Annotated in this window: 57 protein-coding genes, 3 tRNA genes and 1 other annotated feature (1 of these 61 running past the window's edge); of the genes, 16 read left to right on the top strand and 44 right to left on the bottom strand. The window is 46.2% G+C overall.

From position 1 onward, the window contains the following. Positions 1–738: the 5' portion of a Cof-type HAD-IIB family hydrolase gene (locus PPA03S_RS14745; protein WP_062324074.1), read on the bottom strand. It extends 12 nt beyond the left edge of the window; only the first 738 of its 750 coding nucleotides appear in the window; its start codon is at positions 736–738; its stop codon lies off the left edge, out of view. Between the two features lie 25 nt (positions 739–763). Beyond that, positions 764–949: a hypothetical protein gene (locus PPA03S_RS33680; RefSeq protein ID WP_217998942.1), complete on the bottom strand. Its 186-nt coding sequence runs from the start codon at positions 947–949 to the stop codon at positions 764–766. Between the two features lie 772 nt (positions 950–1,721). Here PPA03S_RS33680 and PPA03S_RS14740 point away from each other — a divergent pair. After that, complete coding sequence (locus PPA03S_RS14740) at positions 1,722–2,855, top strand: SMP-30/gluconolactonase/LRE family protein (RefSeq protein ID WP_062324073.1); 1,134 nt, start codon at positions 1,722–1,724, stop codon at positions 2,853–2,855. Between the two features lie 114 nt (positions 2,856–2,969). Here PPA03S_RS14740 and PPA03S_RS14735 read toward each other — a convergent pair whose 3' ends face one another. The 8 genes from PPA03S_RS14735 to PPA03S_RS14700 form a co-directional block, all read right to left on the bottom strand. Beyond that, positions 2,970–3,842, bottom strand: a complete 873-nt coding sequence (locus PPA03S_RS14735; protein WP_062324072.1) for a metal ABC transporter permease — start codon at positions 3,840–3,842, stop codon at positions 2,970–2,972. Further along, positions 3,842–4,801, bottom strand: coding sequence for a metal ABC transporter permease (locus PPA03S_RS14730; RefSeq protein ID WP_062324071.1), 960 nt, complete (start codon positions 4,799–4,801; stop codon positions 3,842–3,844). The genes PPA03S_RS14735 and PPA03S_RS14730 overlap by 1 nt, the downstream gene beginning before the upstream one ends. 3 nt (positions 4,802–4,804) lie before the next feature. Continuing rightward, positions 4,805–5,626: a metal ABC transporter ATP-binding protein gene (locus PPA03S_RS14725; protein ID WP_245683623.1), complete on the bottom strand. Its 822-nt coding sequence runs from the start codon at positions 5,624–5,626 to the stop codon at positions 4,805–4,807. A 31-nt stretch (positions 5,627–5,657) separates the two neighbouring features. Then, positions 5,658–6,605: a metal ABC transporter solute-binding protein, Zn/Mn family gene (locus tag PPA03S_RS14720; RefSeq protein WP_062324070.1), complete on the bottom strand. Its 948-nt coding sequence runs from the start codon at positions 6,603–6,605 to the stop codon at positions 5,658–5,660. A 237-nt stretch (positions 6,606–6,842) separates the two neighbouring features. Continuing rightward, the gene (locus tag PPA03S_RS14715) at positions 6,843–8,822 is read right to left on the bottom strand and encodes a peptidoglycan D,D-transpeptidase FtsI family protein (protein WP_082704168.1); all 1,980 of its coding nucleotides are present in this window, start codon (positions 8,820–8,822) and stop codon (positions 6,843–6,845) included. A gap of 362 nt (positions 8,823–9,184) precedes the next feature. Next, positions 9,185–11,212: a peptidoglycan D,D-transpeptidase FtsI family protein gene (locus tag PPA03S_RS14710; RefSeq protein ID WP_062324069.1), complete on the bottom strand. Its 2,028-nt coding sequence runs from the start codon at positions 11,210–11,212 to the stop codon at positions 9,185–9,187. A gap of 105 nt (positions 11,213–11,317) precedes the next feature. After that, a complete protein-coding gene (locus PPA03S_RS14705) occupies positions 11,318–12,415 on the bottom strand; it encodes a transglutaminase domain-containing protein (RefSeq protein ID WP_062324206.1) in 1,098 nt (365 codons plus the stop codon). A 69-nt stretch (positions 12,416–12,484) separates the two neighbouring features. Next, entirely contained in the window at positions 12,485–12,940 is a 456-nt protein-coding gene (locus PPA03S_RS14700; protein ID WP_062324205.1) for a hypothetical protein, read from the bottom strand. 218 nt (positions 12,941–13,158) lie between these two features. Here PPA03S_RS14700 and PPA03S_RS14695 point away from each other — a divergent pair, with 218 nt between their 5' ends. Then, entirely contained in the window at positions 13,159–14,334 is a 1,176-nt protein-coding gene (locus PPA03S_RS14695) for an MFS transporter (protein WP_062324068.1), read from the top strand. 505 nt (positions 14,335–14,839) lie between these two features. After that, the gene (locus tag PPA03S_RS14690; protein WP_024631255.1) at positions 14,840–15,187 is read left to right on the top strand and encodes a toprim domain-containing protein; all 348 of its coding nucleotides are present in this window, start codon (positions 14,840–14,842) and stop codon (positions 15,185–15,187) included. A gap of 82 nt (positions 15,188–15,269) precedes the next feature. On the opposite strand, the gene PPA03S_RS14685 is transcribed toward PPA03S_RS14690, so the two are convergent. Further along, the gene (locus tag PPA03S_RS14685) at positions 15,270–15,881 is read right to left on the bottom strand and encodes an SCO family protein (RefSeq protein WP_062324204.1); all 612 of its coding nucleotides are present in this window, start codon (positions 15,879–15,881) and stop codon (positions 15,270–15,272) included. 614 nt (positions 15,882–16,495) lie between these two features. Between PPA03S_RS14685 and PPA03S_RS14680 the strand changes: the two genes are divergently transcribed. After that, complete coding sequence (locus PPA03S_RS14680) at positions 16,496–17,476, top strand: metal-dependent hydrolase (protein ID WP_062324067.1); 981 nt, start codon at positions 16,496–16,498, stop codon at positions 17,474–17,476. Positions 17,477–17,582: 106 nt separating this feature from the next. Here PPA03S_RS14680 and PPA03S_RS14675 read toward each other — a convergent pair whose 3' ends face one another. Next, on the bottom strand, positions 17,583–17,801 hold the full coding sequence (locus tag PPA03S_RS14675) for an alpha/beta-type small acid-soluble spore protein (RefSeq protein ID WP_024634589.1): 219 nt from the start codon (positions 17,799–17,801) through the stop codon (positions 17,583–17,585). 119 nt (positions 17,802–17,920) lie between these two features. On the opposite strand from PPA03S_RS14675, the gene PPA03S_RS14670 reads away from it, so the two are divergent. Beyond that, complete coding sequence (locus tag PPA03S_RS14670; RefSeq protein ID WP_062324066.1) at positions 17,921–18,124, top strand: hypothetical protein; 204 nt, start codon at positions 17,921–17,923, stop codon at positions 18,122–18,124. Between the two features lie 102 nt (positions 18,125–18,226). Here the strand turns inward: PPA03S_RS14670 and trpS are convergent, their stop codons facing one another. Further along, positions 18,227–19,219 carry a tryptophan--tRNA ligase gene (gene trpS / locus PPA03S_RS14665; protein ID WP_062324065.1) on the bottom strand — a complete coding sequence of 331 codons (993 nt, stop codon included), beginning with the start codon at positions 19,217–19,219 and terminating at the stop codon, positions 18,227–18,229. Between the two features lie 64 nt (positions 19,220–19,283). Further along, positions 19,284–19,547: a binding site (T-box leader), on the bottom strand. 249 nt (positions 19,548–19,796) lie between these two features. Here trpS and PPA03S_RS14660 point away from each other — a divergent pair. Together PPA03S_RS14660 and PPA03S_RS14655 are read left to right on the top strand one after the other, a co-directional pair. Then, the gene (locus PPA03S_RS14660; RefSeq protein ID WP_062324064.1) at positions 19,797–20,771 is read left to right on the top strand and encodes an aldose 1-epimerase; all 975 of its coding nucleotides are present in this window, start codon (positions 19,797–19,799) and stop codon (positions 20,769–20,771) included. 200 nt (positions 20,772–20,971) lie between these two features. Beyond that, positions 20,972–21,205 carry an alpha/beta-type small acid-soluble spore protein gene (locus PPA03S_RS14655; protein ID WP_062324063.1) on the top strand — a complete coding sequence of 78 codons (234 nt, stop codon included), beginning with the start codon at positions 20,972–20,974 and terminating at the stop codon, positions 21,203–21,205. 80 nt (positions 21,206–21,285) lie between these two features. Here the strand turns inward: PPA03S_RS14655 and PPA03S_RS14650 are convergent, their stop codons facing one another. Both PPA03S_RS14650 and PPA03S_RS14645 read right to left on the bottom strand, forming a co-directional pair. Next, entirely contained in the window at positions 21,286–21,699 is a 414-nt protein-coding gene (locus PPA03S_RS14650) for a hypothetical protein (protein ID WP_024634409.1), read from the bottom strand. A gap of 278 nt (positions 21,700–21,977) precedes the next feature. Continuing rightward, the gene (locus tag PPA03S_RS14645) at positions 21,978–23,777 is read right to left on the bottom strand and encodes a M3 family oligoendopeptidase (protein WP_062324062.1); all 1,800 of its coding nucleotides are present in this window, start codon (positions 23,775–23,777) and stop codon (positions 21,978–21,980) included. Between the two features lie 118 nt (positions 23,778–23,895). Here PPA03S_RS14645 and PPA03S_RS32310 point away from each other — a divergent pair, with 118 nt between their 5' ends. Beyond that, entirely contained in the window at positions 23,896–24,066 is a 171-nt protein-coding gene (locus PPA03S_RS32310; protein ID WP_082704167.1) for a YycC family protein, read from the top strand. Further along, complete coding sequence (locus PPA03S_RS14640; protein WP_062324061.1) at positions 24,063–24,296, top strand: hypothetical protein; 234 nt, start codon at positions 24,063–24,065, stop codon at positions 24,294–24,296. Before PPA03S_RS32310 ends, PPA03S_RS14640 begins: the two co-directional genes overlap by 4 nt. A 14-nt stretch (positions 24,297–24,310) precedes the next feature. On the opposite strand, the gene PPA03S_RS14635 is transcribed toward PPA03S_RS14640, so the two are convergent. Beyond that, positions 24,311–25,045: a DUF2225 domain-containing protein gene (locus PPA03S_RS14635; protein WP_082704174.1), complete on the bottom strand. Its 735-nt coding sequence runs from the start codon at positions 25,043–25,045 to the stop codon at positions 24,311–24,313. A gap of 37 nt (positions 25,046–25,082) precedes the next feature. After that, the gene (locus PPA03S_RS14630) at positions 25,083–25,460 is read right to left on the bottom strand and encodes a globin domain-containing protein (RefSeq protein WP_062324059.1); all 378 of its coding nucleotides are present in this window, start codon (positions 25,458–25,460) and stop codon (positions 25,083–25,085) included. Positions 25,461–26,022: 562 nt separating this feature from the next. Here PPA03S_RS14630 and spoVV point away from each other — a divergent pair. Further along, positions 26,023–27,273, top strand: a complete 1,251-nt coding sequence (spoVV, locus tag PPA03S_RS14625) for a dipicolinic acid transporter SpoVV (RefSeq protein ID WP_062324058.1) — start codon at positions 26,023–26,025, stop codon at positions 27,271–27,273. Positions 27,274–27,379: 106 nt separating this feature from the next. Then, positions 27,380–28,183, top strand: a complete 804-nt coding sequence (locus tag PPA03S_RS14620) for an NAD kinase (protein ID WP_062324057.1) — start codon at positions 27,380–27,382, stop codon at positions 28,181–28,183. Positions 28,184–28,212: 29 nt separating this feature from the next. Here PPA03S_RS14620 and PPA03S_RS14615 read toward each other — a convergent pair whose 3' ends face one another. Continuing rightward, positions 28,213–28,596, bottom strand: coding sequence for a YutD family protein (locus PPA03S_RS14615; RefSeq protein WP_245683622.1), 384 nt, complete (start codon positions 28,594–28,596; stop codon positions 28,213–28,215). Between the two features lie 14 nt (positions 28,597–28,610). Then, a complete protein-coding gene (gene lipA / locus PPA03S_RS14610) occupies positions 28,611–29,510 on the bottom strand; it encodes a lipoyl synthase (protein ID WP_062324056.1) in 900 nt (299 codons plus the stop codon). Positions 29,511–29,703: 193 nt separating this feature from the next. Here lipA and PPA03S_RS14605 point away from each other — a divergent pair, with 193 nt between their 5' ends. Continuing rightward, on the top strand, positions 29,704–30,774 hold the full coding sequence (locus tag PPA03S_RS14605) for a M23 family metallopeptidase (protein WP_062324055.1): 1,071 nt from the start codon (positions 29,704–29,706) through the stop codon (positions 30,772–30,774). 163 nt (positions 30,775–30,937) lie between these two features. On the opposite strand, the gene yunB is transcribed toward PPA03S_RS14605, so the two are convergent. The 4 genes from yunB to zwf (PPA03S_RS14585) form a co-directional block, all read right to left on the bottom strand. After that, positions 30,938–31,813 carry a sporulation protein YunB gene (gene yunB, locus PPA03S_RS14600; protein ID WP_062324054.1) on the bottom strand — a complete coding sequence of 292 codons (876 nt, stop codon included), beginning with the start codon at positions 31,811–31,813 and terminating at the stop codon, positions 30,938–30,940. 203 nt (positions 31,814–32,016) lie between these two features. Next, positions 32,017–32,661: a fructose-6-phosphate aldolase gene (gene fsa, locus PPA03S_RS14595; protein ID WP_024632668.1), complete on the bottom strand. Its 645-nt coding sequence runs from the start codon at positions 32,659–32,661 to the stop codon at positions 32,017–32,019. Between the two features lie 86 nt (positions 32,662–32,747). Next, positions 32,748–33,641, bottom strand: coding sequence for a phosphogluconate dehydrogenase (NAD(+)-dependent, decarboxylating) (gnd, locus tag PPA03S_RS14590; protein ID WP_062324053.1), 894 nt, complete (start codon positions 33,639–33,641; stop codon positions 32,748–32,750). Between the two features lie 330 nt (positions 33,642–33,971). Then, positions 33,972–35,426, bottom strand: coding sequence for a glucose-6-phosphate dehydrogenase (zwf, locus tag PPA03S_RS14585; protein WP_062324052.1), 1,455 nt, complete (start codon positions 35,424–35,426; stop codon positions 33,972–33,974). 415 nt (positions 35,427–35,841) lie between these two features. On the opposite strand from zwf (PPA03S_RS14585), the gene PPA03S_RS14580 reads away from it, so the two are divergent. After that, on the top strand, positions 35,842–36,162 hold the full coding sequence (locus PPA03S_RS14580; protein ID WP_062324051.1) for a winged helix-turn-helix transcriptional regulator: 321 nt from the start codon (positions 35,842–35,844) through the stop codon (positions 36,160–36,162). A 580-nt stretch (positions 36,163–36,742) separates the two neighbouring features. Here PPA03S_RS14580 and PPA03S_RS14575 read toward each other — a convergent pair. Beyond that, on the bottom strand, positions 36,743–37,900 hold the full coding sequence (locus PPA03S_RS14575; RefSeq protein WP_062324050.1) for a Gfo/Idh/MocA family protein: 1,158 nt from the start codon (positions 37,898–37,900) through the stop codon (positions 36,743–36,745). 111 nt (positions 37,901–38,011) lie between these two features. Here PPA03S_RS14575 and PPA03S_RS14570 point away from each other — a divergent pair, with 111 nt between their 5' ends. Continuing rightward, entirely contained in the window at positions 38,012–38,881 is an 870-nt protein-coding gene (locus PPA03S_RS14570; protein ID WP_062324049.1) for an AraC family transcriptional regulator, read from the top strand. A gap of 50 nt (positions 38,882–38,931) precedes the next feature. Here PPA03S_RS14570 and PPA03S_RS14565 read toward each other — a convergent pair whose 3' ends face one another. The 4 genes from PPA03S_RS14565 to PPA03S_RS14550 form a co-directional block, all read right to left on the bottom strand. Further along, positions 38,932–39,693 (bottom strand): DUF3600 domain-containing protein, encoded by a 762-nt coding sequence (locus PPA03S_RS14565; protein WP_062324048.1) that lies wholly within the window; start codon positions 39,691–39,693, stop codon positions 38,932–38,934. Then, entirely contained in the window at positions 39,680–40,267 is a 588-nt protein-coding gene (locus tag PPA03S_RS14560) for a sigma-70 family RNA polymerase sigma factor (protein WP_062324202.1), read from the bottom strand. The genes PPA03S_RS14565 and PPA03S_RS14560 overlap by 14 nt, the downstream gene beginning before the upstream one ends. 173 nt (positions 40,268–40,440) lie before the next feature. Further along, positions 40,441–41,229 (bottom strand): TrmH family RNA methyltransferase, encoded by a 789-nt coding sequence (locus PPA03S_RS14555; protein WP_062324201.1) that lies wholly within the window; start codon positions 41,227–41,229, stop codon positions 40,441–40,443. 88 nt (positions 41,230–41,317) lie between these two features. Then, positions 41,318–41,980 carry a potassium channel family protein gene (locus tag PPA03S_RS14550; protein ID WP_062324047.1) on the bottom strand — a complete coding sequence of 221 codons (663 nt, stop codon included), beginning with the start codon at positions 41,978–41,980 and terminating at the stop codon, positions 41,318–41,320. Between the two features lie 183 nt (positions 41,981–42,163). Here PPA03S_RS14550 and sspI point away from each other — a divergent pair, with 183 nt between their 5' ends. Next, a complete protein-coding gene (gene sspI, locus PPA03S_RS14545) occupies positions 42,164–42,397 on the top strand; it encodes a small acid-soluble spore protein SspI (RefSeq protein WP_062324046.1) in 234 nt (77 codons plus the stop codon). A 238-nt stretch (positions 42,398–42,635) separates the two neighbouring features. Here the strand turns inward: sspI and PPA03S_RS14540 are convergent, their stop codons facing one another. The 12 genes from PPA03S_RS14540 to PPA03S_RS14485 form a co-directional block, all read right to left on the bottom strand. Continuing rightward, positions 42,636–44,219, bottom strand: a complete 1,584-nt coding sequence (locus PPA03S_RS14540) for a peptide chain release factor 3 (RefSeq protein ID WP_062324045.1) — start codon at positions 44,217–44,219, stop codon at positions 42,636–42,638. Between the two features lie 398 nt (positions 44,220–44,617). Next, entirely contained in the window at positions 44,618–45,016 is a 399-nt protein-coding gene (locus PPA03S_RS14535) for a DoxX family protein (protein WP_062324044.1), read from the bottom strand. A gap of 388 nt (positions 45,017–45,404) precedes the next feature. Next, positions 45,405–46,955 carry a glucose-6-phosphate dehydrogenase gene (zwf, locus tag PPA03S_RS14530; RefSeq protein ID WP_062324043.1) on the bottom strand — a complete coding sequence of 517 codons (1,551 nt, stop codon included), beginning with the start codon at positions 46,953–46,955 and terminating at the stop codon, positions 45,405–45,407. Between the two features lie 247 nt (positions 46,956–47,202). Then, on the bottom strand, positions 47,203–47,940 hold the full coding sequence (locus tag PPA03S_RS14525) for a YwmB family TATA-box binding protein (RefSeq protein ID WP_062324042.1): 738 nt from the start codon (positions 47,938–47,940) through the stop codon (positions 47,203–47,205). Between the two features lie 244 nt (positions 47,941–48,184). After that, entirely contained in the window at positions 48,185–48,865 is a 681-nt protein-coding gene (locus PPA03S_RS14520) for a response regulator (RefSeq protein ID WP_062324041.1), read from the bottom strand. Beyond that, the gene (locus PPA03S_RS14515; RefSeq protein ID WP_062324040.1) at positions 48,795–49,916 is read right to left on the bottom strand and encodes a sensor histidine kinase; all 1,122 of its coding nucleotides are present in this window, start codon (positions 49,914–49,916) and stop codon (positions 48,795–48,797) included. Before PPA03S_RS14515 ends, PPA03S_RS14520 begins: the two co-directional genes overlap by 71 nt. A 33-nt stretch (positions 49,917–49,949) precedes the next feature. Continuing rightward, positions 49,950–50,597 carry a cell wall-active antibiotics response protein LiaF gene (gene liaF, locus PPA03S_RS14510; RefSeq protein ID WP_062324039.1) on the bottom strand — a complete coding sequence of 216 codons (648 nt, stop codon included), beginning with the start codon at positions 50,595–50,597 and terminating at the stop codon, positions 49,950–49,952. 148 nt (positions 50,598–50,745) lie between these two features. Further along, entirely contained in the window at positions 50,746–51,453 is a 708-nt protein-coding gene (locus PPA03S_RS14505; protein WP_062324038.1) for a PspA/IM30 family protein, read from the bottom strand. Between the two features lies 1 nt (position 51,454). Beyond that, positions 51,455–51,955, bottom strand: a complete 501-nt coding sequence (locus tag PPA03S_RS14500; protein WP_062324037.1) for a PspC domain-containing protein — start codon at positions 51,953–51,955, stop codon at positions 51,455–51,457. 17 nt (positions 51,956–51,972) lie between these two features. Then, the gene (locus PPA03S_RS14495) at positions 51,973–52,209 is read right to left on the bottom strand and encodes a PspC domain-containing protein (protein ID WP_062324036.1); all 237 of its coding nucleotides are present in this window, start codon (positions 52,207–52,209) and stop codon (positions 51,973–51,975) included. A 4-nt stretch (positions 52,210–52,213) separates the two neighbouring features. Beyond that, positions 52,214–52,885 carry a PspA/IM30 family protein gene (locus tag PPA03S_RS14490; protein ID WP_062324035.1) on the bottom strand — a complete coding sequence of 224 codons (672 nt, stop codon included), beginning with the start codon at positions 52,883–52,885 and terminating at the stop codon, positions 52,214–52,216. Between the two features lie 34 nt (positions 52,886–52,919). Further along, complete coding sequence (locus PPA03S_RS14485) at positions 52,920–53,228, bottom strand: LiaF transmembrane domain-containing protein (protein WP_062324034.1); 309 nt, start codon at positions 53,226–53,228, stop codon at positions 52,920–52,922. A 517-nt stretch (positions 53,229–53,745) separates the two neighbouring features. Between PPA03S_RS14485 and PPA03S_RS14480 the strand changes: the two genes are divergently transcribed. Beyond that, positions 53,746–56,100 carry a helix-turn-helix domain-containing protein gene (locus PPA03S_RS14480; RefSeq protein ID WP_217998941.1) on the top strand — a complete coding sequence of 785 codons (2,355 nt, stop codon included), beginning with the start codon at positions 53,746–53,748 and terminating at the stop codon, positions 56,098–56,100. A gap of 159 nt (positions 56,101–56,259) precedes the next feature. Here PPA03S_RS14480 and PPA03S_RS14475 read toward each other — a convergent pair whose 3' ends face one another. The 4 genes from PPA03S_RS14475 to PPA03S_RS14460 form a co-directional block, all read right to left on the bottom strand. Beyond that, entirely contained in the window at positions 56,260–57,177 is a 918-nt protein-coding gene (locus tag PPA03S_RS14475) for a class I SAM-dependent methyltransferase (protein WP_062324032.1), read from the bottom strand. 252 nt (positions 57,178–57,429) lie between these two features. Further along, positions 57,430–57,508 (bottom strand) — tRNA-Leu (locus PPA03S_RS14470). A gap of 8 nt (positions 57,509–57,516) precedes the next feature. Further along, a tRNA-Cys gene (locus PPA03S_RS14465) sits at positions 57,517–57,590 on the bottom strand. Between the two features lie 6 nt (positions 57,591–57,596). Beyond that, a tRNA-Gly gene (locus PPA03S_RS14460) sits at positions 57,597–57,671 on the bottom strand.

Genomic DNA, 57,671 nt, shown 5'->3' with positions numbered 1-57,671 from the left:
CAAAATATGATCACGGATGACTTCGACAATGCCATCGTCGTTGTTGCTCCCTACGATCAGGTCAGCCGCTTCCTTCACCTGTTCCTGTGCATTGCCCATGGCAACACCAAGACCCACGGCTTCAATAACAGCCAGATCGTTCAAGCTGTCTCCAACAGCAACCACTTCAGACATCTCTATGCCGAGCAGCTTGCAGACTTCAGCTACACCGCTCGCTTTGGATACACCACCAGGGTTAATCTCAATATTAACCGGTGAGGAGTTCGTCATTTGCAGACCACCCATTTGTTGCAGCTCCATCATAATCTGGTGACGAACTTCATCTACTTCGGTATTGAATCCGAATTTTAGCCATTCCAGATCTTCAATATTATCCGTCCAACGATCACGGTTGAACAGCTCTTCCACGGAGTATGCCCAGTACCAGCTATTATATTTTTCGCCAATCTCCTGCATTTGGCGGATCAATGCCGGGTCCATCAGATGACGCATATGCAGATCATGCGGAGCTTTCCAGACTTCACTGCCATTGACCGTAATCATCGGTGTCTCCAGTCCAAGCTGTACCGCATAAGGCATCGCATGGTAAACCGCTCTTCCCGTCGAAAGGCACACATGCACGCCCCGCCGAATGGCGATCTGAATCCATTTGGCGGTTTCCTGTGTAATTTCATGATTATCATTAAGCAATGTTCCATCCATATCGAGTGCAAGCAATTTGTATTTTAGTTCACTCATGCCGTATTCCTCCTCAGTTGTCTCTCTACTTCTCCTTATCCAACATACTCTCACAAAAAGATCGCCCGCCATCCGCATAGGCGGATGCTCCGGACGTCACAGCTAACGACATTTTACCACAGATCGTCGGCCTGCAACAAAGGAACCCGCGATGCGGGTGAACCTTCACGCCATTTACAAGTGGGGTCTGTCCCAAGGCATGTACGCTCACGCACGACACAGTCGCAGCCCGAACCCAACTCTACCGGGTAAATAGGCTCACTAGCCAGCAGTCATTTTTCTGCCGGCTCTTATTCTCCGTTTCTGTAATACTATTACGCATTCCCTTAGGCAGGATCCTTTTTCCTTCGTAGTTATCCTTGTAATGTATAAATCTCTAAACAAAAAAAATGGTTCACCCCCTGCAGGATGAACCGCGCTTTTAGCATTCATTCCCTGTCCGCTCCTCTGTCTGGTTTGGATACTGCAAACAAGGATTGGGACATCAAATCCATTGTTTGTTTGTATACGGTATGGGCTGCCTTTATATCACCAAGGAACCCGCCCATATACAGGTGGATTACACCGTGCAGCGATGCCCATATAGTGCTGACAAGAGTCCCTGTCTCTTCCTGGTCCGAAATCTGTCCTTGCTGCTGGGCCAGACCTTCTTTATTGACAAATAAACGGTAAATTAAGGATCACCTTCATTCGATTATCACGTTACTGACCAGCAACAGAGTTGCCAATTTATAACAGTCATCCTAACCATTTGCAAAAAGGTTGCCATTGAAGCCATCACGCTTAAAAAAAGATTTGACACAAGTGTATCCGTTTGGTTACTATGATTCTCATAGGAAACAGTGTTACCAAAATTATTTGTGCTAATTTATGAATTGGTATTTTTTTTTCGAAGTTTGGTAACACCGTTTCTTAATAGAAACGATGCCTCAAGAATGGTCGGGGGTATGCTCGCCAAGGCAACCATATTAGGAGGATTAATAATGTCAACAGAACAAAAAAAACACAAACGTTCCACTGGTCAACAAATTCGTAGATGGAGCCTGGCCCTGCTCGGGGTCATTGTGCTGGGAATCGCTGTATTTCTGCTGATGCCCGCCCCGGTAGAACCTGCACTTTGGTCTGCACCTGTGGCTCCTTCTTTTGAGAAGGATGGTCCCTGGAAAGAGAACAACAAACTTAACTCCGCAGAACTGGTTACAGACCGCGCGAAGTTCCCGGAATTTATCACTTTTGATAAAGAAGGGCGGCTGTATACGGGTGACTCCGACGGCAAAATTTACAGAGTAACCTTTGACGCGGAGGGCAAGGCGCAGCCTGCGGAGGTGTTCGCCGATACCCACGGAACACCTAACGGACTGAAATTTGATGCTGCCGGAAATTTGATTGTGGCAGATATTCAGAAAGGGCTGCTGTCCATTGACCCGAACGGAAATATCGAAGTACTAACCAATGAAGTAGATGGAGGGCCGATCTACCTGGCGAACGAGCTGGACATTGCTCAAGACGGATCGATTTATTTCTCCGATACCTCTAACTATGGCAAGGTCATGTTCAAAGAAATTGCCGAGAATAAACCGCATGGACGCTTGTTGAAATATGATCCGCTGACCAAGCAGACGACCGTTCTGCTTAAGGATTTATATTTTGCCAATGGGGTCGTATTGTCTGCCGAAGAAGATTTCGTGCTTGTAGCCGAATCGTATCATTATCAGTTGACCCGGTACTGGCTCAAGGGGCCCAAACAAGGCACCTCTGATATTTTTGCAGAGAATCTGGCTGGGTTTCCGGACAATATCACCCGTGACGCACAGGGACACTTTTGGGTAGGAGTATTCACAACCCGTCTGTCTTTTGCCGATTACATGCATAGTCATCCTTGGGTAGCCGCGACGATGTCCAAAGTTCCACAGTCCTTGTTAAATGGAGCCAGCGCGCCGGTGAAACATGGACTTGTCGCAGAATATGGACCAGAAGGAGAGCTTGTGAATAGCTGGCATGATCCTGAAGGAACATTGTATGGCATCACCACGGCCGTAAGCCAGGGGAAATATTTATATCTCGGAACCGCACCGGGAGGAAGCCAAGGGGTTCATCGGGTGCTTTTGGAACCGTAAGGATTGTTATATTTATCTAATCCACCTCATTGTCACCTTTAGGCATCCCAATAGCAGCTCACTCCGGCAGGAGGAGCTGCTATTGGGATTGGGTGGATCTTAAGTCTTTATGAATTAACGTGCCGCGAATTTGCGACGAGCATAACGGAAGACAATACCATGCTTTGGAGACAGCAGCAGGGCCAGGACAAACAGAATACCTGCTACCGCCACCATGCAACCTGCAATGGAAGCATCCAGCGCATAAGCCATGATGTAGCCTCCAATCGAGGAAGCCACTCCTACGAACACGCTGTACAGAATCATTTTACCCAATCGATCCGTGAGTAAGTAAGCCGTCGCTGCAGGTACAATCAACATGCCTACCACCAAAATGGACCCTACGCTCTCAAATGAAGCCACCGATGTCATGGAAACGAGTCCCATAAGCAGATAGTGGAACAGCACTACCGGAATGCCGCAGGCCGCGGCCAGCGCCGGATCGAAAGCACACAGCTTGAATTGCTTGTAGAACAATCCAATCACAACGAGGATGACCAGCAAGGTGATCCCCAGCATCCAGACCGCCCTTGGCCCTACATCTGTGCCCCCAAGGGTTAACGTATCCCACTGGACATAAGCGATCTCACCGAACAAGACACAATCGAGATCCAGGTCAATATGCCCGGCATTCAGACTGATCAGAATGACCCCCACTGCGAACAGTGCTGTAAATACAATCCCGATGGAAGCATCGGATGATAGTCCTCCAGCCTGCAAGCTTTGAATGAAGAACACCGTCAGTAAACCAAATACCGTTGCACCGAGCAGCATCCACAGCGAATCACGTGAACCGCTCCACAGAAAAGCAATTGCAATACCCGGAAGAACCGCATGACTGATCGCATCGCCAACCAGAGCCATCCGCCTTAATATTAGAAAACAGCCAAGAATGGCGCAAGCGGAGGATACCAGGATGGCCGTTAATATAATCCAAAACGTTGCCATTACAACTCACCCCGTTCCTGCTGTGCCCGCTGTGCAGAGAGTGTCTGGAGCGTGGCATGTTCTTCCCTTAAGTAAGCGGATTTCGCCTGCATACTTCGCAAACGGCGTGCCAGCAGTCCACGACGTGGAGCAAGTAATGCGGAACCCGCAAATAGTACTGTCGCTGCCAGTACCGTTACTGGCCCTGTCGGCAGATTAGGCACCAATGTGCTGAAGATGGTACCTGTCGCACCACTCAGTGCTCCAAATATACCGGCCAGCAGTACCATAAGCGAGAGCGAGTCCGTCCAATAGCGGGCTGCTGCTGCAGGAGTCACCAGCAAAGCGGCGACAAGCACCACGCCAACCGCCTGAATCCCCGCAACAACCGCAATAACGGTCAGCAGCAGAATCAGTTGTTCCAGCATACCCACCGGCAGTCCCATGCCCCGGGCAAATCCCGGATCAAAGCTCACCAGCTTGAATTCCTTGAACCATGCAAGACAAGCAATCAGTAGTACCAGACAGACGCCGCCCATGACATACACATCCGTCATCACCATGGATGCGGCCTGACCAAACAAGTATTTATCAAGTCCGCTTTGACTGCCGCTTGCCCCATGCTGAATCCGTGTTAGCATCACTACGCCAATACCGAAAAATACAGTCAGCACAATTCCCATCGCCGCATCCTGCTTGATCCGGGAATACCGAGTAATCCACGATATGCCGAAGGTCGCAATGATTCCAGCCACAAGCGCACCGAACAGAAATAATCCGACTGATTTGGTCTCCGTTAACATAAACGCGATACAAATCCCTGGCAGAGCTGCATGAGCCAGCGTATCCCCCATGAGACTTTGGCGGCGCAAAAATGTGAATGAACCAATAATTCCACTACTGAATCCGAGCAGCAGACAACCAAGCAATATCCAGCGCGTATTCGGATCGGACAAAATCGCTACTATCCAGTTCCACATGCACTACACCTGGCCCTTCTCCGTCCGGCTTCCGATCATCGCGATCCGGCCTCCGTACGTCTCTTGCAAAGTATCCGGTACAAAAACTTCATTCGTCGGTCCACCTGCAACCAGCCGTCCATTAAGAAGCAGCACATGGTCAAAATATTCCTCAACGGTTGCCAGATCATGGTGAACAACCAACACGGTCTTGCCTTGCTTCTTCAACTGTTCCAATAGTGAAATAATGGCCTTTTCTGTTGTGGCATCCACGCCTGCAAATGGCTCATCCATGAAATATAGATCCGCATCCTGTACCAGTGCCCGTGCCAGAAAGACTCGCTGCTGCTGCCCACCGGACAGCTGGCTAATCTGGCGGTGCATATAGTCACCCATTCCCACTTGCTCCAGGCAGTGGGCTGCCAGATCCCGTTCTTTTTTGCCTGGACGGCGAAACCAGCCCAGATGTCCATAACGCCCCATCATGACAACATCGAGCGCGTGAGTCGGAAAGTCCCAATCAACCGATTCACGCTGAGGTACGTAACCGATCCGGCGACGCTGTTCTCGGTACGACTGTCCGAAAATTTGCACCTCGCCGTGCATTTTGGGCACGAGTCCCAGAACGGCTTTGATCAAAGTTGATTTACCTGCTCCATTGGGACCAAGAATGCCAATTAACTGACCTTCCGGGATGTCAAAAGATACCCCACTGAGCACCGGCTTTTTATGGTAAGCCACCGCCAGATCCCGAACACGAAGAGGAGATGATGTAGGCTGCGTTCCCTTCAGATGCTTAACATTGGTATTGGATTGAGATTTTTCGGATAGAATTGCATCACTCATGCTCTTTCCACTCCTCTCTTCATATGGTTTATCATTTTAATGCTTCTACAATCGTCTGAGTGTTGTGCCGGATCATGCCGATATACGTTCCTTCTTCTGTTCCCTCAGCACCCATCGCATCCGAGAACAGTTCACCGCCAATGCTTACGGTATGTCCTTTTTCGGCTGCACCGGCAATAATCGCTTCCATCGCTTTTGCCGGTACACTAGATTCTACAAATACCGCTTTGATATTGTTGTCCACAAGGTAATCCCGCAGCTCACTGACATCCCTCGCACCATACTCTGCTGCTGTACTGATTCCTTGAAGCCCCATCACTTTCATGTCATAGGCTTGGCCAAAGTATCCAAAGGCATCATGCGCCGTGACCAATACCCGGCTGGCTTCCGGAATCTCCTGGATTTTTTCCCGCACCTCGGAATCCAATGCTTCCAGTTTCGTTAGATACTGCGCTGCCTGGGCCTTGTACGCTTCTGCATGTTCGGGGTCTGCTTCCACGAGGGTATCGCGCACAGCCTCTGCGGCATGCATCCAATGGCTAACATCAAACCAGACGTGTGGGTCGTATTCCGTTCCGCCTGTATCTTTGCCTGAACGCAATTCATCCACCGGAATTTTCTCCGAGACAGCTGTTACTATTTTGCTCTTGGACATTTTCTCCAAGATGTCTGTCATTTTGCCTTCGAGATGCAGCCCATTATAGAAAATGACCTTTGCTTGCTCCAGCTTCCGAATATCTCCCTGCGAAGCCTTGTACAAATGAGGATCTACCCCTGGGCCCATCAGCCCGGTGACATCAACATATGTCCCGCCGACTTCACGCGCTACATCCGCAATCATGCCTGTTGTGGCTGTAACCTGTACTTTCCCTTCACTACCTCCTGTTTCCGCTGCACTTGAGCACGCAGTCAGCACAATGACCAGAACAACCACAGCGAGTGTCATTAATCCCCTCTGAAAACTCCTCATCTTGACCATCAACAATCCAAGCCTCCCCTTTCCCTCACCTAAAATAATTGTCCACATCTAATTTTGTTGTACAGGGTATTAAAATTTATACTCGTCTAATAATGTTTCCCTTGTGCAAATTTTAGTCGATACAAAATAAAAAGGCAAGGGATAATTTCCCCTGCCTGTCCAAAAGCGTATGTTGGCGTTAAATTAGCCTGTTTTCTTTTTCGCTTATTTGTCCTTTTTATTTTGCGCTGCTTCACGTTACTCTGTATCTTTTACCTGATCTTTCTTCCCTTTTGGAGTCCCATCGAGGCCATACACTTCATCGTAGGCATCGAAAATTTTACGTGCAATTGGAGACGCACTTACCGATCCAAAGCCACCTTCAGGTACAACAACGGCTATAGCCAGCTTCGGATTATCCCGTGGTGCAAATGCGATAAATACTCCGTTTTCCTTTTTGTTCGGACCTGTTCCCTGCTCCGAAGTTCCTGTTTTTCTCGCATAATCATAGGGGAAACCGTCAAACGAACTTACTTTGGTGACCATACCCTTATGCACTTCATTCCAGTATGCATCGGCAAAATCAACCTCGTTTAACACTTTTGGTTTGATTTTCTTAACGATATTTCCGTCAGCGTCACGGATTTCCTTTACCAAATGAGGTTCCATCCGTTTGCCCTTATTGGCAAGCATCGTGGTATATTGTGCGAGTTGAAGCGTTGTATACTTCGCTTGCTGTCCAAATGAGGCAAAAGCCAGCCGTGTCAGACCCGATTCATTATTATCACTATTATACTCCAGTGTGCCCAGATACTCTTTCGGCAGATCCACTCCTGTAGACACGCCCAGTCCAAATTGTTTCATATATTTATCCCATTCATTAACGCCCCTGGTCGCCCCATATTTGTTATAGAGGCCTTTTCCAACCATATCAATCATAAAGGCATTGGAAGATTTCTCAATCGCTCTTCTCGCAGTAATCGAGCCATTAAATGCGGAATGTGAGTTTCTCACCTTCCTACCATCCTTTCCCAAAGTAGCGTAACCTTGGTCAAAATAGGTCTGTCCCGTAGTAAACAGGTTTTCCTTTAAGCCAATTAGAACACTAAGTGGCTTGATAACTGAACCTAGCAGAACAACAGATTCGGCCCGACTAGGCCGAGAATCATCGGGAGGAAACGATGCAATGGTTCCATTTCGAAACACGTACTTGATTTTCTCATAGTCCCAGTCATTCGGATCGTAGTCCGGCATACTCGCCATGGCCACAACATTACCTGTATCCACTTCCATGGCTACCGCATATCCTGTAACAGCTTTCGGCAACTTTCTCAATTCATCAGTAATAGCTTGTTGTGCAACCATCTGAATTTCCTTGTTGATAGTTGTAATTAGACTATCCCCCTTTTCAGGTGGGGTCAGATTCATCGTTCCGTCTGGCAAATTACGCGCATCAATATCAATGGACTGGTAGCCACTTCGTCCACGAAGTTCTTCTTGATATTGAAGTTCCAATCCGTCAAAGCCAACCTTCTCTTCCTCATGGTATACAAGGCCCGGGTCACGCTGAGTACTTGCCGATTCCCGAATGGCTTTATATTTTTCAAGTGTATCTGGAGCACGCTTAAATTCTCTTGTGTAACCAATCACCTGAACGGCTACCCCATCAGGATCATATTTTCGCACATTTTCCTCAAGGACCATAACGCCCGGAAACTCTGCCTTTTTCTCCATGAAATAGGCAACTTCTTTGGTTGTTAAATCGGATTTAACCAGCCTAGGTACATATCCAAATGTCTTCTGGTAATCCAGATCCAGTCGCTTTATAATCTCTTCTGCATCGGGTTGTTCTTTGTCCCCCGGATTAAACTGTTTAAACACAGCCGCCAGTTCCTCAGCAAGTTCCTGCGCCTCCTGCTTGCGGTCATCATTCCTATAATCCTCATACAACAATACATAGAGGGACTGTACAGGCTCCGAATAAGCCAGCGCGACCTTCCCTGTCGCATCATAGATTGGCCCACGAACAGGGGCCAGCGGGATATCTTTCGTATTACGGCTGGTTTCCATATAGGTCAGCTCAGGTCCCTCGACAAATTGTACAAAAGCTAACCTGAAAATAAGGATACTGAATATCACAAACGCAGCGAAAAAGAACATATTCATTCTTGCACTAGACGGCGTGTTGACTGGTGTATCCTCTTCAGACACTTTCTTTTTCCTCAATCGGTTAAACATGAAATAAGCCTCTCCGTTCTTATGTAATAATTTATCTATCACGCATTTTGCATCATTCGGTTCAAGTAACATACCTTTCCTTATACAAGTCTATCAAAGGTCACCTGCCATGTCCTCCAGATTTTGATTACATTTTCGTAAACAAAACAGACATATGTCGATTCTTTCGAAACGATGTCAATGCAGACATATCGTTAATCTCTTTAATCCTGAAATAAATTTTATTCTCTTATATAAACGCGACATGAACAATGTTTGTTACATACTGATTTGCAGCAGTCTTATGGGAAATAAGCCACTCAGTCCTAGCAAACGAAAAAGAGGACCCTCGAAAGGGTCCCCTCATTGAATCAGGACTTACATTACTGTGTATCAGATTCCTTATTTTTATCTTTCTTCGGTACACCGTCCAAGCCAAACTCCTCGTCATACGCATCGAAGATCGCACGTGCAACAGGGGCAGCACTGCTCGAACCAAAGCCCCCTTCAGGAATAACGACGGCTACAGCCAGCTTCGGATTGTTACGTGGTGCATACGCGATAAATACCCCGTTATCCACCGGTTTTCCCCCGACTACCTGTGTCGATGTTCCCGTTTTTCTGGCAAAATCATAAGGGAAACCGCTAAATGAAGATACCTCGGTTGCCATACCTCGCTGTATCTCATTCCAGTAAGTATCGTTAAAATCAACTGTGCTGAGCACCTTTGGTTTCATTTTCTCAACTACATTGCCCTCTGAATCACGGAATTCACTGACTAATTGTGGCTCCATCCGTTTTCCTTTGTTCGCCAGCATCGTGGTGTACTGAGCAAGCTGCATCGTTGTATATTTCCCTTGTTGACCAAAGGAGGCATACACCAGCTTGGTCAAGGAACTCTCGACGCTTTCCTCACCATATTCTTTGCGCCCAAGATATTCATTAGGCAGGTCAACACCTGTGGAGATACCTAACCCAAATTTCTCCATGTATTCATCCCAGACATCGACACCCTTTGCCCCATACTTCTTGTATAGTTTCTTCCCGATCTCGTCAATCATGAATACGTTGGAAGAATGACGAATAGCATCACGCGGAGTCAACGGTCCATATACGTGACCGGAGGAGTTCTGTACTCTGCGATTGTCGCCCCCAAATGTCGTTGATCCTCTGTCCGGATAAACGGAATTGGTCGTGAAGAAGCCTTCCTTCAAACCAATCAAAACACTTAATGGTTTGATTGTGGAACCAAGCAGTACAACAGATTCCGCCCGTTTACCTGAATCGTCTGGCGGGAATCCACGAATGGTACCATTTAGATAAATATACTTTATTTTGTCGTAATCTTCCGTGCTTATACTGCCAGTTCTCCACACGTTCGTGTCGTAATCCGGCATACTGGCAGCAGCCACAATCTTCCCTGTGTCCACTTCCATCGCAACCGCAAATCCTGTTTTGGCATTCGGATGCGGCTTACCTGAAACCAGATGTGTATGCAGCCAGCTTAGTTGATCCAGAATTGCCTGTTCCGTTTTCACCTGAACATTTTTGTTAATGGTTGAAATCAGGTCATATCCTTTTTCGGGTGGAGTTGAGCCTGCTACACCTTCAGGCAAATTCCGCAAGTCAACGTCAACGGAGTTATAACCGCTTTTGCCACGCAGGACATCCTGATACTGCAATTCCAGTCCGTCAAAACCAACAAACTCATTCTCGGTATACACAAGACCTGGGTCCGTTTGCTTTTTATTGGCCTTATCAATCTCTTCATACTTGTTCAACGCTTTGGAGCTTTTGAACTTTTTGAGATAACCAATCGTCTGAACGGCTACCGTATCCGGATCATAGTAGCGCACACTTTCCTCTACAATCTGAATCCCCTTGAACTCATCCTTGTGCTGCAGGAAATAAGCCACTTCCTCATCGGACAGATCACTCTTGATCAGACGCGGCATGAAGCCGTTCGACTTGCGGGAATTCAAGTCCATCTCTTCAATGATTTTCTCCACCGTAAGCGGTTCGGAATCCTTTTTCTTATACTGTTCAAACACATCATGCAGCCGGGTTGCGATGTCCTCCACTTCCGATATGTTCGGATTTGGCTTGCCATCCACATCCCCATAATTTTTGTATAAGGTCAGATACAAGGATTGAATCGGCTTGGAGTAAGCCAACTTCACCTCACCTGTAGAATCATAGATGGTTCCCCTTACTGGAGCGAGAGGTACGTCTTTTGTAATGTTGCTGGCTTCTTCCTGACTCAGCTCAGGCCCTTCCACGAATTGCAAGAATGCCAAACGTACAATAATCACGCTAAAAATAACAAAGGAAGCGAAGAAAAATACGTTCATCCGGGAACTGAAGCGCCGTTTGTCCGTAAGTTCGTCCTTCTCTTTTGAATGATTGTTCATTCATCCTACCTCTTTCATGACTTGATGCATACCGTACAGACTATTAAGTCCCGGCATGATAACCTGGCAACGTCGTCATCTCCCGGACCCAAGTCCGGCGTAATATTAAGCTGATTGATCTTTCAGATGAGTATCGGCAAAGTTAGGAGGGTTGAACCAATCGCCACTGATCGCCCAAGTGGGATCAAGCGGTATCCAGCTTTGCGAATCGCTCAAATATATCTCATTCCAGGCATGCGGACCATATCCACCCTGCCCGTTATAACCAAGGCCTGTGACCACTTTAACTTCAAGCCCCTGTGAACGGGCCATGACTGCGTAGAGACGAGCGTAATCGATACATACACCTTGGCGTGTATCAAATGTATTTTGGGGCGTCTGTTCGTGCCATATGCCCTTTTGCTCATAGTCATCCACTTTACCATAGTCATATTGAATGCGAGAACCTACCCAGTCATATAATGCCCTGGCTTTGGCTTCCTCTGTCGTTTGACTCTTTACAATTTCTTTTGCCGCAGATTCAATATCCGCCGGAATGTTATGGTCAATGACTTCATATTTGCGTTGCAGGATTCCGCTCAGTTCCTTCTGAACCGCTTGAGTGAAAACCGGCAGCTTGTCCTTGATGAATGTACCGGATAATGGCTCTATAACCGATTTGGCCCCTTGCATATAAATGGGCGAAGCCTCTACATACCGACTGAACATACTTCCCGGATAGAGACTGACAATCATGAACAGCACGGCGATCACAATCATCCCGCGGACGGAGCCAATGACTGTACCAATCACAGCACCCGTAAAGCGGCTGAAAAATCCTTTGGGTTTGCTTTCTTGCTCTCCTGAACGGGATCTTCTGCTGAAAATAAGGGAAGAGAGCAATCCGAGAATTAATCGGATGAATCCATAACTAAGGACAAACAACACGGCAAACCGCATCAGCGGAAAATCAGCAATGGCCGTAATCAATGTATAATACATCTGCTCCCACCGGTTCAGTTCACGGTTTGGCATGTCTGCAGCATGCACAGACAGCCATTGCTGAACATATGGCGCAAGCCATAATGTTAAACCGATGGATAACAGAATACCAATGACCGCCATAATGCCATCCATGAGGAATCCAAAGAGTCTTCCTGCTGAACGCGAAGCGCCTCTGGACCATCCCTGCAGCAATGAAGCGGCCACAATCAACAGCAGCATAATCGTTATGCCATTGAATTCTTTCAGACTGTCGAGCCAACTTTGCAGCACGTATTCATTCCTCCTTTACTACGAAGCCGGTGCTGTTCCGTTCTCCTGTGCCTGTTTGACAAAAGTTCGTATCGTTTCATTGTCGACCTTCCATTCGCCCAGTGAGATCCCCCGTAATGTTACATCGACTTTATCCGAATTCGTTCTACCCTTAATCTCCACATTGGGGCTTGTGATGGTAAATGCACCATCCTGTCCCTTGGTGTACGTTGCTTTGGAAGCTTCCTTGAGCATTATGCTGGTCGCTTCCTTCTTCAATGTGTCCATCGTACTCGATTGTACATCTGTAACTGTCTGTTTGATCTGATCCAAGGAGATGCCGCTGTATATCAGTAGAGCCGCAATAATGATGATGGCAATCGCCCATTTCAATACGGTTTTGACCACGTTCAGGACAAAGAACAAAATGATCAACGCAACCACAATCACCAGCCAGTTCTGCATCACAAACTCTTTGATTACTTCTATGTTCATGACTACACCTTCCGTATTAGAGTTGATTATTAACACTTCCCGAATATTATACATGATTTCCGAAGCTGCTGTCAGCTAAGCCCTCCTATGTAAAAATAAACGGTCTAAGTTCGTCCCGCCGGGCGTACAAGTAGTACCATGAGGTTCTGCTTAAGAAACGGGGAACATATTCATTGTTCAGTTATTGAACTAGCATCGCTTAACAAGGAGGGGCTTCTGTGAAAACGGCCATCTGGCTATATCTTTTTTTGTTCCTTGCTGTTTTTGATTTGCATGCCCAGTATCCAATTCTGACCCCATTTGCCATCTCGCTCGGGGCGGCCCCAACCTTCATCGGCTGGATGATGGGCATCTACTCTTTGACCCATCTTCCAGGCAATCTGATTGCCGGAACGCAAATCGACAAACACGGCAGTCGTCGTTATATCGTGTTCAGTCTGTTGGGTGCAGGGATCATTTTGCTGATTCAGGCGCAGATCCATACGCCATGGCAGCTGCTCGCTCTACGTTCCATCAGCGGATTTGTGCTCGCTTTTCTGTCCCCGGCCTGCCTCGCCCTTCTGGCCCAACTGTCAAGTGATCCGGTCAAGCAAGGCAAATATATGTCAGGCCATGGTGTCGTGCACACACTGGCATCCGTGGTATCCCCCGCTGCAGGGGCACTAATCGTTGGAGCGCTGGGATTCTCCGCCACCTTCGCGAGTCTTGGTTATCTGCTCATACTATCGGGTGCAATTGCCTGGTTATCCATGCCGAAAGGTTTGGCTGAGGTGCAGCATGAAAAAGTGACGGAGCCTCCCACGCCCAGCAGCTCGGCCGGGGAGAAAAGAAAATTCCTGCCCGTGTCCTGGCGATACTTTGCTCTGCCACTTGTCATTGCCTGTGCCCAAGGAATTCTTTTTTTTGAATTGCCTCTGCGCGGAGGCGGACATTCGTCCATGATGTCTACCGGACTTTTGTTTTCCATCATCAGTATTGGCGCTTTATTTACGCTGAGCATGCTATTTCTCAACCGCTATTCCCCCAAACTTCGCTTGGTTGTGGGTGTACTGCTGATGTCTTTATGTTTCTTTACCCTTGCGGCAATGCCGCAGATTCCTTTATCCTCGGTACTCTTCGTTCTGGGGATGTCCAAAGGAATCGTTTTCCCTGCCATGGCAACGCTCTTTATTCGGTTAAGCGGTGGAGAAAAGCTAGGACGTATCTTTTCATTGCAATCCATTGCTACCTCCATTGGTTCTTTCATAGGTCCAATCACTGCCGGGCAGCTGCGTGTGGGCTTATCCCCATATTTCATTGCCTTTGTATTATTGATGATCGGTATGATGCTGCTCCCTTACTTCACAACCAGACGCGAGGCTCCTTTATCTGATCCCAAAAGCATACTTGGTTAACCGTATCCGGATGATGACCTATATCCTTACTCTTTGACAACAGACAGGCTCGTATTTTTCTTGGCTTTGCATCATTCCCCCATTTACAGCTAAACTATATAAAATGGACTGATGTTTTACACACGAACGAAGCGGCCTTGGATCAATCTTTTTCTTAAATATCCTCATTAGGAATGGACGATCAGCGGAAGTAGTGGAGGGGACGGAATCGATTCAGAAGAAGCGGTAGCGTTCGCCTTTGTCCCCATATTTCAACCTTTAAAAAATTAATCAGAAATTTGGAGACAACAGCGATCGAAAGAACGATCCGTAACCGTAACGGTCACTACTGATCAGAAATTCACTTCATGATGTACGTGAAAAAGAAGTTAGAAATCTGAGATGTTTCTGTCAGCGTAGTTGTCGTGTAAAAATTAGTAGGTCCATTTTATATAATCCGGTCGATTTTCGCTGCAACATTTCCCGGGGAATGTCGACATAAGCTCTCGACCAAGAGGTGAATATGATGCCTATTCATGTCATTGTGGAAGGTAAAAATGATCGCAGTAAGCTGAAACGTCTCGTAGGCCCCGAAATCAACATTTTGTGCACGTTTGGAACACTGAATTCTCTCAAGCTTGAGTCACTGCGCAAACAGGTTGGTTACGACGAGGTCTACTTATTTATGGATAATGACAGTTCGGGCAAAAAAATCAGAGGTGTGCTTCGGGATGCCTTCCCGGATGCCGTACAGATGTATACACGGCGCGGCTATGCGGGCGTAGAGGGAACTCCCGACGAGTACATTATCGCCCAATTGGAGAAAGCCGGACTGGAATCGTATATCCAATATCCTGAATTCCCGTCGTTTTAGGTACATAAAAGAGGCTGCACCAGGGTATTCATTCTACCCAGGAAGCAGCCTCTTTTATGGTTTGTCATTTATGAATGCTTCTTCATTCCTTGACCAGATTGCGGATGTCCTCCGCAATGACAGCAGGTTCAACATCCTCTGTATTAAACGCATTGTAAACCTTGCGTAACTGGTTATTCCGATCCACCAGTCCTATCATGTTCATGTGGGCAAAATTGTCCTTGTTCTCACCATCAATAAGGATCTGGAACGATTCCTTGGCAAGCTGCTTCGTTTTATCCATATCCCCCCGCAGGAAATACCAGCCTTCATAATCCGCGTGGAAACGATCTGCAAATTCCTTGATTTTCTCTTTGGTATCCACTTTCGGATCAAACGAGATAGACACAAATGCGGCATCCTTGCCAAAGGTATCGTCCTCTTTCAACAGATCCTGCACCTGGGATAGCGTAAATGTCGTTATCGGGCACACATCAGGACAGCTGGTGAAATAAAAGTAAAACAAACGCACCTTTCCTTTCGTATCATCCAGGGACACAGTACTTCCATCTACATTTTCCATGGAAAAGGATTGAATCTCCCGAATCTCGGGTAACTTTTCCTTGCTGGCAAATACGGTGCCCCACATCAAATACACAGCCATAATCAGTGCGAGACCCAACAGCATCCATGTCCATTTATACTTTTTCAGCATCATTCTCGTCCCTTCCGTCTCAAAGCATATGAATACGCATACATAAAACCTTGCTTGTTATCGCTGTTATGTTGAACTTTCCTAGATAGAATAGAAATTTTAATGAAAGTTCCTCATTGCCATTCCCTTCTGATGCATATGTATACGAAGAACCACTCCATCATTGAGCTCCTTCGTTATTGTAACGGTTCCACAGATCAGTGCCTATACCTTATTTATTTAAAGACAACTCGTTAATGGAGTTAAGAAAGGTGTACATAATCACATAGACAATCGTGTCAAAAATAACGCATAATCCGGCAAGTAGCCTCAAAATAAAGCAAACAGTACCGATACATCCAGGCACCGAGGTCATAGCATAGGATAAAACGACATTCTGGTGTTCACGTTCGCTGAAGGTTTTCTTCTGTCCTTAATATAAAGTTTATCACAGGAAAAGGGAAAAGAGTTTGACAAAGCTCGTACATTTGCTGGCAAATGAGCTGGATCTTGTCATAACTTTGCAATTCAGGGTGTTTTGCTTCCAGGCAGGCGGATAATATACACTATATATGGGTATCACCTAGATAGAGAAGCTGCACGCATTAACGATACACCACACAAAGGAGACGTTTATGGATACTTCTACACATTTTGTCATGGGCATTGGTTTAGCTGGCCTTGCTTATGTCGATCCTGTCGTCGCGAGTAGTCCCATGCTCGCAGCAGCGGTCATGATTGGCACCATCGCAGGTTCCCAGGCTCCTGACATCGATACGGCGTTACGTCTCAAAAGCAACTCGCTCTACATCCGGAATCACCGGGGCATGTCCCATTCACTGCCTTTTCTCCTGTTATGGGTTCTGCTCATCACCGGGGTTATTGCACTGATCTTCCCGGATGTCGCCATTGGACACGTCGCGGCCTGGACTGCTGTCGCCGTAGGCTTTCACGTTTTTACCGATTTGTTCAATACCTATGGAACCCAAGCAGCACGACCATTTACAGAACGCTGGATTGCCTGGAACATCATTCATATTTTTGATCCATTTCTATTTACTACACATGTGCTGGCCATTTTGTTATGGGCATTCGATCTGATCGCCCCTGCTCCACTTTTTGTTTCACTTTATATTGTGACTGGTCTGTATTATGTATGGCGGACCATTGCTCGGGCTCAGGCTGTCAGCAAGGTGAAACGGCTCGATAAAAGTAACCCTGCTGGTCATTATATGGTAATTCCGACGATATCCTGGAACCGCTGGCATGTGGTAAAAAGATATGCCGATGGCAGTTATGAGATTGGCAAAATGGATCATGCTGTCCTGACATGGAATCTCCATGCTTCATCGTCCACTCACGCCGCTGTTGCCGCATCACGCGAATCACCTGAAGTCACAGCGTTTCTTTATTTCACTTCCTATGCTGTCGCTGAGGTGGAGGAATTGCCTGCTGGATACAAGGTACGCTGGGCAGATGTACGTTATCGACACCGAAAGCAGTACCCTTTTGTCGCTGTGGTCGTTATGGATCGTAATTTTGAAACCATTGACACATATGTCGGCTGGTTAAGCGATGAGAAAATGGATAAGAAACTTTTATCTGCACGCTCTTGACGAAAGATACTTGGAAGGGCACAATCAGACATAGGAACTGATGCGCGAGAAAGCCCGGAGCGTTTCCGCTCCGGGCTTCTGTTTGATGCGCTGTTGTTATAATGAATTATTTGCCAGACCCAGCCAGAGACTGCTCAGCGATTTGTACCAGACGTTTGGTGATGTACCCACCCAGAGATCCTGTCTCACGGGAAGTGTAGTTACCATAGTAACCGTCTTGTGGAATCGTTACACCCAGTTCCTGTGCAGCTTCCATTTTCAATTGTTGCAATGCTGAATTTGCCTGAGGTACCACCAAGTTGTTAGAACGAGATCCTTGAGCCATATTTATAATCTCCCTTCAATCTGTGTCTGTAATGTATTGCAAGCTTGCAAGATTATTATGGCTCGTACGGTTCAGGTTATACGGAATTTCACTAAATTTGTATATGGAGGTTTTTCCCAATGAGTAAGGGTTTATCCTTATGGTTTGCATTCTCATCGATTATGTTGTTAGCGGTTACGGCGATCATGATCTCCTACTCCGGCTGGCTGGCTGCGCTGCTGTTTGTCGTGTCCGTTGCCAACATCGGCTGGGGTTTCGTTATTCGCGCCAAGAAAGAGCGCCGGGAAGGTCGTCCAGCTTCCGAGACTGCTTCGAGCAGGTAATTTCATAGTAGTCTGCACAACCAAAATAAAGAGGAGCCATAACACGGCTCCTCTTTATTCATGTTAACGATTCATCTACTTAATATTCTTGCCTTTTACCACTTACTTCGTACGTCTAGGAACAAATCCCATACGTTCTTTAACCTCATTCATTGTTTGGGAAGCTACTGCTTCTGCGCGCTGGGCTGAAGCCTCGAGAATGTCTGCCAATTCACCAGACTCCCGAATCTCATGATACCGCTGCTGTAAAGGTTCGATCACGGACACGACCACTTCAGCCAGTTCTTTTTTGAAAGGACCATACATTTTGCCTTCATAACGCTCCGCAACTTCCTTCAAAGTCAGACCTGCACATTCAGCATAGATACTCATCAGGTTGCTGACCTCAGGTTTGTTTGTCGGATCATATACAACTTCACGACCGGAATCGGTTGTGGCACGACTGATTTTTTTGCGGATCACATCCGGCGGATCAAGCAAAGCAATGTAGCTGCCTGCATTTGGATTACTCTTGCTCATTTTCGAAGAAGCATCATCCAGCGACATTACACGAGCACCCACTTGTGGAATATAAGGGTCTGGAATCGTAAAATATTCACCATAACGGTGGTTAAACCGACCAGCCAGATCACGTGTTAGTTCCAGATGCTGCTTCTGATCTTCACCTACAGGTACCAGGTCAGCATTGTAGAGCAATATATCAGCAGCCATCAAAGAAGGATATACAAACAATCCAGCGCCAACCGAATCTTTACCGGATGATTTGTCCTTGAACTGTGTCATGCGTTCGAGCTCCCCCATCGAAGTCAGGGTAGTCATCAACCAGCCCAATTCCGCATGCTGCGGTACATGGGATTGTAGGAACACATTTGATTTCGTGGGATCAATTCCAGCCGCGATGAACAAGGCAGCTACCGCCTCGGACTGCTCACGAAGTGCTGCAGGCTCTTGAGCCACTGTTACAGCATGAAGATCAACCACCATGAAGTGACACTGGTAGTCATGCTGCAATTTCACAAAGTTTTTAATTGCTCCGATGTAGTTGCCCAATGTTAGCTTGCCGCTCGGCTGAATTCCCGAAAGTACTGTTTTCATTTCACATAACGCCTCCCTGATTGTTTGTTCCCATTCTCCGCGAACGCAAAAAGGCCCCACATCCGCAAGGGACGTGAGACCGTGGTGCCACCCTTATTCGCACTTCTCCATCCACCCGATCTAATCGGATCAAATAGAAGAAATGCCTTCATTTCTCCGTAACGTGGAGTATACGTCCAGTTCTACTGAGGATAGCCCAACTCAGACCTTTCCTGTTCAAACCAGCACTCAAGGGTCCATTCGGTAAAGAGTTCACACCGATTCGCATCAACCATCGGCTTTCTGGAGAGAATTCTCTTGACTTACTTGTCCCTGTCATCGCTTTGATTATCATTCATTGGATAAAATGCATCGTTCAGAATACCATCTTAATCCGCACGGAGCAGAATGTCAAAATGGGAATAGCTTATTTTACCCACTTCACAGAAATCTGTTATGATGGAATTGCTTATCCTGATGATCAGCATTCATTCGTTATGCTAGGGAGATAAGTGACATGTACACAATGACACGCCTGCAACGGCAGATAGGAATGGCTGTTTGCAGACAGATTTCAAGTGGGAAAAGGAGCATCGATATGAAACAAGTGACCAAAGGCCAATGGAATGGTTACGACACGTATATCCTACATAGCCGTGAATTGGAGATTACCCTGCTACCGCGTCTTGGAAATAATATTATTTCCATTCGTGATCTCGTGCAGGGCCGCGATGTCGTTCGCAGTCCGGAAGAAGATGAACTCGCCTTTTATTTACAGAAGCCGTATCACTTCGGCGTTCCGCTTCTTATTCCGCCAGGCCGCATTCATCGAGGACAATTCCAGTATGAGGGAGTCCATTACCAATTCGATCAGAATACAGCCAATGACAATCATATTCACGGCCTCCACCGCAGCCAGTCCTGGTGTGTCAGCGACATCGAAGAAGATGAAGATGGCTGTGCAATTACTACGGAATTATTAACTGAAAATGAAGCGCATTGGATGGCTCAATTCCCTATTCCTTTGAAGCTTGAGATGACGTTCAGACTGCAAAACGCGGTATTAAGCCAGCGCCTGCGTGTGACCAATCTGAGCTCCACTCCTGCGCCTTTTGGGATGGGATATCATACATGGTTTCTGCTTGACGGCAAACCTGCCGATTGGACGCTGCAACTTCCGGTATCCGGAATTTACGCTCAGAATGAAGAACAGCTGCCTACAGGTAAGATTGAATCTCTCGGAGAATGGTCTTCTTTGAACGAAGGCATGAACATGCAGGGACGAAACTGGGACACCATTTTGAAAGCTGCCGAAGGGCAACCAGCGATAGCTCACTTGCGCAGGCAGGATGGATATACGCTGAAATATTCAGCAGATGAAGCATTTTTCAAACATTGGGTCCTCTTTACCAAGGGCGAATCCGATCAATTTTTATGCATTGAGCCTTACACGTGGCTTCCGGATGCACCCAATTTGAATTTAACAGACGAACAGACGGGACTGATTCGTCTGGAACCCGAACAGCCTGTTGAGCTTTTTACTCGTATTGAGATAGTTCCGCCAACCGAGTAGTAATCTTGCACTCTCAAGTTTTTTTAGAGGAGTAAGTCCCTATTTTTACCTTATATTTTACGCTGCCGATCCATACCGGGTCGGCTTTTTCTATACAATCGTTCGTCGTTTTTGTCCAAATTTTACCTTACTCCATATGATGTATATTTCCTCATTCTCTAACCATACTAACATCACCAAGCCATAAGGAGGTGACACACATGTACGGAGGTCAAAACCAAGGTAGCGGAAGCCGCTCCAACAATCTGGTTGTTCCCCAAGCAAACGCAGCATTGCAACAATTGAAAATGGAAGCTGCACAAGAACTGGGTGTAACAATTCCCCAAGATGGTTACTACGGTAACTACACTTCCCGTGAGACAGGTTCTCTGGGTGGTTACATCACTAAACGTCTGGTGCAAATCGCTGAGCAGCAATTATCGGGTCGTTCGTAAGCTCGTTATGCGTGCTCCGATATCTAGTACAAAAGCGGCCTTCCTCGGAAGTGCCGCTTTTCCTTTTGTGCTTATTACTATTATGAAGTCGACTCCATGCCTGAATCCATGTATGTATTGGTTCTAGGATAACGAATCATCAGGTTCGCCATATTGTAGTTTGACTCCATCGTGGCATCAACCAGAATCATACCTTGTCTTACTGTAAAGTCATATGCAATTTCTCCGTGCGTCCAATTCCGTTTAAATTTCAAAGTCTCCAGTGCCATTGCGCGGAACGAAGAGCGCTGGGTTTCGTTCAAGCCACCGTCCTCCACTTCCATTTGTCCATCCCGTCCGGTTATCGGATTATGTCGAATTCCAAACTTTCCAATTACATTATTTCGTATTTGCACAAAAACCACACCTGAATCCAACCCTGATAATTCATGATCAAGCTCTTTGAACACCAAATCCAACTGTCGTGCTAATGAAAGCTGGTCGATTTTTACCATAACGCTCCTCCTTTATGCACCTTCACCCTTGAAAACAAGGACTTACGACTCATTATATGACATCAAATGTAGTCATTCAACAAATACAAACAAATTTGGGTAAATATAACTATAATTTGCACAATTAGTTGCCATTTTGCATCCTTCAAGTGAGTTTTTTCTCTTAATTGCGACAATTTATTCAACTTGAGCCACATTCATAAATAACCAAAAAAAAGACTGCAACCCCATGTGTATCACATAGAATTGCAGCCTAATTTCATATATAGGCATACGATTTATATTGCTGTTTCTGTCATCTTTAGGAATTGATCAATATCGGCAATGACCAGATTCGCTGCATTTTGCCAGAAATCAGGTTGAGTAAGATCCGTACCCAGATGTTTCTGCGCAAGCTCCTCTACCGACATACGTCCTGTATCTCGTAACAAATCATCATATTTATCCGCAAAAGCCGTACCTTCCTGCTGTGCTCTGGCATAAATACCTGCACTGAACATATAGCCAAAGGTATACGGGAAGTTGTAGAATGGCACACCTGTCAGATAGAAATGTAGTTTCGATGCCCAGAAATGCGGGTGATCCGACGCAAGCACACCACAGAAAGCTTCCTGTTGTGCTTCCACCATGAGTTTGGATAGCTCATCTGCATTCACCAAACCTTTTTTGCGCTGCTCATAGAAGCGGTTTTCGAACAGGAAACGGGCATGAATATTCATGAAGAAGGCAACACTTCGCTGGATCTTGTCTTCAAGCAGAGCCAACCTCTCCTGTTCATCCTCGGCAGCCTGAACCAGCGCATCTGCTACAATCAATTCGGCAAACGTAGATGCCGTCTCTGCCACATTCATGGCATAGCGTTGATTCAGCGCAGGCAGATCTTCCATAATGTGCTGATGATACCCATGTCCGAGTTCATGAGCAAGTGTCGACACATTTGAAGGCGTCCCAGAGAAGGTCATGAAAATACGTGTTGCTTTGCTGAGCGGCAATGATGTACAAAATCCCCCTGGGCGCTTACCAGGGCGGTCTTCAGCTTCGATCCATCGTTTCTCAAACGCCATCTCTGCAAATTTGGAAAGTTTGGGACTGAACTTGGCAAATTGCTCCACAATATTCATTGCGGCATCATCATAAGTGACTTTCCCGCCCGACTTGCCTACAGGTGCATCAACGTCACTCCAGCTGAGTTTGTCCACTCCAAGCAGCTGCGCCTTGCGTTCCAGGTATTGAACCAGTGCTGGTTTGGCACCATTAATAACGTCCCACATCGTATCAAGCGTCTGCCGTGACATCCGGTTAATCGCCAAAGGTTCCTTTAGAATGTCATCCCAACCGCGCTTCTCATACAATTTGAGACGGAAACCGGCGAGATGGTTTAATGTATCTGCGCAGAAGTCTTCGACATCCGTCCAGGCCTGTTCCCAGTTAGCGAATACAGTTTCGCGTACATTCCGGTCGCTGTCGCTCAGCTTATTGGCAGCCTGACCTGCAGACAGCATCACCGTTTCACCATTTTGTTCAAATGGGATGTTAACCTTGCTTACAATGGTGTTATAGAATTTTCCCCAGCCATGGTAACCATCTACGCCGAGGTCAAGCGCAAGACCTTCAAGCTCTGGAGACAGCTTCTCACGAGCTTGCGTGCGGCTCTCATTCAGTGCAAAGGCAAGCGGCTGGACATCCTCCCGTGCAATCCATGCGTCCCAAACAGAGTCTGATGTCTGACTAAGCGTGTTATCAAATTGGGATTTGCTACTATTCAACATCGCCGCAAGAGAACTAATGGTTCCCTGAAGCTGAACTGCCTTTTTATCATTTTGGTTTTGTGAAGAAAGACAGGATACAAAGGCAGACCCTTCCGAAATTCGGATATAACAGCTCTGCAGCAAATCGAGGATTGGATCAAAAGCATTGGTTTCTTCCAAGGACTTGGGTGCAGGTGTTTCTTTCAAAAGCGTATGCAGCCTGCGTACATCCTGCTCCAACTCAATCAAATAAGCAGCGAATGATTCGGAGGCGGATCCTCCACTAAAAATGGACTCCAGATCCCAGACGGGTTGTAATGGTGTTTTCAATTTATAAGGCACCTCTCTCAGTAAATTGGATAACCAACCTTGAATTAGAACTGGTTTTATAAGCGCGATATCTCTATACTAGAGAAATAGTTTAAGCCTATTTTCAGGAGGTCATTGTATGAAACCTTTACAAGTCTCGGCTGACACAGCCGTCAAATTAGCAGAATCTCTGGGTGTTCCCCTCGAACATCTGATGCATATGCCACAGCATATCCTGATGCAGAAAATTGCCGAACTGGCCAAAGAGGAAGCAGCCAAGGCTGCGCCTGCAAAAGGCGAGCAGGAATGATTCCCTTCGAGAACAGCTGGCCTTACGATATTGTGATGGGGGATATCTATGTACAGCAATGTCCGTACTGCCATGCAAGCAACGTACTGCTGCCACTCAAACCCAAGGAGCTTGTACGCATTCGCGAAGGCAAAAAGAAATTGCTGGTCTTTCCTTGTTGTAATACCAGTATGACGGTAATCGACAATGACAGTGATTACCTGCTGTCCAGTCGTCCTGTGCGTAACTAGAGTTTAACGTTCATTTATCCAATGGGGCTGCGTTTCGCAGCCTCTTTGTCTGTGTCAATCATCTCAGCTGGCAATTCCATCTTGCTCGAGATCATCTGTTCCCGCAGCAAAGCCCACTGCTCACGCGAAGCACGAATCATGGCAGCATCGGTGATGCGTTTGTCATGGATGACCCTACCAAACCATTTCACAGCCTCATGGAATCGCCCTATTCTGCGGTTTAACTCCCCGAGCAGATAGAGCAGTTTGGCTTCATTTCCGCCAGTACCTTCACGTTCAAAAACCTTCACGTAAGCTTCAAGGCTAAATTCAAGAAATCGGTTCTCCTGAACATGATCCTCCATGTACCGATACAGCCAGGCAATATGATGCAGCAGTCCAGCGACGACACGGTCTTTCTCCTGAATAACCTGTGCGCACAGCAAGCCAAGCTTGTATGAATCCATTGCCTGTTGAAGTGTCCGGGCTCCGCTATAGTCCCGTTTCACCCATCGATTGCCGATTTGTTCCTTGAATGCCTTACGTTGAATGTCATTCAAATGCTCTGTTGCATTTTCTGTGGAAGCAAATCCGCATTCCGGACAGATTCGTACAACATAAAAATCCGGATTCTCCTGCTTGTAATACGCACAAAAATCGGAGTCTGTACGGTATGGCCGTTTCAAGCTCGGTCTTACTCGTGAGGTATCATACTCCGTCTCGCAGTAATGACACTTCACCTTAACCTTATACAGAGGCTCTAATTCCACTTGCTTCATCCCTCTCCCCTAAGCTTGTAAATCGGCACTAAGGTGTATTCACAAAATGATGTGCAGGTCCCGATAAACGCTGCAGAACAAAAGAATGTAATGGTTCTTCCACACCGACCTGGGTCAACGCCTGATCCATACACGCGAGCCAAGCTTCTGCTCTCTCAACTGTTACTTCAAAATGCATATGGCGGGCACGCATCATTGGATGACCAAAAGCCTCGGAAAACAATGCAGGGCCACCAAAGAACTGAGACAAAAACATGTATTGTTTGTCCATTACCGGCTGAATGTCTTCCGGAAAAAGAGGAGCCAGTTTCTCATTTTGCTGAACAATCGGATAGAAAGCCTCAACCAGCGCGCGAACACCTGCCTCACCACCCAGATTATCGTAGATGCTTAAACTCGGATTCATTCGCTTACTCCCTCCTCTCTTGTGTCGAATTTTGATATATATTATACTCCCATGCTCAAGTATGAAAGGAGATTTTCGAACAAGGCCTCGAACGCCTATATCCTCATTCTATCAAAAAAATCCCAAAAGTCCTATATGACATGACATGATTATGGTCCCTCATAGCTATAATCTGTACAGGTCCTTCTCGTGCTGAAGGCACAAAAAAAGCGTCAAACATAAAGTTTGACGCACCAGTATCCCATTAATAACTTCGCCAGTCTTCTTCCTCAGAATGTACAAGCGAGGCACGTATAACATAAACAAAAGCACAAACCAGGATTCCGGTGACAAGACTCATAATCATCACTCCATCCGATTTTATTCACCTTCTAGAAACATGAGGTGACGCTCAGGCGTTTTCATTATTTTAGCATACATCTCTCCAAAACACAGCCACTTTTGCAAGCGCTTTCCAAACATTAATTTGTACTGTTTGTCCACCTAGTCTCATATATTGAAGGCAAAAGCGCGAGCGATCTGCTGCACATTTGACCATTCCAAATATAAAGGAGAAGAATTCATGGCCGCTTCGCAACGAATCACCCATGTCCTGATCCCACTCGCTCTCCTGATCCTGTGTGTGTTAATGGTACTATTTCCAACGGAAACCTGGCATGCAGGCGTACGTGGATTATCCATTTGGTGGGACGTGCTGTTCCCCTCCCTTTTCCCTTTTCTCGTACTGTCCGAGCTGCTGCTTGGCTTTGGTATTGTCCACTTTTTGGGTACCCTCCTAAATCCGCTGATGCGTCCGCTGTTTCGTGTTCCCGGAAGTGGCGGCTTTGTCTTTGCCGTCAGCTGCGCTTCCGGTTACCCCACTGGAGCCAAATTGACCGCACAATTGTGGGAACAAAAATTGGTTACGCGGGAAGAGGGCGAACGACTTGTATCTTTCACCACATCATCTGATCCCATCTTCATGATTGGGGCGGTATCGGTTGGTTTTTTTCACCATGTTGCCATCGCACCCGTATTGGTTACATCCCACTATGCTGCTGCTTTTCTTGTAGGCTTGCTCATGCGGTTCCATGGAAGTTCTGCGAAGAATACACATACCGTAATCGATACTCCCTCCGTCTCTGAAGAGATGCCCAAGAACAGACTGCTTCGAGCCATTTATGCGATGCATGAGGCAAGAAAGGCTGATGGACGGGCTTTTGGTGAGTTGTTACGCCATGCGGTCTCTTCTTCCCTTCGCCTTATTATTATCGTTGGAGGGCTGGTTGTATTCTTCTCCGTTATGATGGAGTTACTTGTACAGACAGGATGGCTCGGCGGATTATATGCAATGACAGAACGATTGCTTCAATATACAGGTTTGCCTCCGGCCTTATCCCATAGTCTCGTAGGCGGACTATTTGAGGTCACTTTGGGAGCCAAAGAAGCCGGAAGTGCAGGCCCGACTATTCCGCTCGTGTATAAAGCTGCTGCTGCTTCCTTTGTTCTCTCCTGGGGTGGACTGTCTGTCCATGCACAGATTATGAGCGTACTAAGCAACACGCCGATGAGATACGGACCTTTTCTGTTCGCCAGAGCCATTCATGCACTTATTGCTCCCATCCTTGTGCTTTTGCTTTGGATACCGATGATGGGTGATACGGGAAGGCCTGTTTTTCTCCAGACCCGTGTCATGCCGGAATTATTTTCATATACACCAGACTGGGGACAAATACTGTTTTCAGGAGCGGCTGTATTTGGAGGCATGTTACTATTACTGTTGATGCTCTCGCTAATAAGTCCCTTGTTCTTACCCCGTCGTGTCAAAAAATGAGTGATACTGTGTAAGTATATTCAACCGAAAAATCACTCCAAACATTGTGTTCTTCCGTGGAATTGATTATCATCGGTAGTATAATGACCACAAAGGAGCTTTCATCTTGAGATACTATGTTCAAGACCGCGGAGACCAGTTATCGATTGATCTCAGTCAGCAGTTTCATGCGCTGGCGAAAGAGGAAGGGTTCAAACTGGATGCAGAATCGCCGGAGATCGTCATCTCCATCGGGGGTGATGGTACGATGCTGCAGGCATTTCACAATTTCATCGACCGCATTCCGGATATCGCTTTTGTTGGGGTCCATACAGGACACCTCGGCTTTTATGCCGATTGGAAGAAGGAAGAATTGCGGGAATTGGTGAGATTGATGAGTGGCAAAGGAGACCCGGAACGACTGAAACCCCGAATTGTCGAGTATCCGCTGCTGGAGCTTGAGATTCGCAAAAAGTCGGGTAATACCTCTTATATCGCACTGAACGAATTTACCTTAAAAGGGGTAGACGGTACAGTCGTTGCTCAGGTCGACATTAATGACGTTACGTTCGAAATGTTCCGGGGAGACGGTATCTGTGTATCTACACCTTCAGGCAGTACCGCATACAACAAGGCGCTTGGCGGCGCCATGGTGCACCCCACGATTGAGGCGATTCAAATCGCAGAGATTGCTTCAATTAATAACCGTGTCTATCGAACGCTGGGTTCGCCGGTTATTTTGCCGAAGCACCATCACTGTGATATCTTCTCGCGCAAGGACCAGCGGTTGTTGCTTACCATGGATCACGTAAACATTATGGTGGAAGATCTTATATCAGTGCGTTGTCAGGTATCCAAACATAAGGTAAGCTTTGCACGTTTTCGTCCCTATCCGTTCTGGAATCGGGTTCGTACAGCCTTTCTGGATTAAAACATATGTATTCAAAAAAGCGGTCCTTCTCAGGAACCGCTTTTTGCTTTGGCTGGAGGCTGATCTTTGCTCTTTTGCAGCACAAAGTACGCACAGCCGAAGTTACAATATTCGTTGATGTAATCCACCATACTTGAGATCGTGGAATCCTTTGTTGCTTTGGGATGGTTGTCCCGGTAAAAACCTTTCAACCGCAACTGGCTGTAACCCCAGTCCCCAATAATGTAATCGTACCGCTCCAGCACTTCGCTGTAACGGTCACGGAAGACTTCAGGATTCCAGCCTTCTTTGTGATTCTGGACGATTTCATAATTCTTACTGCCGATTTGTACAATGATTGGTTCTTTCGGTTTGTCTTGAACAGACTCCTGAACCGATTCTCGAACCTCTTCTTGACTTTTTTCTTCTTCCAATCTTGTATCCTCCATTATGCGTGAGATGCCGCCTGTTCAGCATTTTTCGCAGCTGATTTCACCTGTTCATGCGCATGGTAAGAGCTGCGGACCATAGGTCCGGATTCGACGTGGCTGAATCCACGTTGCAGACCTTCCTGTTTCAGCGATGCGAACTCTTCTGGCGGATAATACTTCTCCACAAACAAATGTTTTTCCGACGGCTGCAGATATTGACCAATCGTCATAATGTCACAGTTCACAGCGCGCAGATCATCCATCGTCTGCAAAATTTCATGATATTCCTCACCTACACCAAGCATGATGCTTGATTTCGTTGGAATATTCGGCTGCATTTCTTTGGCACGAGCAAGCAGTTCAAGTGAACGCTTGTATTTCGCCTTCGCACGTACTTTGTCTGACAATCGCTCAACCGTCTCAATATTGTGATTCAAAATATCTGGTTTGGCATCCATTACGATCTGCAAGGATTCCCGATCACCCAGAAAGTCTGGAATGAGCACTTCCACACTGCATAACGGCAAACGACGACGAACCGCCTTCACCGTCTCCGCAAAGATCGTTGCTCCTCCATCCTTCAGATCGTCACGCGCCACACTCGTAATTACGCAGTGCTGCAGGTTCATCTGTTCTGCCGCTTCTGCCACGCGTTCTGGCTCCTGCAGATCAAGCTCCGTTGGCAAGCCGGTATTTACTGCGCAAAAACGGCATGCCCTTGTGCATATATCACCCAAAATCATAAAAGTAGCCGTCCGATTGGCCCAACATTCGTAAATATTCGGACACCGTGCTTCCTCACATACTGTATGCAGCGTTTTGGAACGCATCATTGTTTTCATTTCCTGATAGTTGTCGCCGGTTGTCAATTTGATCCGAATCCAGTCCGGCTTCGGTTCTTTAACACGTTTAGCCAATGCGTAAACCTTCTTTCTACTGAAGTTAGGCTGTTGCTCGGAACATATTATACCATGAAAGCACTGGAAAAACCCCCATTTGTCACATCTCACTCCTGGTGGATAAAATAAAGACTTTTGAAGAACGCTAGGTTATAGCTTGGTTCACCGGGCATCATGTGCATCATCTTATTGGAAAGGGGGCTGCTTCCCTGTGCAAGATCGCTTTACATCGCGCTTTACTTACGCCTTTTGGATCAAAACATTACTCGCAGGCACACTGCTTCTCCCATTTCTGCCTGTTGAGGTACACGGTGAACCTACCGCCGCTGATTCCAAACCTCAGACTGCTGAGCAAAAACCAGCGGACATTTTCGCTTCTCGCCGAAATTTGTATGAAAGCATCGGTCAAATGACTCAAATTCCCTGGTACAGGCTGGCGGCAATCGATCAATATGAACGAACAATTTCACGCGCCCATCCCAAGGATCGCAAACATCCCGAACGGCTTACAGGCATCTTCATGACCCCTCCGGCCTGGAGAGGCTGGCTAAATCCTAATGAGACGGACCAACAACCCGCCTCTATTGTATTTTTTAACGGGTATGGTCGAGACGGTTCCGGAGATGGTCTAGCAGATGCCAATAATGATCTGGATGTGCTTTACAGCATGGCTTCCGTTATTCAAAATTACGGGACGAAGTCGGAGGATTTCAACATTGCCCTGTGGGAATATTACCACAACTCTCGGGCTGTTCAGCGCATTCAGCAATTCGCGAAATTATATGAGCATTTTGACAGCCTCGATCTCTTTGGTCACGCCTTTCCCGTCCCTCTCGGAACCAACTATTCATATCGCAGCACCTGGGGCACCAAACGCAGTTGGGGCGGGTACCGTATCCATGAAGGCACAGACATTTTTGCACCCCATGGCCTGCCTGTACGCAGTACCTGTTACGGTATCGTGGAAATCAAGGGTTGGAATCCGTTTGGCGGATGGCGCATCGGTATCCGGGACCTGAATAATCATTATCACTATTACGCTCATCTATCGGGTTTTGACAAAAACGCCCATATCGGCGAAGTGGTTACTCCAGGTCAGATATTGGGCTGGGTCGGCAGTTCAGGCTATGGAAAACCGGGTACACAAGGCAAGTTTCCACCCCATCTGCATTACGGCATCTATCGTGACAGCGGGCTGAATGAATGGTCGTTCGACCCTTATCCGCATCTGAAGCATTGGGAGCAAGAGGAGCGTAGACAGAAGAAGGCCAAAGGCAAGTGAACCGAACCAAATTAATCAAAGCAAGTCAACTCCATCCATTCAAATTAAAAATAAATGTTAAAAGAAAAGGAAACCCCTGTCTCAAAAAGACAGGGGTTCTCGACAATCTGGCGGGCCCTCTAATGAGAGCACGCTTTTTTATTGCATATTTTCCTTTGATCCATTAGTGATTCACATCCACGTCAAGCTGCAATCCCCCATTTGGATCAGACCCTTCTGGCTCAATCTCCATTTCATTTCCGTTCGGGCTGTCAGTGGGTGCCTGCTGTTGAGTTGGGGAGCCAGGGCTGGGCGTTCCTCCCTGTCCACTCGATACACCTGTCTGACCGGAAGGCAGCGCAATCGCAGGTGCATTGCTGCCGTTACTGCCGACGGGCTTGCCCTGATTATCGTAGTAGTACATTGGCACATCCCCAACCACCAGCAGGTAGGATATCGGAATTTCCGTATCCACCGTCTCAGGCTCCATGTCAAAGGGCACCACCACCGCGACTTCGGCAATGATGTGAATATACACTTCTACCAGAATCATATTAATTCCGGCATTCTGCTGGCGAGTGCTCAGGTCTACCTTAACAGCTCCCTGGGGCTCGATACGCACGGGTATACTTGGACCAAACGATGCCAGCACCGGGCTGCCCAGAGCCTGACCCAGCGGAATTTTTTCTTTTAACATATGCACGTTCTGCAATGTGGACTGCACGATGTTCATCGTACTTGCCGTGATCCGCATATGCTCATCATAATTCAGCATAAACCCGGACACTTTTCCTGCTGTATCGGTTTTCCAGTCAATCAGTCCTTCGGTGGATTTACCCTCGGACACTTGCGCTGTGATCGCCGTGTTGATCGCTTCCGTTGCAATCTGCTTCACTCTGATCTTGGCCAAATGCATAATGGGCGGTTTCATTTTCTTATCCACATAGGCAAAACCCTGCATTAAACAGAACGCTGTTACCAATAAAATAATCAACCACATTTTGCGCCTGCCGCTTGGCGGTTTGCGGCGTCTTCGGCTTCGCCATCGTCTTCTCATCATCGGGCATCCCTCCCTGCGGGATGAGCTAAAGGCTATATCTTATCCTTATGCGTTGTTGTCCCGAAAAAGAAGGACAGCACCTGTTCGTACAGAATCTCATCATGCTTTATAATAAAAAAAGCCTTCCACCAGCAGATGGTCTGCAAGGCGGAAAGCTTTTTAAGGACACAGGTCTGAGGAATCAGGCCCAAGTCAGCAATGGATTATTTCGGAACGGACTCCCAATCTTTCAGGAAGCGCTCAATACCACTGTCAGTTAGTGGGTGTTTCCACAGTGTTGGCAGGAGCGAACCCGGAATGGTCGCAATGTGCGCACCAGAAAGGGCTGCATCCTCCACATGTTTGATATTACGGATGCTTGCTGCAATAATTTCGGAAGGCAGATCATACGTATCGAGAATGAGACGCAGGTCACGAATCAGCTTCATGCCATCCACCGCAATATCATCCAGACGACCAACAAATGGACTGATGTAGGTTGCGCCGGCTTTCGCTGCCATCAGACCCTGTGCTGCCGAGAAAATCAGCGTCACATTGGTTTTAATTCCTTTTTGCGTCAGTTCATGACAAGCATAGAGTCCATCTTCGGTCATCGGTAGTTTAATCACTACATTCGGTGCCCATTCTGCAATTTCATAAGCTTCCTTCAACATATCCTCGGCTTTGAGGCCGATAACTTCAGCGCTGACCGGGCCTTTAACAACGCCACAGATCTCCTGAATCACTTCTTTAAATACGCGACCTTCTTTGGCAATCAAAGACGGATTAGTCGTGACTCCATCCACCAGACCAAGACGTTCGATCCGTTTGATTTCTTCAACATTACCTGTATCCAAGAAAAATTTCATGATATGTTCTCCTCCACTTGATGAATTTGTAAACACTATACTTATCATTACCCGATTATCTCTATATGTTAACAGTTATATATAAATTATTTTTTTTCTACCGCGTGACCGCCAAATTCGTTACGCAATGCGGCTACAACCTTACCTGTAAACGTGTCTGTTTCCAGGGAACGGTAACGCATCAACAGGGACAGTGCAATAACCGGTGTAGCGGTTTGCAGGTCAAATGCCGTTTCAACGGTCCAGCGTCCTTCGCCTGACGAATGCATAACCCCTTTGATTTCATCCAAATTAGCGTCTTTGGAGAAGGCACGCTCTGTCAATTCCATCAGCCAAGAACGAATAACGGAACCGTTGTTCCATACACGAGCCACTTTTTCGAAGTCGAAGTCGAAGCCGCTTTTCTCCAATACGTCAAAACCTTCACCGATGGAAGCCATCATACCGTACTCGATACCATTGTGTACCATTTTGAGGAAGTGGCCGCTGCCCGCTTTACCAGCATACAGATAACCATTCTCTACAGCCGTGTCTTTGAAAGCCGGCTCAACGATTGCCCAAGCCTCTGGGTCTCCACCGATCATGTAACAAGCACCATTCCGCGCACCTTCCATACCACCGGAAGTACCTGCATCCATGTAGTGGATACCAGATGGTTTCAATTCTTCATAACGACGAATGGACTCTTTGTAGTGCGAGTTACCCGCTTCAATGATGATGTCGCCTTTGGAGAGCAATGGGCTTACTTCAGCCAGTACAGCGTCAACCACGTTGTGAGGAACCATGATCCACAATACACGTGGGGACTCCAAAGTTTCAACCATTTCTTTGTACGAAGAAACGCCTTGTGCACCGTATTCTTTCATTTCGTTTACCGCTTCTGCATTCAGGTCAAATGCAACCACTTCATGTTTGTGGTCAATCAGGTTTCTGCCCAGGTTCAATCCCATTTTACCTAATCCAATAAGTCCAAGTTTCATTGATAAATCCTCCTGTTATGAACAATTATTAATGCATTTCTGCATAGTGCATCCAACATGTTTGCGTTCCGCAGCAACCGTTCCGGTTACGGATCGTTCTTCCGATCGCTGTTGTATCCAAATTTCTTGATTCAACTATATATAGTTGAAATTTGGATACAAAGGCGAACGCTTCGCTTCTGCAGAATCGATTCCGTCCCCTGCACTACACCGCTTAAAACGAAACCATGTGCAGCAACATCTATATCAAAAATTTTTACGGCCTTCCGGCAAGTACCGGAAGGACTTATGCAAAATTGGAACGGTATAAACAGATTAAAATAATTTCGATTACCACCAACGGTAGCCGTTCTCTGCAATCAGACGATCAGCTGACTCCGGACCTTGCGATCCTGCGCTGTACGTATCGAGTGGTACACTGCCATCCTGGAATGCTTCCAAGATCGGCTGTACCCATTGCCAAGCGAGTTCAACTTCGTTCCAGTGAGCAAAGAATGTAGAATCGCCACGCATCGCGTCAAAGATCAGGTTCTCGTAAGCTTCAGGAATGTTGCGTTCGCCTGAGTTGAAGTTCATATGCATTGGTTCTACTTCGCCTTGGTTGAGCGGGTTTTTCGCATTCAATTGAAGCGAGATACTTTCTTTTGGACCAATTTCGATCGTAAGCAAGTTAGGCTCTGTTGTATTTTCGGATTCGTGACCTGTTTTCAATGGAGCCTTGAATTCGACAACAATTCTGGTCGATTTTTCAGCCAGGCGTTTACCTGTACGAATGTAAAATGGAACTTCGCTCCAGAATGGATCATCGATCCAGAGTCTCGCGGCAACATAGGTCTCATTTTGGGAACCAGCTGGAATGCCAGGCTCGTCCAGGTATCCAACAACCGAATTACCTTGCAGCTCGCCTGCCCCATATTGGGCACGAACGACTTCAGCAGCGATATTCTCTTTCGTCAATGGACGAAGAGCTTCAGCAATTTTCTGCTTTTTGAATTGAATTTCTTCCGGTGTGCAGCGTTTTGGCAAATGCAAACCAATCATCATCAGCAACTGAAGCATATGATTTTGGAACATGTCACGAAGGGCACCACTTTGGTCATAGTACGCAGCACGTTCTTCAACACCAACGGTTTCACTTGCCGTAATCTGTACATTGGCAATATAACGGTTGGACCACAACGCCTGAATGACCGGATTCGCGTAGGTAAGGGTTTCGATATTTTGTACCATCGGTTTACCAAGGAAATGGTCAATACGGTAAATTTCTTCTTCTGCAAAGGTATTGCTCAGTTTCTCATTCAGTTCACGTGCAGATTGCAGATCGTGTCCAAATGGTTTTTCGATGATGAGTTTCTTCCAGCCTTTGGTGTGACCTAAGCCGCTTTCTTGAATGTTCAGTGCGATTGGCTCAAAGAATTCCGGTGCAACCGACATATAGAACATGCGATTTTCCGGGATGCTCAGTTCCTGTTCACGCTGCTCAACCAGTTTCAGCAGTTTGGTGTAATCTTCAAGCTTCGTATTATTCAGCGAACAATAACGGAAAGCCCCAATGAAATCACGTACTTGAGATTCTTCTTCAGGCGTTTGCCGTGAGAATTCATGGAGTGATTTTTCGACATTCGCCTGGAAGTCAGTGTCCGACAATTCACGCCGTCCAAGACCGATAACGGAGAAGGATTTCGGCATTTTCGAATCAATGTACAGATTATATAATGCAGGGTAAATCTTACGTTTGGCTAAATCGCCTGTTGCCCCGAAGAGGACAAATGTCATTGCATCCATTGGATTGCCTCCTGTGATCTGTGCAGTATAGTATATGATGTTGCAAAATGTTCAAATTCAAGCATGACAAAAGACGGAATAAGTGGGTATGTTGCCCCCTTGCCTCCGTTTAAACAACGCACCTGAATTTAACCATGGAACATTCCTTCTCTCCACAACCTTAAACCAAGGTTATAAATTGTAACCATTTGAATTAACGTTACCCATATTACACCTGTCGTCACAATTCGTCAACAATCGTGTCCAACGTGTGAACACCAGTGTTTACAGGGTTTTTATTTAATGTTAACGCTTTATGTGGTAACATTATAAACAATTGGTATGTGACATTTTACACATATGGTTTATTGACAGCCAGGTTACAATAAGTAAACTAATGCTATAATAAGCCTAACTAAATCAAAGGAGTACAATTATGAGCGATGATGAGAATACCAAGCAAATATGCGAAAAGGTGGGACTGTCTTATCAGATCATTGGCCGGAAATGGGTAGCTCTCATTATTCATACATTGATGGAAGAACCCAAACGATTCAGTGAAATTCACGCTTATATTCCGGACCTTAGCAAACGGGTACTTAATGAACGGATGAAGGAACTGGAGGAAGAGGGACTTGTCGTGCGTCATGTGGTTACAGAACGCCCTGTTCGGACAGAATATATGTTGTCCCGCAAAGGCACAGAGCTGGGGCGAGCCTTAAGCGCCGTGGAACGGTGGGCCGATAAGTGGCTGTAGCACGTACTTTTGAAGAAAGTATAGGTGTCTTGGTTCTTTAAAGAAGGGACTTTGTGATTTTGAGGAGCTTTCATGTAACTTCAATCCATTGAAAAATTTAAAGCAACAGTTTACACTTCATCACCATAACCTATTGGCGCTACCTTTAGTAACATTATCAGTTAAACTCATGTGATATAGTATATAGCTACGTTCTGCTGCCAGTATTAAAGCGAAGTTATTCTCGCGATTTGCGAATTAATTGAATGGTAATAAGATCCATTGGGGGATCATCCAGCCCGCCAAGGGTTATGGCAAGTATGGTAACATCAACCTTTTGTTGGGTTTGGGTTTCGGGTTTCTTTCCGAATATGTTTCTAATTACATATAACCTAACATGAGAGGAAAACTGCCGGAATGCGGTAAGATATTGGGAAGAAATTTAAGACTGTGGTGTTCGAAACCATCACAGAGTTTCAACACGATGCTTGCTTGGCTTCCGGTTTCTCTCTACTGCATTGATTAAACTATTCTATTTTGGAATCAAGACTGCAATCAAATGAAGCCAACCTCACAATACTTGTGGGCTGGCCTCTTTGCGCTAAGACTCCAACTTTCTTCCTAATGTAATATCCAAGTCCTCGAAATTCTCCACAACCGTCTTCTTTTCATAAAAATGCACCGCATGCTGCATAATCCCCTCCCTGGTATAAAAAGCATCCTTCGCCCCTAGTGGAAAAGTCACCTTTTCCCCTGTACTGGCCGATTTATAGATGCCTACAATGAGTTCGAGTGTATTCCGTCCACTTTTCCCATCCACCAGAAGGGGTGATCCTGTCTCAATGGCATTTAGCATATTTTCCACTTGCCCCGCATGACCCACATGAGTAATATCCGGTAATTCATTAGCAAGTTTCTGAATTTGTTGTTCCAGCTCTGAATTCGATTCCGGGAATCCGTTAGGCCGTGCTGTAGAAGCAACGACCTTCCAGGGTGCAGATACCCTGGCTTCTTTGCCCTGAAAAATCAACTGCTGTTCCTCTCCGTGATGTACCACGGAACTGGTGATCATGCCAAGGGCTCCTTCGCGGAAACGAAGCATCGCCATGGAAATATCCTCTACTTCAGCATTATCATGCGCCGTATTCGCCATCATGGCCTGCAATTCCACCGGGGGACCCATCATCCATAGCATGGCATCAATATGATGTACTGCGTGATTAAGCGTACAGCCTCCGCCTTCTTTTTCCCATGTGCCACGCCACCACAGATCATAATAAGTATGGCCGCGCCACCAGAATGAATCGACCTGTACGTGGACAATGGGACCCATAAGTTGACTATCCAGCACATCTTTCAGTTTCATCATCGGTGTCGTAAAACGATTCTGTGCCACAACCGATAGCAACGTACCACTCTCTTGCGCCGCTTCCAGCATCAGATCCGCTTCTTGAAGAGAAGAAGCCATTGGTTTTTCGACCAGCACATGTGTACCTGCATGCAAAAAATCACATGTAATCGTTGCATGCGTATACGGAGGGGTACAGACGGAAACCACATCCATGTTTTGATTCAGCAATTCATGATAATCGGTAACAGCTTGCGCTCCCTCCAATCCATATTCGTTAATTCGCTTTTGTGCTTTTTCTGCATACATATCTACCACAGCTACGATCTGGCATCGTTCAGGAAATGCCAAATACGCTGTAATATGCGCTGCACTGATCGCACCTGCTCCAATAATGGCCACCTTTAACATAGATGCATACCTCCCTTATTCCCTTCACAATACACAATAATAAAGCGCTTTTATGCGTTCATCTTGTGATAAAATAAAACTATATTGCGCTCTTGAAGGGAGGTTTTCCTAATGCCCATTATCAACGCAGAACAATTCAATCTGGTATGCCGCCGTATCTCCACCACCGCAAACCGAGAGGTTTTTCACGCTCATTCTCAGATGGAAATCACGTATATCCATGATGGATATGGACAGCTAATCACCGAGGGTCAGGCATTCTCCCTTGAGCCAGGTACCCTGATGATCTTCCGCCCTTTTCAGCTGCATCATATTCAGATTCAAGTCACGAAAGAGCATCCCTTTATTCGCAGTGTACTGATGTATGAGCAGCACCTGCTGAACCCGCACTCTCGGCAATTTGCCGTTTTACATCACTTTATAATGGACCTACTGGAGCAAACATCTCCACTTCAACCGATTCGTCTTCCCGCTGCGTCACCGCTGGTTCATATGATTGAGCAATTTGCAAATATTCTGCCTACGTTGCTTCCCCATGAAGCAGAAGAGGATATAAGGCTCTTTTTACTTGGACTGCTGACACAGCTTCGCTATCTTTGGAAGGACAGGCAGTATCCCAGCTCTAATACGCTCTCAACGGCTTCCCCCGTTCTGCACCCTCATGCCGAGGCTGTCATGCAATGGATTGAAGAGCACTACAACGAGGCTTTTCGTCTGGAAGATATCGCAGGTACGCTGCATCTCTCGACATATCATCTGTCCCATATATTTAAAAAGGCTACCGGCACCACCATCATTGCTTATGCCCAAGCTACCCGTATTCGTCATGCATGCGTGTTACTTACGAGTACCACACATTCTATTCCGGAAATAGGCCAACGTGTAGGCATGTCCAGCCCATCTTACTTCTGCAAAGTCTTCCACAATGCAACAGGCACCACGCCGCATCAGTATCGGCTGAATGTACAGGGCAGGAGATAAAAGGTCATCCGAGATTCATTATTCATATTCAGTCTCCGATCGCATCTAAGTTATTCCCCCGGCTTACGCACATCAAGGCCCAATTTCTCCAAAAAGGAAAATATCCGTTCTCTGACCTGCTGCAGTTCTTCCTTCTGCTCCACTGACAACCGTTCTTCATGAATACTCCCATCCCCATCCATCACCATGGCTTCATACTGCTTCATTTGCTCATATAACGACTTGAACTCGGTATACTGTTCTTTGGAAAACTTACTCTCTGCTAATGTCAGCTGTTCGTTCCAAAATTGCTGCGGATCCATAAGTTCTTTTGGAGATTCTATGTTTGCTGATTCCAGCTTGTTGATAAATGGTTCCATTTCAGCTACAAGAAGGCTGTATCGCTCTTGCTCCACTGTACTCCATTGCTCGGGGTGCATCTCTCCCTCTTGATCCCCATACTTCAAAGCCATTTGTCCCATTTGCTTCAACAGGTTCATGTACTGGGCAAATTCCTCTGCACTAAAATACGCTTTGGCCGTCTGCAGCTTTGCTTCCAACCTCATGTAATCCTCGGCTGTTCCACCTAACGCTACCGTCGTTTCCTGTGAACCATATATTCCATCTGCCAGATAGGTATACCCTGCATAGGCTCCAGTCGGAATGATAAGTAAAGCAGCCAGCAGTGCAGTAACCAGCCATTTCTTTCGATGTCTTTTGAGACGTGATTCACTTCGAATAGCAAGGATGACCTTATATTTTGTTCGCTCAGGAATGATCCAGTCTTTTGTCTCTTCCTGGTATGCTTTTCGCAACCGTTCATCGAGTTTCATGCAAATTCTCCACCTTTCCCCAACTACCTGAATTCAACTTCTGATTCTGCCTCAGCTTGGTTAACGCCGCATGAATACGCGACTTTACTGTTCCTAGCGGGATACCCAATATGCATGAAATCTCCTCTTGCGTGTACTCGTTCAAATAGTGAAGCGTGATCACTTGCTGCAGCTTATATGGCAGTCGGTACACCTGTTCGAGCAGCGGGCGATTTGCCAGTTTGTTGATTATGTCACCTGAAAAATCATACTCCAGCCCAGGATCAGACTTCTCCATCCGCTTGTTAAAACGAAATTGTGTCAACCGCCTCCGTCGGTAACTCCGGATCTGCCGCATTGTCACCCCCATTAACCAGGGACGAAATGCTCGCTCCGAATCGTATCGTTCTAATGACTTGTACGCTTGAATATAAATTTCCTGCACCAGATCTTCCGTATCCGATGGGTCACGAATCAGAAAACGAACAGTGCGATACACGTCCTTCACCGTCTGCTCATATAACTCCCCATATGCACCGTCGTCGCCAGCCAGGGTTAACTCCACAAGTTCTATGTACTTTTCTGTCTCACTCATCATCCATCCCCTTCCTCCTCACACTATATATTGGCATACCCGCTCCATATCGTTCGATTTATTTAATTCCACTTTCTCGACCATACAAAAAAAGCCTATTCCTACTCATCGTTCGAGTTGGAATAAGCTAATATTTTTCACTTCATTTATTAATGAAGTATAGTATTTATTGGCTACACCATCCGCTGTCTCATCGCCTCGAACAACAGGATTGTTGCCGCCATCGCGGCATTAAGCGACTCCGCCTGTCCCTGCATCGGGATCGTAATCGCATCATCCACCAGTCGTGCAGTAGACTCCGATATCCCCTTGCCCTCATTACCAATCACAAGCCACACCGATTGAGTAAAATCATAACTGTAGCACGAATACTCCGCCTGTAGAGACGTACTAACCAATTTTACACCCGCAGCCTTCGCTTCAGGCAGCAATGCTTCCAACTGGCCTTCCACGATTGGCAAATGAAACAATGACCCCATCGTCGAACGGATCGTTTTCGGATTATAAACATCAGCACACCCCGCACCAAGCACAACACCCGCTGCTCCTGCTGCATCCGCACTGCGAATGATCGTCCCCACATTACCGGGGTCCTGAACGTTGTCCAATACCACGACCAGCCTCTTGGAGGAAGACAACAGGCTCTGCAGCGGCTCACGTCCTTTATGTACAACGGCAAAAACAGGCTGGGGGGTCATCGTATCCGTACATTTGGCGATAACCGCAGGAGATACACTAATCCATTCCACACGCTGAAGCGGAGCCTCCAGCCCGGCCAGTTCCATGGGTATACCTTGCTCCCCATCATATACGATACATTCCAGATCTGCCCCGGCACGCAGCGCTTCCTGTACAAGATGAATGCCTTCAATAATATATTTATGCTGACGGGTACGGTGTTTTTTCTCCAGCAGCTGTGCCCATTCCTTCACCCGTGTATTTTGCGGTGATACAATATCCATCTTTCCATCCTTCCCGTCTGCGGGATTTTTGATCATGTTACGAGATACATTGAACATCTTCAACCAACTCACGTTATCAACATGATCATTACTTTGGATACGCCAGCTCCATTTTCGTCAAATGATCCTTATGACCAACGATGATCAACACATCGCCTTCCTCGATCCGGTCCTCCGCATACGGAGAGATATTCATCGAATTCCCACTGCGGATCGCCATCACATTACAACCGAAACGTGCACGAATATTTAGCTCCAACAGGTTTTTACCGATCATTTGCTCGGACGCTCTCATTTCCAAGATGCTGTAATCCTCAGATAACTCAATATAATCGAGAATGTTTGGCGATGTCAGATGATGGGCTACACGCAGCCCCATATCCCGCTCGGGATAAATAACCTTGTCAGCGCCAATCTTCTGCAATACTTTACCATGGAGTTCATTTTGTGCTTTTACAATCAGAACAGGCACACCCATATCCTTCAGAATAAGGGTTGTGAGAATACTCGACTGAATATCTTCACCAATCGCCACAACGACGACATCAAAATTTCTTATGCCCAGCGCACGCAGCGCTTCTTCATCCGTCGAATCTGCCGATACGGCATGAGTCACCACATTGGACATTTCCTGGGTCCGCTGCTCGTCCGCATCAATGGCCAGTACGTCAAATCCCATGTCACTCAACGCATTGGCTACGCTTGATCCGAATCGTCCCATGCCAATGACGGCATATTGTTTCTTTGCCATTAAGGTCTAACCTCCCGCTGCACTTCAGCATTACGTATCTATTGGTAGTCCATTTTTCAATTAAAGGTGAATGGTTACTTAAATATCCTTCGTAGTATACCACAAAGCCCAATAAACTTGAATGCGCTCAAGCTTCCCAGGGAACAGTATTAGAGCAGCCGAATATACGAGGAGGGACTTGCGATGCCAATTACATTAAGTCTGCGTGAAGCGATTGTTCATAAGGTTCATGACAAAAGTGATGATCAGCTCCGGGAGATGATCGAGGGTTCTGTAGATGGACCGGAAGCAGCATTACCCGGACTTGGTGCCATTTTCGAAATGATCTGGAAGAACACGGAACCTGCCAAGCAGGAAGAACTCATTCAAATCGCGCAGGAGCATCTGCACACCATTCCCGTTCAACCCATCAGATAGCTGAAGCCTTGGAGGGAAAGGTACCAACATCACGTTGTTCTGTCTGCAAAAAAAGATTTTGCCTCTTTGGTCTGGAATATGCCCTGCTCTAAGAGAGCAAGGCAGTTAAATTCCCTATAGACGAATTAGGCCCCCAACAAAACAAGGTCCAGTCACTGAATTAAAACTCAGGAGACTGTACCTTGTTTGTGTATACATCATTGCTTATGCTGTCTTTGCTATTTTAGGAAGCAGCGGCTTATGGAGCTGTCTCCAGGAATTTCGCCGTCGGGTTTTTGTCCATTGCGGTTCTCATCGCGTATTCATTTTCGAACAGAACTACATAATTCCCTTTTTTATCTTTTACCAGAGCGGAGTTGATCCGGAATTTGCTTGGGTCCAGATTCTCGTCCACGATCCAGCGAGCGAATTGATAAGGCATGCGCTGCAGCTGCACGTCTACCCCGTACTCGCCTTTCATCCGGTATTCAAACACCTCGAATTGGAGCTGACCTACTACCCCGAGCAGCGTCTCGTCGAAGCTCACCGTGTTGAACACCTGAATCGTACCTTCCTCGGTCAACTGGTCAATCCCTTTTTGGTACTGTTTATGTTTCAATGCATTTTTCACCGTAACTTTGGCAAAAATCTCAGGTGAGAACGTCGGTAGTTCGTCAAAAATAACCTCGCTACCTTGGCTCAATGAATCGCCAATCCGGAAAATACCCGGATCGAACAGACCAATAATATCGCCTGCGTAAGCCTCTTCTACAATATCTCGATCCTGTGCCAGGAATTGCTGCGGCTGCGACAATTTGATTTCTTTGCCCACACGATTATGCTTTACGCTCATGCCGCGTTGGAACTTACCGGATACAATCCGCAGGAATGCGATACGATCCCGGTGCGCCGGGTTCATGTTCGCCTGAATTTTGAAGACATAACCGCTGAATTTCTCATTCGTCGGCTCAATCTCACCCGCTGTACTGCGACGTGGTTCCGGCTTCGGTGCGAGCTGCAGGAAGTTCTCAAGGAACGTCTGCACACCAAAGTTATTGATGGCACTGCCGAAGAAAACAGGGGTCAGTTCACCGCGCTGTACCTTTTCCATGTCAAACTGGTCCCCTGCAACATCCAGCAGCTCCAGGTCCTGACATAGCTGATCATGCAGATAGTCTCCTGCCATTTCACGAATGATCGGATCTTCGTATCCATCCACTTTTTGTACTTTGATGGTCGAGTGATCGTCCCCTTGGAACAATTCCACCTGATTTTTCATCCGGTCATACACACCACACAGCTCGCGGCCAGTACCAATCGGCCAGTTCATCGGTACGGAGCGAATTCCCAGTACGTTTTCGAGTTCTTCCATCAGATCAAACGGACTTTGTCCTTCACGGTCCAGCTTGTTGATAAACGTGAAGATCGGAATCCCCCGCTTCGCACAAACCTGGAACAATTTAATGGTCTGGGCCTCGACACCTTTGGCCACGTCAATCAACATGACCGCGCTATCGGCAGCCGTCAGTGTACGATACGTATCTTCACTGAAGTCCTGGTGACCCGGTGTATCCAAGATGTTGACACGATGACCCAGGTAATCAAACTGCATTACGGAAGAGGTTACCGAGATCCCCCGCTGTTTCTCAATCTCCATCCAGTCACTTGTTGCATGTTTGCTTGCTTTCCGAGCTTTGACTGTACCGGCAAGCCGAATCGCGCCCCCGAACAGCAACAGTTTTTCGGTCAATGTCGTTTTACCCGCATCCGGGTGAGAGATAATGGCAAACGTCCGGCGTTTGTCCACTTCCTGTTGAAGAATGTTATCTGCAGCTTTGCTCATAGATTCTATCCCTTTCATCCGTTCATTCACGTTAATCCGGCGAAGCCGGTCTATCCATTCAATCTTTATGCAATCCGGCTATGCCGGTTGATTGTACTTTCACATTTCGTACACCAGATTAAGCATCCCTATATTAATTTTACACATTTACAACGGAGTTCATCCTCCCTAAGTGTTGTGCTTCCATTCATGCCGTAGACCTGATTTAGTATTCAACTTTCCTATTGTACCATAATCTTTACTGAAAATAACCGATTACGTACAGCAGAGATTCTTCTCTTTTCCGATTGCAAAAAAAGCCAACCAGAAGATTCTGGCTAACCTGATAATATGAAAGAGCACCCTTCCGCCATTATTATGGCATCCAGGTACTCTTCAATTATTTTATTCGTCGAATCTTAGAAAATGAATGCGTCCAGTGCGTATTGTCCTCCACCTGTCAAAGCCAGCGCCACACCAATTACCAGGATCGCGAGGTTATACTCAAATCCGTTTTGCGTGGACCAGTACCCGTTTGCACCATGAACCTTCACAATGGCAATAACCATAGTCAGAGCAATCAGAATGCCGCCTACCGGTGTGAGCAGACCCAGAGCCAGCAGCAATCCGCCGCCGAATTCAGCGAGTCCCGCCAACAATGCAACCAGTGCACCGGGTTTCATCCCCATCGATTCAAACCAGCCGCCGGTTCCCTTGATCCCATATCCCCCGAACCATCCAAACAGTTTCTGAGCCCCGTGCGCCATGAACGACAATCCAATCACCAAACGAATCAACAACAATCCTACATCCAACATTTTCTTTTCCTCCATTCAATATATACAAAATAGTATTCTTAGATTAAAGATATTATGCTAAAATTTTTTCTTCATGAATTTATTTCGTAACCCCTTCACCTGGTTCACATTTTATCTCATGAATGATGTACGTATCCGATTCGTCATCGGGATTCGTATACCTCTGCGTAATTTCTTTATCTCTTGGATTGAGTATAAGTTATATACTTACTTTTTGTCAACAACTTATTTTATTATATGCAATAGTTTACATTTCCCACCTCTTCATCGCAAAAAAGACCTGAAAAGATCGCTGCTCTGCGTTCTTCCCAAGTCTTATTTATAACAGTGTTAGGCTTATCCCCAATAAAAATCAAATCCCTGCCGGACGTGAGTAGTGCTCCTGCAATTAATTGTTCACTTGCCAGATGACACTGTCTTCGTCCTGACCGTTCACCGGCCACCAGTGGAACCCGTCTTGCTCCAGCAGTTTACCTGTCGCTTCCGGCCCCCACGTACCTGCCGGATATGTGTACAGTTCACCTTGATTCTCCGCCCACGCTGCTGCAATCCGGTCAACGAAGGACCACGCTGTTGCGACTTCATCCCAACGGGTAAAGTAGGTGGAGTCTCCTTCTGCAGCATCATGCAGCAGGCGTTCATACGCCTCCGGCGAGTTGATTCCAATCATGCAGCTCTGACAAAAGTCCATGGCCAGCGGCTGAATCTCGGAGTCTGAACCCGGCTTCTTGGCATTGATTTTGATATAAATGCCTTCCATCGGATTCACCCGAATCACGAGCAGATTCGGCTCCAGCTTGTATTTTTTGCCCAGATATACATTGCTCGGCATGGATTTGAATTCAACCACAATCTCGGTCGTTTTCACCGGAAGACGCTTGCCTGTCCGAATATAGAACGGCACTCCTGCCCAGCGGAAATTATCCACAAATACACGTGCGGCAAAGTATGTTTCCGTATTGGATTCCGGATCAACCTTGTCCTCCTGACGATAACCGGGAAGATGCTTGCCACGATACTCCCCTTCGGTATACTGTCCACGTACAACGTTAGTGCTCACTTCTTCATTTGAGGTGAAAGCCCGTAGAGAACGCAGTACCTTGACCTTCTCATCACGAATGTCCTCCGGGAATAAACGGCTTGGCGGCTCCATGGCAATCATGGTCAGCATCTGCAGCATATGGTTCTGCCCCATATCACGCAATGCCCCGGAATGATCATAGTATCCACCGCGCTCTTCTACTCCGACCGTCTCTCCCAGTGTAATCTGGACATTGGCAATATGTTTATTATTCCATAGCGGCTCAAAAAAGGCATTGCCGAACCGAATCACTTCAATATTTTGCACCATTTCCTTGCCCAGATAGTGGTCAATTCGATAAATCTCTTCCTCACGGAACACTTCACGGATCTGTTCATTCAAATGCTCGGCCGATTGCAGATCATATCCAAATGGTTTCTCGATGACCAGTCGATTCCAACCACGGCTCTCCAGCATCCCACCATCCCGCAAACTATATGAGACGCTGCCAAAGAGCTCAGGGGCCAGTGCCAGATAGAACAAGCGGTTACCTGGTGTATTAAACTTCGCTTCCAGACTCTCGGTCTGCTCACGTAACTCTTTGAAACCGTCCACGTTATTGATATCTAGTGATTTATACTCAAAATGTTCGACAAAAGCATTCCACTCATCGGGTTCCCCCGCCGGATAACGGCAGAACTCTTTAATGGAATCATAGATGTCTTCCCGGAATTCTTCTGGTGACCTCGGACGACGCGCTACACCAATAACCGCAAAGTCCTCGGCTAGCTTGCCTTCACGGTAAAGACTGTAGATGGCCGGAAACAGCTTCCGGCGGGCCAAATCACCCGTTGCTCCAAAAATGAAAAATACTGCACCTGGTGTCTGCACTTCATCTTGCATTTGTTTTTCGACCATGGGCTCCTCTTTCTTTCCGGGAAGATCACTTCATGCTCTCCCCGAGCTATGTAATGGTGTTATATACGCAACATACAACCGTCAATTACCAGCAAATTTCCTTCTTGGATGTGATGCCATTTTAGCATAAAGCCCCAAGGGTTGCACTAATTTTCCTGAGAAATGCTATCCCATTTTCCCAAATTTCATGAAGATTCCATCGATAAAAATCATGATCAAGCCTATAAATTCACGATAGTGTGTGGCATTAATATTCTATCGTAATTACCGGAAAACCGACTGTTACTCGATTGATTCCCTTTTCACCATCCTGATGGACAGCGAGCTGCATATTCAGGTTATGCGTGCCGCTCTTAATCGCTAGCGGCAGATCGGAAGCCTCATAAGACACACTGGCAGTGTTGGTATCCGTATACCGTTCAATCGCTTTCATATCTATATCTCCGGACAGCTGTTTCTCGATGTTCTCCAATTGATTACTGGCGCCACCTTCCAATGAACCGGTCCCCTGCACAGCCAAATTCCATGCTGCCTTCATTCCCGAATTGGTGAGCAACTGCGATATCTTTTCATGTAATGAAATGAACAATTGCTGGTCAGTACGTTCATTTCCTGAGATCTGAACGATCGTGTAATATTCATTTTTTTCAGTAACAACAACATTAATCAGTATACCTGGATGCAAACCATCAGCAACCATCTCGCTTCGGTATACATCATGGCCTGTTTGACGACCAGTTTCAGGGTGCTGCAATCCCAGCTGATGAGCGAGCATCTCTGCCTGCTCTCTGGCATCGCCATGACCTTCCCCTTGCCATTTAATAACCAAATGCTCCATATGATCGATTGCCGTATCTGCCGTCTTCATTAGTTGCTCCAGCTTGCCTGCTTCGGATTCTGTCTTCTCCGCGTACACATGAGTCATGCCTACAAGTACAATGATTGCCACTGTCAATATGCCTGCTGCCATCCATCGGTTTACCATTCGAATCCTCCGCTCTTTCTTGCATTCTATGAATCTATCAATCAGCATGCCCTTATTACGTCATTGCTAAACTTTTCTGAGATACAAAAAAAGCCCGATCACCCATTTTCATGGCTAATCGGACCTCTTATATCATATCATGGGAAGAACCAGACTTCCGACTGCATATCTTCCCAAGCTCCTGAATTCCCTTGTTCTAACCCTCAACCCTGTAGTGGCAAGCCTAAGCGAGTACACTTCAGGACTACTCTGCAAGTCCATTCTTGTATGCATATATGGCAGCCTGTGTACGATCATCGACACCCAATTTGGCAAGTATATTCGTGACATGGAATTTCACTGTTTTGATCCCAATAATCAGTTCATCGGCGATGTCCTGGTTAGATTTCCCCTTCGCCACCAACCGAAGTACATCCATCTCCCGATCAGTCAATTCATTATGGGCAGGTGCGGCTGCCTGCGGCTGTCGGAAACGATTCATCATTTTTGATGCTACCTGTGACTCCAGAACTGATTGCCCCCGAGCTGCAGCACGGATCGCATCGGCCACCTCATTGGCTCTGGATGTTTTCAATAAGTAACTGAAAGCTCCTGCTTCAATAACCGGGTACATTTTTTCATCATCCAGATAACTGGTCAGCACAATGACCTTGCATTCCGGATACATTTTAAGCAGCTGCCGGGTGGTTTCAATCCCGTCCATGCCTTCCATAACGAGATCCATCAGGACAACATCAGGTTTATACTCCTGTGCCAGCCGAATGCCTTCCTCACCGCTGCCCGCTTCTCCGACCACTTCAATGCCATCTTCGGTATCCAGAACCGCAGCGAGTCCAATACGTACCATCTCATGATCATCCACGAGCAGCACTTTGATCGACGTTTCCGCTTCCGTCTCCGTTTCTATTCCCGTTTCTATTGACATGTTCTTCCTCGCTTTCATCGCTCATCAAAGGTATCGTAATCTCAATCCGCGTTCCCTTACCTGGCGCTGTTACAAATTGTATAGCTCCCCCAATTTCAGTGACACGTTCACGCATATTAGCCAGGCCATAGGAAGCTTGCTTATTTTCATCCAGGTCAAAGCCTTGACCATCATCTCGAATGAGTACCCGAATCGCATCTGTACGGCGCTGAAGCCGGATTTCCATTTTCTCCGCTTTGGCATGCCGTAATGTATTGGACATCGCTTCCTGTATAATACGGAACAGATGGTTCTCAATGCCTTTGATCAGATGAATGTCCTCATCCATTTCAAGCACAATATCCATAGGTACCTTCGTTTTCAGTTCCATTACAAGATCACGCAGACCTTGTTCCAGATGTTTTCCTTCCAGATAGACGGGTCGCAAATGCAACAGCAATGCACGCATCTCGGACTGGGCAACCGATGCCATCTCTTCAATCAAAGCGATCTGCCTCTTGGCCCGTTCAAAATCTGTTTCCATCTTCCGGCCAACCGCTGTTGCTGTCATGGAAATGGCAAATAACTGCTGTGATACTGCATCATGCAGTTCTCGTGCAAGTCGCTGCCTCTCTTCCACAATGGCTGTTATTCTGGCCTGTTCAGCGAGCTGCGCGTTATTCGTAGACAGTCTTTGCAGCGAAGAGACCTGATCCTCCCACTTTTTGCCGATACGACCAAGCTGCTCACTTAATCGGCCGACATCGTCAATACCAAGGTCCGGCACGGTACGTGATAGTGAACCCTTTTCCCATTGAAGCAGTGTCTCTCGCAACAGTTCAAGCCTGCGTTTAACCCGGTAACTTTGATAAAATCCGAAGACTGCCCCCATACCGATCAGGAGCAGCAGTAATGCCAGACCCGATTGAATCAGATGCCTCCAGCCTGCAAAAGGGGCCAGGTAACCATATGTATACAATACATACAAAATCACGGCGAGCACAATGAAAACAAGGAGGACCCCTTCACCCATACTTCGGGTTACCATGTCGGTATGTCGTTTTGTCTTCATCCGGGCTCCTCCTTTCTTCACCTATTTAACTTATTACGGATTACTGATGTTTAGGTCGCCAACAATATACGAAATGACAAATTTTGCTTTATGTTCACTGGATTCGTATCCAGGAGTTCTCCATACCAATTTGTTCATCATGCCACTATCCTGCTCTCCGTTCAGGCTAATCCGTCCAAAGAGTACCGATGCCTCAATTTCAACACCATAATCCTCAGGCAGTGTCAGACGTACATTCCCCATAATCCCCTGCAAAAGTACAATCGTTTGTTTCTCTTCCGGGAGGGAAAGTGATAGATCTGCATTGATTTCACCCATGGCATGCCATAAGCTCATACTACGCAATGTCCATGGTGCCTGATCCCAATAGTACCGAGCCATGAAGTTTTGCTTACGCATGACATTCCCATCTAAATGAATCTTTTTGTTTTTGGAATAAAAATAAGCCAGTGAAGCCAGTACTATCAGAAAAACAATCATCAAGTTATCAAGCAGCAGCAATGCTGCACCGATACCCAGATATCGATATCCTTTGTGGGTGTCTCCCTTACGAACTTGAACCATACCTATCGTTAACAGTATCAGTGCGGCGACGGTCAGCAGGTTTATATTTCGATTCAGTAACATCAACATGCCGATGACAATGATAATCACTGCAAGCCATTGACCTTTTTTATTCATCTCTGCCGCACCTCCTCTGTAGTTGATCTTTCCTATTCGACGGAAAAGCCATATCAGGCATTGAACACCTGTATGGCTTAACTTTTGTTCTACAAACCGTTCTTTATTCACGATTTATAGAATATCATATTGTCTGCTGAGCGAACAGTTATTCTTTTGAAGTACCGCCCGTTTCATTTTTGGAACCATTGCCGATTTTGTTTTTCAATGCTTGCAGTTGTTGGTCCACTTTGAATTGCTTTTCCGTATCTACAGGATTAGTGTAGGTAGATTGTGTATTACGATAAGGTGCCCGGATCACATCAGCTTCCGCTTCCATTTGCATGATTTTCTCTTCCATGCGATGGAATCCAAGGGATGCGCCACCACTCTCGATGGAGTGCAAGCTGTTGATTTGAGACATTTGTTTTTTAGCTTTCGCCATTTGTGCACGGGATACGAGTTCATTGCGTTTGTTACGCATTTTGTAGAACTCATCCTTCATGTCATGCAGCTGTTGCAGCAGATCTTTCGCTTGGGCTTCGGACTGTGCATGAAGTTCACGGTACTCCGTAATTTTTTGATCAAAATAGATTTTCTCTTCCAGCAATTTGCGTGCCACTTCTTCCTGACCATTAGCCAGTGCAGCTTCTGCCTGGGATTCCCGCTGTACCGATGTACGCTCTGCTTCGTCTAGACGTTGTTTCATGCGGCGCTCGTTCGCCATTTGTTTGGCAACCGTTACCTCGGCCTCATGAATTTCAGCCTCCATGTCACGCAAGTACTGATTCAACATTACAATAGGGTCTTCCACTTTATCCAACATATCATTTACCGACGCTTTCGTCATATCCTTAATCCGTTTAAATACTCCCATTTTACTTTTCTCCCTTCTCGTAACGAGATAATTTTTGGCGAAGCTCTTCAACTTCTTTTTTCAGTGCTTTTTTCTCAATATCTTTCATCATGGAATCCAGTTCACTTTCTTGCTGTGAGCCGGCTCCATAGGCGTTGTTGTCATAAGAACGCGGACCAGACTGAGGTCTGTTGTTGTATCCTGGACCAGGACCGAAGTTTCCAGGGCCTTGATTACGGTTGTTTTGGAAAGGACCTCTTGGCGGCTCGTGATCAAAGTTATTGTATCCTCCGCCAGCACCAGGGCCTGGACCGTAGCCGTATGGATCATAAGGTGGATATGGCTCTTTGGGCACCACCAATGCTGCGATAAAGTAGATTAACAACGACGTGCCGCCAGTTACAAAGATACTGATGACGAAGATGATACGCAGCAAGGTTGAATCCATGCCGATCGACTCGGATATCCCACCACACAATCCTGTCAGCATCCGGTCACGCGTTGAGCGGTATAATTTGCTCATGTGCTTGCTCCTTTCGTTTACTTGTATCCTCTTACGTGATCCGCACCATAAGCGTATGGATCAGCATGATAGGATTCTTTTGGCACTACCAATGCAGCGATGAAGTAGATCAGCAATGATGTACCTCCCGTAGCGAAGATGCTGATGAAAAAAATGATACGCAGCAGCGTGGAGCTAAATCCAAGATTTTCAGAAATGCCGCCGATCAAACCCGTCAGCATACGATTACGCGATGAGCGGTATAGTTTATTCATGTGTCTACTCCTTTCTGTCATTGTTCAGCTTTTGCTTCAGCCGTTCCAGTTCTTTGTCCAGCGTAGAGGATGACATGGTACCCGTTGTTCCTGCCCCATCCTGACTCATTCGCCGCAAATCCCGGAGACTTTGTGCCTCATATTCCAGATCAGATACCTGATCATCCAATCGGTTGAACATACGAGGTACGTTCTGCCCGTTGTAGTGACCCCTCTGATTCATTCGTTGCTGCAGTTGAATCGTCTGCATACGAGCGTAGTAATATTGGCGTTTGCTGTATACATTTTGATACTCTACTTTCAGCTGGTCGATCTGTTCGTCCAGTTCCTGTAAAGCCGCATTGCTTTGTGCGTACAATTCATTGTATTGCTCCATTTTTTCCTCGTGGAGAATTTTCTCCTGCAAAGCAAGCTTGGCTAAGTGCTCCTCCCCTGCCTTCAGAGCCATGGAAGCTTGTTCTTCCCGTTTGTGTACCATACCAGCTGCCTGATCCGCTTGTTGTTTCATTTGTCTGGTATGACTTGCATATTGATGACGAAGCTTCTCGGCTTCACCGATGTCTTGGCGGGTCGAGACCAGAAACTGATCAATTAGTTTGACTGGATCCTGACTTTGCTCCAAATGTTCGTTTAAAGTAGCTACGGTAATATCCCGCATTCGACGAAATACACTCATTTTATTCTGTCCTCCTTTTCATGATCGTGAAAGCTTAGTAACGGCCACGACGACTGCGATTATTACTCAACATGGAGAATCCGAAGATGATTAACCCGATTGCGATGATCGGTCCGATCAACCAGGCCAGTTTGCCCAGTAGGGAAAGGATACCGATGAAGAGCACAATCCATCCAAGCAGTACATTTCCTCGTTTAACTCCGTAATATCCAAGTGCAATCATCAGGATCGGAATCAGATAACCCATTAAGTGTCCCAGTAGAGGAGTTAACTTTCCGAAGAGGAGGAGTGCACCCAGCGCAATCAGTACAACCGCCCAGCCATTTCCTTTATTCCATCTCATAATTGTTGTTCACCACCCTTTCGGTTCGTTCATTTTGGTTGGTTTGTTTGTTCGTTTGTTTCTTGTTTAACCTTATGTCCTTATTCTAGGGGAAACTGCGGCTTTTCAAAACAGACCGTGGACGGTTTTTCATCCTAGACTCAGGTCGGGGAACAGGTTGGACCTTTGACTGTCCTTGGGTCAGACCATTGGCCACTGCACGGAATAAAGGCCTTGGCTGTGTCTTATTCCCCTTATTCAAACCCAGGACACCCCGTAAGAATATGACGTCCATACCTCTTATCTACGTGTTCCCCAGACTGAGGTTTCCCATATGTCGCTCTCGATTAAAGCTAAAAAGTCCTGAAATACACTCCCGACATGCTCTTCACTGATTTCCACTCTGATATTTATTACTTTTTTATCCAAATAAACAAAATTTAGATTGTTCTATATGTAAGCGTTTACTAAAATAGAAAGTGTTACTAATTCATTCGTTAGGAGTGGACTTGTGCGATCATTCAGCTATTTACATAAAATGATAGTGTTCGGAATCTTGTTAAGTACCCTCCCCATTCTGTTGACGGGAATCGCTGCTTTTATCTATTCTTCGAAACAATCAGAGCTGCATCGTGCTCAAGCCAATCAACAACTGTTAATCCAAATGCAAACCAATGTGGAGCATAAACTTGCAACCGTAAGCTATATGCTCGATCAGGCGGTTCGGTCACCGGATACCCTCCATTCGCTAACTTCATCATCATCGGTCCAAGGCACCGGCCCTTTGTTTGCTGAGAAGTTACAGACTGAATTCAAGAATATGAGGTCATGGGAGCCTTTAATGGATATTACACTCGTAAATCAGACCCAGGATTGGCTTATCGATCATGCTGGACTATATCTTAATACTAATTTTCCCTTGACTCTTCCCATGAAGGACTTGTTATCGAACACGCTCACTTCCGGTTGGCAGCTCATCCCCTCCTCCATATTTAACAACGAGGAGCGCATAATGAATTCAGGATGCATCTATCATATTGCACTTGCCAGATCGATACCCCATGTATATGCATCTTCCGATACAGCTCTAATTGCTGGAATTCCTGCATGTTCACTGCAAAAACCAATGGAAGAAGACCCAATGGACAGTTCTGCCGCTGGACTTATTATTCTGAATCGTGAACAGCGGATTATGGTTCATCCCGATCCCGGTTATATTGGACAGCCCATGTCTGCTGCAGGAATACGGGATAACGATTCGAGGGACAACTTTAGTAGTTTGTTATCTAAGCGTGAGTTCGCTGCCTCTTCAGGTCAACGTGAGGTACGTATTGCAGATACTGATTACTTGTTGTCCTATACGCATTCTTCTCTAAAAGGCTGGACCTATATTCTCATTTCGCCTACAAACATCCTAACCCATGAGTATGTTCAGATCGGGTTGCACACCATGTACATCAGCATCGCCATGCTATTGCTTTCACTACTGCTCTCATGGGTAGGGTCGAGGCGAATGCATATCCCAATTCGTAAACTTCTTATACAACTCGGTGACAGACGATGGTCCAAAGGACATTTTAAAACCAGTTCTATGTTTCATATGGATGAATTCGAGCAAATCAGAGCTGGCGTTTCACAACTATCCGCATCCCAATCTCAACTTGAAAACAAATTAAATCAGTATAAGTTGCAGATTCACACTCATTTTCTAATCAACCTGCTTCTGGGCAAAAATGCACCAGCCACTATTCATGATACGCTGAAAGAATATGGCTATGAATCACATCTTCGAGAATGGCAACAAATAGCCGTTGTGACCGTACAGGCAGATTTCTTGAATCAAACCAAATATAATACCAAGGATCGGGATCTTCTGCTATTCGCCATTCAAAATATACTGGAGGAGAGCATACTTGCTGAACAACAACTGCTTCCCGTTGTATATGAACATGCCGTCGTGACGATCATCGGTACCACTGAAAAAGATCATGTTCGTTTTTCACAGCATCTGTATACATTAACGGAACAACTTCAACATCAGATCAGTAAGATCCTTAATCTTCAAGTGAGCATTGGATTTAGTCAGCCCCACGCCTCCCTGTTTCACATATCGCAAGCTTATACGGAGGCCCTTGAAGCGCTCAAGCACCGAATGAAACTGGGCACAGGCATCATCTTTCAATTTGAAGCAATGGATCATCGTACATCCCATTGGTCACCGTCATATCCCGAATCACTGGAATATACGCTCATACGGGCTATCCAAAACGCAGATGAAGCTCGTGCCTCCTCTCTTCTGCACCAGTTGCTTGAAGTACTGTTTGGCGTAGAATGTACACCAGAAGAATATCAGGTAGCGCTTAACCGATTGCTGACACATATTTTGCAGATGATGCAGGAATCCGGTATACGACTGGGACAGATCTCCCAAGGCCATGGATCAATTTTCAATGAACTTCACGCTCTACAGTATGCTGCCGAGGTAGAACATTGGTTTAACGGAAATATCATCACACCGATTATTCTCATATTAAAGGAAAGACAGTATGCTCAATATCAACATATATCCGAGAAAATGATTGCCATGATTAAACAAGAGTACGATAAAGATCTGACTTTGGAGGAATGCGCATCAAGACTTCACTACAATGCAAACTATCTAAGTAGTGTGTTCCGTAAAGAAATAGGCTGTGCATTCAGTGAGTATCTGACGAAGTACCGCTTCAGTATGGCTAAAAAGTGGCTGGATGAAAGCGACCTAACGGTCAAGGATATCGCCGCACGGCTTTGTTATAATAACCCACAGAACTTTATTCGTTCTTTTCGAAAATGGGAAGGGATTACGCCTGGACAATACAGAGAGCGTAAGCAGAAAGCTGATCTGTTTCCTTGAAGAAGAAACAGGACTTTTGAGGATGTAATAAACGGAGGCTAGTTATGGAATAAGTTAATGTCGCTTACCATAGAACGTTGTTCCATATATGACCATATTGAAAGGGAGCAGTGCTACTCCCTTTCAACTCCGATGTATAATGGAATGCTACTCGTATGATTACTTCTCTTTCGTGGGCATCCCTTTCATGTTCGGCTGATCCAATTGAATCAGAATTTTACCGAACTTCCCACCTCTTGAGAACTTAACCACACCATCTTTGTAAGTGTCTCTAATATATTTTTCAGCCACAGCAAGTGATCCTTCATCCGTTGGCAGTTCGTGCATGCTGAGCCATTCCTGAAGCTTATTGACAACTTCCTCAACAGGCATCTCAATATTATTTGTTTCTTTAGTGATCAAGGTAGTGTAGGAATAATTTTTCAGGTACAGCAACTGTTGTATATAACCCATATCCCCAGCAATGTATGGTGGATAAACACCCAGTACCTTTTTCAGCTCATCGAATAATGTATGCTCTTTCGGCCCAGCCATCGTGCTAATATAAACATATTTTCGAGCAGTACTGATTGCTTGTTCGATCGTTTCCCAATCTGACATCGCCGGGCACATGGATGCAAATGCAAAGTCATATTTCTTTTCCCAGCCCTTATCCTGAATCGATATTTCCTCGAACCGCTCTAAAACGAAATCTATACTGGATTGCAAGGACGGAGGAATCGACTCTTTCATTAATGAATGGAACAGTTCCGATGGTTCTACAGCTGTAACTGTAGCTCCTTTCTCCGCAAATGGAATCGTAAAAACGCCTGAGGCAGCTCCAATATCTAATATGGATAGACCCTCGAATTCTACGCCCTGATTTTCAATCCAGCCTATGATGCGTTCAGATCTTTGCTTTCCCTGTTCAGTAAAAGACTGTTGATGATATTCTTTGGCCCATCGTTCAAATGCTTCATTATCCGATGAGAAACTCATCTGTTTTGATCTTGTCGATTGATTCTTCCATGCTTCCTCCCATACAGCCAGATCGAATAAAATTTCAGAATAATTGGATGCTTCTTTTTTCTCAGACATGTGCTTCACTCCTTTTCTATTATAGAGGATAGGGTTACGAAAATAAGGTTTAATCAATTAAAAAAGAAACTTAAAAGAGCTCTTATATCTTTAATAAAACCAAAAAAATAAAGGACTTTACTTATCTACAATATACCTATTTGAATGATACGTCAATATACAAGAGAATGCATCTTTGTATTCAAATTTAAGTGATATAATAATAAAAATAGACCTACAAGTTGCAATAGCAACTTGTAGGTCTATTAGATATACCGGCGAGAGGACTCGAACCTCCACGGTTTCCCACTCGATTTTGAGTCGAGCGCGTCTGCCATTCCGCCACGCCGGCATATATACTGGAGGCGCCACCCAGATTCGAACTGGGGATAAAGCTTTTGCAGAGCTGTGCCTTACCACTTGGCTATGGCGCCATATTTTGGAGCGGACGACGGGAATCGAACCCGCGACCCTCGCCTTGGCAAGGCGATGCTCTACCGCTGAGCCACGTCCGC

Origin of the sequence: Paenibacillus pabuli NBRC 13638, assembly GCF_001514495.1 — a bacterium.
Lineage (GTDB): Bacteria > Bacillota > Bacilli > Paenibacillales > Paenibacillaceae > Paenibacillus > Paenibacillus pabuli.
This window is presented reverse-complemented; position numbering and strand designations above follow the sequence as displayed.

Bases quoted from the DNA above. Each gene is read 5' to 3' on its own strand.
- PPA03S_RS14740 (WP_062324073.1), top strand. From the start codon at position 1,722: ATGTCAACAGAACAAAAAAAACACAAACGTTCCACTGGTCAACAAATT.
- PPA03S_RS14735 (WP_062324072.1), bottom strand. From the start codon at position 3,842: ATGGCAACGTTTTGGATTATATTAACGGCCATCCTGGTATCCTCCGCT.
- PPA03S_RS14730 (WP_062324071.1), bottom strand. From the start codon at position 4,801: ATGTGGAACTGGATAGTAGCGATTTTGTCCGATCCGAATACGCGCTGG.
- PPA03S_RS14725 (WP_245683623.1), bottom strand. From the start codon at position 5,626: ATGAGTGATGCAATTCTATCCGAAAAATCTCAATCCAATACCAATGTT.
- PPA03S_RS14720 (WP_062324070.1), bottom strand. From the start codon at position 6,605: ATGGTCAAGATGAGGAGTTTTCAGAGGGGATTAATGACACTCGCTGTG.
- PPA03S_RS14715 (WP_082704168.1), bottom strand. From the start codon at position 8,822: ATGTTTAACCGATTGAGGAAAAAGAAAGTGTCTGAAGAGGATACACCA.
- PPA03S_RS14710 (WP_062324069.1), bottom strand. From the start codon at position 11,212: ATGAACAATCATTCAAAAGAGAAGGACGAACTTACGGACAAACGGCGC.
- PPA03S_RS14705 (WP_062324206.1), bottom strand. From the start codon at position 12,415: ATGCTGCTGTTGATTGTGGCCGCTTCATTGCTGCAGGGATGGTCCAGA.
- PPA03S_RS14700 (WP_062324205.1), bottom strand. From the start codon at position 12,940: ATGAACATAGAAGTAATCAAAGAGTTTGTGATGCAGAACTGGCTGGTG.
- PPA03S_RS14690 (WP_024631255.1), top strand. From the start codon at position 14,840: ATGCCTATTCATGTCATTGTGGAAGGTAAAAATGATCGCAGTAAGCTG.
- PPA03S_RS14685 (WP_062324204.1), bottom strand. From the start codon at position 15,881: ATGCTGAAAAAGTATAAATGGACATGGATGCTGTTGGGTCTCGCACTG.
- PPA03S_RS14680 (WP_062324067.1), top strand. From the start codon at position 16,496: ATGGATACTTCTACACATTTTGTCATGGGCATTGGTTTAGCTGGCCTT.
- PPA03S_RS14675 (WP_024634589.1), bottom strand. From the start codon at position 17,801: ATGGCTCAAGGATCTCGTTCTAACAACTTGGTGGTACCTCAGGCAAAT.
- PPA03S_RS14670 (WP_062324066.1), top strand. From the start codon at position 17,921: ATGAGTAAGGGTTTATCCTTATGGTTTGCATTCTCATCGATTATGTTG.
- trpS (WP_062324065.1), bottom strand. From the start codon at position 19,219: ATGAAAACAGTACTTTCGGGAATTCAGCCGAGCGGCAAGCTAACATTG.
- PPA03S_RS14660 (WP_062324064.1), top strand. From the start codon at position 19,797: ATGAAACAAGTGACCAAAGGCCAATGGAATGGTTACGACACGTATATC.
- PPA03S_RS14655 (WP_062324063.1), top strand. From the start codon at position 20,972: ATGTACGGAGGTCAAAACCAAGGTAGCGGAAGCCGCTCCAACAATCTG.
- PPA03S_RS14650 (WP_024634409.1), bottom strand. From the start codon at position 21,699: ATGGTAAAAATCGACCAGCTTTCATTAGCACGACAGTTGGATTTGGTG.
- PPA03S_RS32310 (WP_082704167.1), top strand. From the start codon at position 23,896: ATGAAACCTTTACAAGTCTCGGCTGACACAGCCGTCAAATTAGCAGAA.
- PPA03S_RS14640 (WP_062324061.1), top strand. From the start codon at position 24,063: ATGATTCCCTTCGAGAACAGCTGGCCTTACGATATTGTGATGGGGGAT.
- PPA03S_RS14630 (WP_062324059.1), bottom strand. From the start codon at position 25,460: ATGAATCCGAGTTTAAGCATCTACGATAATCTGGGTGGTGAGGCAGGT.
- spoVV (WP_062324058.1), top strand. From the start codon at position 26,023: ATGGCCGCTTCGCAACGAATCACCCATGTCCTGATCCCACTCGCTCTC.
- yunB (WP_062324054.1), bottom strand. From the start codon at position 31,813: ATGATGAGAAGACGATGGCGAAGCCGAAGACGCCGCAAACCGCCAAGC.
- fsa (WP_024632668.1), bottom strand. From the start codon at position 32,661: ATGAAATTTTTCTTGGATACAGGTAATGTTGAAGAAATCAAACGGATC.
- gnd (WP_062324053.1), bottom strand. From the start codon at position 33,641: ATGAAACTTGGACTTATTGGATTAGGTAAAATGGGATTGAACCTGGGC.
- zwf (WP_062324052.1), bottom strand. From the start codon at position 35,426: ATGGATGCAATGACATTTGTCCTCTTCGGGGCAACAGGCGATTTAGCC.
- PPA03S_RS14580 (WP_062324051.1), top strand. From the start codon at position 35,842: ATGAGCGATGATGAGAATACCAAGCAAATATGCGAAAAGGTGGGACTG.
- PPA03S_RS14575 (WP_062324050.1), bottom strand. From the start codon at position 37,900: ATGTTAAAGGTGGCCATTATTGGAGCAGGTGCGATCAGTGCAGCGCAT.
- PPA03S_RS14570 (WP_062324049.1), top strand. From the start codon at position 38,012: ATGCCCATTATCAACGCAGAACAATTCAATCTGGTATGCCGCCGTATC.
- PPA03S_RS14565 (WP_062324048.1), bottom strand. From the start codon at position 39,693: ATGAAACTCGATGAACGGTTGCGAAAAGCATACCAGGAAGAGACAAAA.
- PPA03S_RS14560 (WP_062324202.1), bottom strand. From the start codon at position 40,267: ATGAGTGAGACAGAAAAGTACATAGAACTTGTGGAGTTAACCCTGGCT.
- PPA03S_RS14555 (WP_062324201.1), bottom strand. From the start codon at position 41,229: ATGGATATTGTATCACCGCAAAATACACGGGTGAAGGAATGGGCACAG.
- PPA03S_RS14550 (WP_062324047.1), bottom strand. From the start codon at position 41,980: ATGGCAAAGAAACAATATGCCGTCATTGGCATGGGACGATTCGGATCA.
- sspI (WP_062324046.1), top strand. From the start codon at position 42,164: ATGCCAATTACATTAAGTCTGCGTGAAGCGATTGTTCATAAGGTTCAT.
- PPA03S_RS14540 (WP_062324045.1), bottom strand. From the start codon at position 44,219: ATGAGCAAAGCTGCAGATAACATTCTTCAACAGGAAGTGGACAAACGC.
- PPA03S_RS14535 (WP_062324044.1), bottom strand. From the start codon at position 45,016: ATGTTGGATGTAGGATTGTTGTTGATTCGTTTGGTGATTGGATTGTCG.
- zwf (WP_062324043.1), bottom strand. From the start codon at position 46,955: ATGGTCGAAAAACAAATGCAAGATGAAGTGCAGACACCAGGTGCAGTA.
- PPA03S_RS14525 (WP_062324042.1), bottom strand. From the start codon at position 47,940: ATGGTAAACCGATGGATGGCAGCAGGCATATTGACAGTGGCAATCATT.
- PPA03S_RS14520 (WP_062324041.1), bottom strand. From the start codon at position 48,865: ATGTCAATAGAAACGGGAATAGAAACGGAGACGGAAGCGGAAACGTCG.
- PPA03S_RS14515 (WP_062324040.1), bottom strand. From the start codon at position 49,916: ATGAAGACAAAACGACATACCGACATGGTAACCCGAAGTATGGGTGAA.
- liaF (WP_062324039.1), bottom strand. From the start codon at position 50,597: ATGAATAAAAAAGGTCAATGGCTTGCAGTGATTATCATTGTCATCGGC.
- PPA03S_RS14505 (WP_062324038.1), bottom strand. From the start codon at position 51,453: ATGGGAGTATTTAAACGGATTAAGGATATGACGAAAGCGTCGGTAAAT.
- PPA03S_RS14500 (WP_062324037.1), bottom strand. From the start codon at position 51,955: ATGAGCAAATTATACCGCTCAACGCGTGACCGGATGCTGACAGGATTG.
- PPA03S_RS14495 (WP_062324036.1), bottom strand. From the start codon at position 52,209: ATGAATAAACTATACCGCTCATCGCGTAATCGTATGCTGACGGGTTTG.
- PPA03S_RS14490 (WP_062324035.1), bottom strand. From the start codon at position 52,885: ATGAGTGTATTTCGTCGAATGCGGGATATTACCGTAGCTACTTTAAAC.
- PPA03S_RS14485 (WP_062324034.1), bottom strand. From the start codon at position 53,228: ATGAGATGGAATAAAGGAAATGGCTGGGCGGTTGTACTGATTGCGCTG.
- PPA03S_RS14480 (WP_217998941.1), top strand. From the start codon at position 53,746: ATGATAGTGTTCGGAATCTTGTTAAGTACCCTCCCCATTCTGTTGACG.
- PPA03S_RS14475 (WP_062324032.1), bottom strand. From the start codon at position 57,177: ATGTCTGAGAAAAAAGAAGCATCCAATTATTCTGAAATTTTATTCGAT.